The organism is Brachyspira hampsonii (assembly GCF_001746205.1).
Classification (GTDB): Bacteria; Spirochaetota; Brachyspiria; order Brachyspirales; family Brachyspiraceae; genus Brachyspira; species Brachyspira hampsonii_B.
Genome location: NZ_MDCO01000001.1, coordinates 122843 through 180513, shown reverse-complemented (window position 1 = coordinate 180513; position 57671 = coordinate 122843). Strand labels below are relative to the sequence as shown.

General features: G+C 26.7%; 60 protein-coding genes (2 of these 60 running past the window's edge). 44 read left to right on the top strand and 16 right to left on the bottom strand.

Annotation, left to right across the window (positions count from 1 at the left end; all coding sequences use genetic code 11):
- On the top strand, window positions 1–1014 hold the 3' portion of the coding sequence (gene ade, locus BFL38_RS00820) for an adenine deaminase (RefSeq protein WP_069725273.1). It extends 717 nt beyond the left edge of the window; only the last 1014 of its 1731 coding nucleotides appear in the window; its start codon lies beyond the left edge, outside the window; the stop codon is at window positions 1012–1014.
- 282 nt (window positions 1015–1296) lie between these two features.
- Here the strand turns inward: ade and BFL38_RS00815 are convergent, their stop codons facing one another.
- On the bottom strand, window positions 1297–1785 hold the full coding sequence (locus BFL38_RS00815; protein ID WP_069725272.1) for a DUF4234 domain-containing protein: 489 nt from the start codon (window positions 1783–1785) through the stop codon (window positions 1297–1299).
- 21 nt (window positions 1786–1806) lie between these two features.
- Entirely contained in the window at window positions 1807–2547 is a 741-nt protein-coding gene (locus BFL38_RS00810; RefSeq protein ID WP_069725271.1) for a PP2C family serine/threonine-protein phosphatase, read from the bottom strand.
- 1115 nt (window positions 2548–3662) lie between these two features.
- On the opposite strand from BFL38_RS00810, the gene BFL38_RS00805 reads away from it, so the two are divergent.
- The 3 genes from BFL38_RS00805 to BFL38_RS00795 all read left to right on the top strand — a co-directional run bounded on the left by BFL38_RS00805 (window position 3663) and on the right by BFL38_RS00795 (window position 6866).
- Window positions 3663–5024: an aspartate kinase gene (locus BFL38_RS00805; RefSeq protein WP_069725270.1), complete on the top strand. Its 1362-nt coding sequence runs from the start codon at window positions 3663–3665 to the stop codon at window positions 5022–5024.
- Between the two features lie 144 nt (window positions 5025–5168).
- Window positions 5169–5567: a DUF4234 domain-containing protein gene (locus BFL38_RS00800; protein WP_069725269.1), complete on the top strand. Its 399-nt coding sequence runs from the start codon at window positions 5169–5171 to the stop codon at window positions 5565–5567.
- A gap of 129 nt (window positions 5568–5696) precedes the next feature.
- Entirely contained in the window at window positions 5697–6866 is a 1170-nt protein-coding gene (locus BFL38_RS00795) for a peptidase M30, hyicolysin (RefSeq protein WP_069725268.1), read from the top strand.
- Between the two features lie 73 nt (window positions 6867–6939).
- Here the strand turns inward: BFL38_RS00795 and BFL38_RS00790 are convergent, their stop codons facing one another.
- Genes BFL38_RS00790 through BFL38_RS00775 form a run of 4 tightly spaced genes read right to left on the bottom strand, consistent with a single transcriptional unit; the run spans window position 6940 to window position 9496 of the window.
- Entirely contained in the window at window positions 6940–7524 is a 585-nt protein-coding gene (locus tag BFL38_RS00790) for a DNA-binding protein (protein ID WP_069725267.1), read from the bottom strand.
- Window positions 7525–7538: 14 nt separating this feature from the next.
- On the bottom strand, window positions 7539–8762 hold the full coding sequence (locus tag BFL38_RS00785; protein WP_069725266.1) for an ATP-binding protein: 1224 nt from the start codon (window positions 8760–8762) through the stop codon (window positions 7539–7541).
- 17 nt (window positions 8763–8779) lie between these two features.
- Window positions 8780–9241: a YbaK/EbsC family protein gene (locus BFL38_RS00780; RefSeq protein ID WP_069725265.1), complete on the bottom strand. Its 462-nt coding sequence runs from the start codon at window positions 9239–9241 to the stop codon at window positions 8780–8782.
- A 12-nt stretch (window positions 9242–9253) separates the two neighbouring features.
- Window positions 9254–9496: a (2Fe-2S)-binding protein gene (locus BFL38_RS00775; RefSeq protein WP_008721799.1), complete on the bottom strand. Its 243-nt coding sequence runs from the start codon at window positions 9494–9496 to the stop codon at window positions 9254–9256.
- 253 nt (window positions 9497–9749) lie between these two features.
- Here BFL38_RS00775 and BFL38_RS00770 point away from each other — a divergent pair, with 253 nt between their 5' ends.
- From BFL38_RS00770 to BFL38_RS00595, 36 genes are all read left to right on the top strand, one after another.
- Window positions 9750–10358 carry a chromate transporter gene (locus tag BFL38_RS00770; protein WP_069725264.1) on the top strand — a complete coding sequence of 203 codons (609 nt, stop codon included), beginning with the start codon at window positions 9750–9752 and terminating at the stop codon, window positions 10356–10358.
- Window positions 10359–10373: 15 nt separating this feature from the next.
- Window positions 10374–10952, top strand: a complete 579-nt coding sequence (locus BFL38_RS00765) for a chromate transporter (protein WP_008731729.1) — start codon at window positions 10374–10376, stop codon at window positions 10950–10952.
- Between the two features lie 142 nt (window positions 10953–11094).
- Window positions 11095–11283 (top strand): hypothetical protein, encoded by a 189-nt coding sequence (locus BFL38_RS00760; RefSeq protein ID WP_069725263.1) that lies wholly within the window; start codon window positions 11095–11097, stop codon window positions 11281–11283.
- Window positions 11284–11523: 240 nt separating this feature from the next.
- Window positions 11524–13023 (top strand): DUF2828 family protein, encoded by a 1500-nt coding sequence (locus tag BFL38_RS00755; RefSeq protein WP_069725262.1) that lies wholly within the window; start codon window positions 11524–11526, stop codon window positions 13021–13023.
- A 141-nt stretch (window positions 13024–13164) separates the two neighbouring features.
- On the top strand, window positions 13165–14406 hold the full coding sequence (locus BFL38_RS00750; protein WP_069725261.1) for a phage capsid protein: 1242 nt from the start codon (window positions 13165–13167) through the stop codon (window positions 14404–14406).
- Between the two features lie 54 nt (window positions 14407–14460).
- Window positions 14461–14868 carry a hypothetical protein gene (locus tag BFL38_RS00745; RefSeq protein WP_069725260.1) on the top strand — a complete coding sequence of 136 codons (408 nt, stop codon included), beginning with the start codon at window positions 14461–14463 and terminating at the stop codon, window positions 14866–14868.
- Between the two features lie 163 nt (window positions 14869–15031).
- Complete coding sequence (locus BFL38_RS00740; protein WP_069725259.1) at window positions 15032–16018, top strand: phage capsid protein; 987 nt, start codon at window positions 15032–15034, stop codon at window positions 16016–16018.
- Window positions 16019–16106: 88 nt separating this feature from the next.
- On the top strand, window positions 16107–16475 hold the full coding sequence (locus tag BFL38_RS00735) for a phage capsid protein (protein ID WP_069725258.1): 369 nt from the start codon (window positions 16107–16109) through the stop codon (window positions 16473–16475).
- 154 nt (window positions 16476–16629) lie between these two features.
- Window positions 16630–17673, top strand: a complete 1044-nt coding sequence (locus BFL38_RS00730; protein WP_069725257.1) for a phage capsid protein — start codon at window positions 16630–16632, stop codon at window positions 17671–17673.
- A 164-nt stretch (window positions 17674–17837) separates the two neighbouring features.
- Entirely contained in the window at window positions 17838–18134 is a 297-nt protein-coding gene (locus tag BFL38_RS00725; protein WP_069725256.1) for a hypothetical protein, read from the top strand.
- 63 nt (window positions 18135–18197) lie between these two features.
- Window positions 18198–18581, top strand: coding sequence for a hypothetical protein (locus BFL38_RS00720; protein ID WP_069725255.1), 384 nt, complete (start codon window positions 18198–18200; stop codon window positions 18579–18581).
- A 36-nt stretch (window positions 18582–18617) separates the two neighbouring features.
- Entirely contained in the window at window positions 18618–19175 is a 558-nt protein-coding gene (locus BFL38_RS00715; protein WP_069725254.1) for a phage capsid protein, read from the top strand.
- A complete protein-coding gene (locus tag BFL38_RS00710) occupies window positions 19159–19431 on the top strand; it encodes a hypothetical protein (protein WP_069725253.1) in 273 nt (90 codons plus the stop codon). The genes BFL38_RS00715 and BFL38_RS00710 overlap by 17 nt, the downstream gene beginning before the upstream one ends.
- Window positions 19432–19681: 250 nt before the next feature.
- Window positions 19682–21079 carry a phage tail protein gene (locus tag BFL38_RS00705; protein ID WP_069725252.1) on the top strand — a complete coding sequence of 466 codons (1398 nt, stop codon included), beginning with the start codon at window positions 19682–19684 and terminating at the stop codon, window positions 21077–21079.
- Window positions 21080–21180: 101 nt separating this feature from the next.
- A complete protein-coding gene (locus tag BFL38_RS00700) occupies window positions 21181–22389 on the top strand; it encodes an ROK family transcriptional regulator (protein ID WP_069725251.1) in 1209 nt (402 codons plus the stop codon).
- Window positions 22390–23162: 773 nt separating this feature from the next.
- A complete protein-coding gene (locus BFL38_RS00695) occupies window positions 23163–23732 on the top strand; it encodes an SIS domain-containing protein (RefSeq protein ID WP_069725250.1) in 570 nt (189 codons plus the stop codon).
- Window positions 23733–23765: 33 nt separating this feature from the next.
- The gene (locus tag BFL38_RS00690; protein WP_069725249.1) at window positions 23766–24236 is read left to right on the top strand and encodes a VOC family protein; all 471 of its coding nucleotides are present in this window, start codon (window positions 23766–23768) and stop codon (window positions 24234–24236) included.
- Between the two features lie 54 nt (window positions 24237–24290).
- The gene (locus BFL38_RS00685; protein WP_069725248.1) at window positions 24291–25292 is read left to right on the top strand and encodes an autoinducer 2 ABC transporter substrate-binding protein; all 1002 of its coding nucleotides are present in this window, start codon (window positions 24291–24293) and stop codon (window positions 25290–25292) included.
- Between the two features lie 41 nt (window positions 25293–25333).
- The gene (locus BFL38_RS00680) at window positions 25334–26836 is read left to right on the top strand and encodes a sugar ABC transporter ATP-binding protein (protein ID WP_069725247.1); all 1503 of its coding nucleotides are present in this window, start codon (window positions 25334–25336) and stop codon (window positions 26834–26836) included.
- 35 nt (window positions 26837–26871) lie between these two features.
- The gene (locus BFL38_RS00675) at window positions 26872–27882 is read left to right on the top strand and encodes an ABC transporter permease (protein WP_083249354.1); all 1011 of its coding nucleotides are present in this window, start codon (window positions 26872–26874) and stop codon (window positions 27880–27882) included.
- A gap of 14 nt (window positions 27883–27896) precedes the next feature.
- Window positions 27897–28931 (top strand): ABC transporter permease, encoded by a 1035-nt coding sequence (locus tag BFL38_RS00670; RefSeq protein WP_083249353.1) that lies wholly within the window; start codon window positions 27897–27899, stop codon window positions 28929–28931.
- Window positions 28932–29162: 231 nt separating this feature from the next.
- A complete protein-coding gene (locus tag BFL38_RS00665) occupies window positions 29163–29519 on the top strand; it encodes a hypothetical protein (protein ID WP_069725246.1) in 357 nt (118 codons plus the stop codon).
- Window positions 29519–29818, top strand: coding sequence for a hypothetical protein (locus tag BFL38_RS00660; protein ID WP_069725245.1), 300 nt, complete (start codon window positions 29519–29521; stop codon window positions 29816–29818). The genes BFL38_RS00665 and BFL38_RS00660 overlap by 1 nt, the downstream gene beginning before the upstream one ends.
- A 57-nt stretch (window positions 29819–29875) precedes the next feature.
- Entirely contained in the window at window positions 29876–30757 is an 882-nt protein-coding gene (locus BFL38_RS00655; RefSeq protein WP_069725244.1) for a phage tail protein, read from the top strand.
- A gap of 214 nt (window positions 30758–30971) precedes the next feature.
- A complete protein-coding gene (locus BFL38_RS00650) occupies window positions 30972–33608 on the top strand; it encodes a phage tail protein (RefSeq protein WP_069725243.1) in 2637 nt (878 codons plus the stop codon).
- An 11-nt stretch (window positions 33609–33619) separates the two neighbouring features.
- Entirely contained in the window at window positions 33620–33919 is a 300-nt protein-coding gene (locus tag BFL38_RS00645; protein WP_069725242.1) for a hypothetical protein, read from the top strand.
- Between the two features lie 21 nt (window positions 33920–33940).
- Window positions 33941–34534, top strand: coding sequence for a glycoside hydrolase family 19 protein (locus BFL38_RS00640; protein ID WP_069725241.1), 594 nt, complete (start codon window positions 33941–33943; stop codon window positions 34532–34534).
- Window positions 34535–34541: 7 nt separating this feature from the next.
- The gene (locus BFL38_RS00635) at window positions 34542–35387 is read left to right on the top strand and encodes a hypothetical protein (RefSeq protein WP_142950315.1); all 846 of its coding nucleotides are present in this window, start codon (window positions 34542–34544) and stop codon (window positions 35385–35387) included.
- Window positions 35384–35647, top strand: coding sequence for an endonuclease (locus tag BFL38_RS00630; protein ID WP_069725240.1), 264 nt, complete (start codon window positions 35384–35386; stop codon window positions 35645–35647). The genes BFL38_RS00635 and BFL38_RS00630 overlap by 4 nt, the downstream gene beginning before the upstream one ends.
- An 18-nt stretch (window positions 35648–35665) precedes the next feature.
- Complete coding sequence (locus BFL38_RS00625; RefSeq protein WP_069725239.1) at window positions 35666–36013, top strand: hypothetical protein; 348 nt, start codon at window positions 35666–35668, stop codon at window positions 36011–36013.
- Window positions 36000–36209 carry a hypothetical protein gene (locus BFL38_RS00620; RefSeq protein WP_069725238.1) on the top strand — a complete coding sequence of 70 codons (210 nt, stop codon included), beginning with the start codon at window positions 36000–36002 and terminating at the stop codon, window positions 36207–36209. The genes BFL38_RS00625 and BFL38_RS00620 overlap by 14 nt, the downstream gene beginning before the upstream one ends.
- Before the next feature lie 223 nt (window positions 36210–36432).
- Window positions 36433–38319, top strand: a complete 1887-nt coding sequence (locus BFL38_RS00615; RefSeq protein WP_083249352.1) for a methyl-accepting chemotaxis protein — start codon at window positions 36433–36435, stop codon at window positions 38317–38319.
- A gap of 206 nt (window positions 38320–38525) precedes the next feature.
- Window positions 38526–40364 carry a methyl-accepting chemotaxis protein gene (locus BFL38_RS00610; RefSeq protein ID WP_069725237.1) on the top strand — a complete coding sequence of 613 codons (1839 nt, stop codon included), beginning with the start codon at window positions 38526–38528 and terminating at the stop codon, window positions 40362–40364.
- Window positions 40365–40596: 232 nt separating this feature from the next.
- Window positions 40597–42288, top strand: a complete 1692-nt coding sequence (locus tag BFL38_RS00605) for a methyl-accepting chemotaxis protein (protein WP_256097162.1) — start codon at window positions 40597–40599, stop codon at window positions 42286–42288.
- 149 nt (window positions 42289–42437) lie between these two features.
- Complete coding sequence (locus BFL38_RS00600; protein ID WP_008730285.1) at window positions 42438–42749, top strand: hypothetical protein; 312 nt, start codon at window positions 42438–42440, stop codon at window positions 42747–42749.
- A gap of 167 nt (window positions 42750–42916) precedes the next feature.
- Window positions 42917–43219, top strand: coding sequence for a hypothetical protein (locus tag BFL38_RS00595; protein ID WP_069725236.1), 303 nt, complete (start codon window positions 42917–42919; stop codon window positions 43217–43219).
- Between the two features lie 133 nt (window positions 43220–43352).
- On the opposite strand, the gene BFL38_RS15300 is transcribed toward BFL38_RS00595, so the two are convergent.
- From BFL38_RS15300 to BFL38_RS00585, 3 genes are all read right to left on the bottom strand, one after another.
- Window positions 43353–43517, bottom strand: coding sequence for a hypothetical protein (locus BFL38_RS15300; RefSeq protein WP_256097161.1), 165 nt, complete (start codon window positions 43515–43517; stop codon window positions 43353–43355).
- Window positions 43518–43667: 150 nt separating this feature from the next.
- Window positions 43668–43994: a hypothetical protein gene (locus BFL38_RS15295; RefSeq protein ID WP_256097160.1), complete on the bottom strand. Its 327-nt coding sequence runs from the start codon at window positions 43992–43994 to the stop codon at window positions 43668–43670.
- 39 nt (window positions 43995–44033) lie between these two features.
- Window positions 44034–45341, bottom strand: coding sequence for a hypothetical protein (locus tag BFL38_RS00585; protein ID WP_069725235.1), 1308 nt, complete (start codon window positions 45339–45341; stop codon window positions 44034–44036).
- A gap of 194 nt (window positions 45342–45535) precedes the next feature.
- Here BFL38_RS00585 and BFL38_RS00580 point away from each other — a divergent pair, with 194 nt between their 5' ends.
- Entirely contained in the window at window positions 45536–46051 is a 516-nt protein-coding gene (locus BFL38_RS00580; protein ID WP_069725234.1) for a hypothetical protein, read from the top strand.
- Window positions 46052–46215: 164 nt separating this feature from the next.
- Entirely contained in the window at window positions 46216–46749 is a 534-nt protein-coding gene (locus BFL38_RS00575) for a hypothetical protein (protein WP_069725233.1), read from the top strand.
- Window positions 46750–46865: 116 nt separating this feature from the next.
- Here the strand turns inward: BFL38_RS00575 and BFL38_RS00570 are convergent, their stop codons facing one another.
- The gene (locus BFL38_RS00570; RefSeq protein WP_069725232.1) at window positions 46866–48188 is read right to left on the bottom strand and encodes a hypothetical protein; all 1323 of its coding nucleotides are present in this window, start codon (window positions 48186–48188) and stop codon (window positions 46866–46868) included.
- Window positions 48189–48436: 248 nt separating this feature from the next.
- On the opposite strand from BFL38_RS00570, the gene BFL38_RS15290 reads away from it, so the two are divergent.
- On the top strand, window positions 48437–48565 hold the full coding sequence (locus BFL38_RS15290; RefSeq protein WP_256097159.1) for a hypothetical protein: 129 nt from the start codon (window positions 48437–48439) through the stop codon (window positions 48563–48565).
- Between the two features lie 397 nt (window positions 48566–48962).
- Here BFL38_RS15290 and mnmG read toward each other — a convergent pair whose 3' ends face one another.
- The 5 genes from mnmG to BFL38_RS00545 all read right to left on the bottom strand — a co-directional run bounded on the left by mnmG (window position 48963) and on the right by BFL38_RS00545 (window position 55319).
- Entirely contained in the window at window positions 48963–50816 is a 1854-nt protein-coding gene (mnmG, locus tag BFL38_RS00565; protein WP_069725231.1) for a tRNA uridine-5-carboxymethylaminomethyl(34) synthesis enzyme MnmG, read from the bottom strand.
- Between the two features lie 377 nt (window positions 50817–51193).
- Window positions 51194–51865: an SMC-Scp complex subunit ScpB gene (gene scpB / locus BFL38_RS00560; protein ID WP_069725230.1), complete on the bottom strand. Its 672-nt coding sequence runs from the start codon at window positions 51863–51865 to the stop codon at window positions 51194–51196.
- A gap of 131 nt (window positions 51866–51996) precedes the next feature.
- On the bottom strand, window positions 51997–54303 hold the full coding sequence (locus BFL38_RS00555; protein WP_069725229.1) for a tetratricopeptide repeat protein: 2307 nt from the start codon (window positions 54301–54303) through the stop codon (window positions 51997–51999).
- A gap of 75 nt (window positions 54304–54378) precedes the next feature.
- Window positions 54379–54630: a DUF167 domain-containing protein gene (locus BFL38_RS00550; RefSeq protein ID WP_069725228.1), complete on the bottom strand. Its 252-nt coding sequence runs from the start codon at window positions 54628–54630 to the stop codon at window positions 54379–54381.
- 71 nt (window positions 54631–54701) lie between these two features.
- The gene (locus BFL38_RS00545; RefSeq protein WP_069725227.1) at window positions 54702–55319 is read right to left on the bottom strand and encodes a carboxymuconolactone decarboxylase family protein; all 618 of its coding nucleotides are present in this window, start codon (window positions 55317–55319) and stop codon (window positions 54702–54704) included.
- A 199-nt stretch (window positions 55320–55518) separates the two neighbouring features.
- On the opposite strand from BFL38_RS00545, the gene BFL38_RS00540 reads away from it, so the two are divergent.
- Window positions 55519–57279 (top strand): tetratricopeptide repeat protein, encoded by a 1761-nt coding sequence (locus tag BFL38_RS00540; protein WP_069725226.1) that lies wholly within the window; start codon window positions 55519–55521, stop codon window positions 57277–57279.
- A gap of 53 nt (window positions 57280–57332) precedes the next feature.
- Here BFL38_RS00540 and BFL38_RS00535 read toward each other — a convergent pair whose 3' ends face one another.
- Window positions 57333–57671, bottom strand: partial view of a methyl-accepting chemotaxis protein gene (locus BFL38_RS00535; RefSeq protein ID WP_069725225.1) — the 3' end only. It continues 1512 nt past the right edge of the window; 339 of the gene's 1851 nt are visible here — the last part of the coding sequence; its start codon lies off the right edge, out of view; it ends in the stop codon at window positions 57333–57335.

Genomic DNA, 57671 nt, shown 5'->3' with positions numbered 1-57671 from the left:
CTTTTAAGACAGGGATCTGCTGCACAGAATTTAGCTTCACTATTACAGGGAGTTAATCAAAGCAATGCCAGAAGATGTGCTATGTGTACTGATGACAAGCATTTGGATGATATAATGAAATATGGACATATATCTCATAATTTAAAAATAGCAGTAGAACATGGTCTTGATGTATTTAGTGCTGTTGCTATGGCTACTATTAACGCGGCAGAATGCTATAGACTTAAAAATATTGGTTTGATTGCTTCTGGGTATAAGGCGGATATTGTTTTATTTGATGATTTAAAAGATTTCAAAGTTAATAAAGTTTTTATAGATGGTAAATTAGTTTCAGAAAATGGAAAGTATTTAGTTAAAACAGATAAAGATAATTATAATGATAATATTTTTAATACGGTAAATATTGCTCCTATTACTGTTGATGATATACAGATAAAATTAAAATCAGATGAGGCTAATGTTATAAGAATAGTTAATAAAGATTTGCTTACAGAGAAAAGTGTAAGAATTGTAGGAGTTGAAAACGGATATTTTAAATACAGAAAGAGTGTTGATATATTAAAATTGGTTGTTGTTGAAAGACATAAGGCTACAGGTAAAATAGGTTTGGGATTAATAGAAAATTACAAATTAAAAAATGGAGCAATAGCAACAAGTGTTTCGCATGACTCTCATAATATAATAGCGGTAGGTGATAATGATGAGGATATAATATTAGCGATAAAAGAAATAGAAAAATGTTCAGGTGCAATTACAGCAGTAAAAAATGGAAAAGTTCTTGATACATTACAATTAAAAATAGCAGGTATTATGTCTGATGATTCTCCTCATAATATAGTACAAAAAATCTATTCTATGCATGAACTTGCTTATAATGAACTTAATGTTAACATAGAAATAGATCCTTTCATGACTTTATCTTTTATGGCTTTGCCTGTTATACCAGAAATTAAACTTACAACAAACGGACTTTTTGATGTTAAAGAATTTAATTTTATAGATGTAAGTGCATAAGTTATTGATATTTTAATTACCGCACGGTGAGCGTATTTTTTAATATAATAAAAATAGTATTATTAATGAATTCATATTTTAAATTTCATTAACCGTGCGTTATATGAATTCCAAATTTTAAAAAAAACTTGGGCGGGTGCTAACAAATTCTAATTAAGCAGTAAAGAAATAGAAAACAAAATTGAAAATTGAAGTTATAAAAAATAGAGGGCGGGGTATGTAATTAAATTTCATACACTCCGCCGTCTTCTGATTTTTTTTATAATAAAATATACATAACAATTACTGAATATGCTTCCAAATATTATTAAGTTTATCCTGCATTATAAGAGAAGAAATATTTACTATAAAAATTAATCCTGTAGGTATAAGGCTAAAGAGATTCATCAAATTCTCTTCTGTTAAGGCATTTTCATATAATACCAATGTTAAAAATAAAATATTAATCATAATATTAAAATAATAAATAACAGCAACTAAAATATCTATTATTACAAGAATAATTGTTTTGTCTTCAGTATTATTCATACCAGCTTTTGAAGGTATTTCTTTATAAACGATTTTTCCGTACTTATAATACCAATACTTAAAATAAAGTCCGCATGTAATTATTCCAAGAATCAGCTCTAATGCCGGATTCAAATCTTCTCTTTCAGTGAAATCTTTTATTTCAGATGAAGTCTTATATATCCAATAAAGATAATACCAACCGCAAGTTATGATATTCAGAAGAAATACTATTGGTATAGGTCTTATAGTGCCTTTTTTCATAAATAATCCTAAATTTTTTTATTATTCAAAAATATTCAATAATGCTAATGCACTTACATTATCAGAGGTGTCTTCAGTAATTTTATTAATTTTATTTAATGCTTCTTCTGTATTTGCAGAACTCATTATATCATTAATAGCTTTTTCAATATTTTCGTACTTATTTAGTAATAATTCAATCATAGAATTAGAAGCTATAAAATAATTATAATTCGGATTTCTTCTTGCCCCTTCTATAGTTATATAATGTCCTCCTCCAGCACAAGCACAATTTTCTAAAGCATTACCGCTGATATGATCTCGGCTTATCTGCGTTACTCTATTTTTTCCAACTGCAAAAACTTTACAGTCTCCTGCATTAAATACAAAAACCCCAGCAAATTTATGATATAAAACCCCAGCAATAGAAGCTCCTGCCATAGCTTTTTCTCTATCATCAGCAGAATCCCTAGCTGCTATAACCTCAAGTTTAATAAAATTATGCATTATCCAATTTGATACTTCCTGCTCTCCAACAAGTTCAAGCAAATCTAAAAAATTTTCATTATAAATGTCGGCAGCCAATTTTGAAGCAAAAGTATCGCCAAGTCCGTCAGCAATAAGAGAAATTGCGGTACCTTCAATATTATTTATATAATGAGAATAGTTATTTTGATTATCTATGATTAATGGGTTTCCTGATATTGATTCATTATTAAAAAGTAATGTATCTGTGTTTATTTTTGTATTAGTACCTTTTTTAGTAAAAGCAAATATATTCATAGTTGTTCCTTATTATCAATAAATATTTATTATTAATAATAAGGTATTATAAAATTTAATCAAGCATTATTTAACTTTCGCATGGTAATCAGATCTTATATAAAATTATAATTATATTTTTTATTGTATATAATTGTGAATATAATTCTGCATGCGGTGAATGCATTTCAAATTTATAAAAAACTAGGGTGGGTACTTTAAATTCTAATTAATCAGTAAAGAAATAAAAAATAAAAATTTCATATTTAAACTATAAAGATAAAGGGTGGGCAAATGTAATTAAATTAAAAAACTATTCTTAGTATGATAAGCAAAACCAAAAATTATGAGTAAATTTAATATAATGCTTGAATGCAAATTTATATTATTGAAAATATATTAACCTTGCTTTACGATATTATTTTATAAAAACTTAATTTACATTCCCCGCCATTTAAAATTTGTAGCTTTATTTTGAATTTCAAATTTGTTTATATTTATAGCTTAATTAGAATTTGCAAGCACCCGCCAAAGTTTTTATTAAATTTGAAATTTTACTTAACGCATGTTTAGTTTAATTTTGTTTATTGTTTTAATTATAATGTTAAATAATAATAGGTTTGAAATTTTTATCTGCATGCGTTTTATGAAAAATAAAAAAGAGTTTAATGATTAATTGTAATTACTAGATATAAATTTGCAAAAAAAATAGCTGATAACTAAAGTTATCAGCTACTTGTTCATTATTAAAAATGATATAATGTAATTTGTATTATTTTATTGTCTAGTTAAATATCATATAAAAAATGTGATTTTTTAAACTTTATTTATATACCCAGCCCTTTAAAATTTATGGAATCATTTTGAATTTTAAATTTTAAATTTGTTTATATTTATAGCCTAATTAGAATTTGCAAGCACCCGCCCAAGCTATTATTAGAATAAAAAATTTTACATGATTATTAGTAGTAAAGAAATAATATTTTACTTAATACATTTAATTATTTATCGAGAATTAATACTCTATTAAAAAAATAAAAAACATATACAAAATAATTGAAATAAAAATCATTTTATGTTATTGTATATAGTAATTTATTCAATAAATTTTACTAAATACGGAGGATTTGAGTAAGATGAAAGTAGCAAAATTCGGAGGCTCTTCGGTAGCAAATGCCAGCCAGATAAAAAAAGTAGTAGATATAGTATTATCAGATAAAGACAGAAGAATAGTAGTAGTATCTGCTCCGGGAAAGAGACTCAAAGAGGATACAAAGGTAACCGATTTGCTTATTACGCTTGCTGAAACTATTATAGCTGGAAAAGATGGAAAATTAGAATTAAAAATTATTATAGAAAGATTTAAAAATATCATAGATGAACTTTCTCTTTCGCATGAACTTTTAGAAGAGATACAAAATGACATATTAAAGAGAATAGCAGAAGATAAATCACTTCCTACTAAGTTTACAGACGGAGTTAAGGCATTAGGCGAGGATTTAAGTGCTAAGGTAATAGCAGCATATATTAATTCTATAGGAGTCAAAGCTAAATATGTTAATCCTAAGGATGCAGGACTTTTACTTTCTGAAGAATTCGGTAATGCTGCGGTACTAGAAAAATCTTATGCTAATTTGGCTAAATTAAAAGATGAATCTGCTTTGGTAATATTTCCTGGATTTTTCGGATATACAGAAAAAGGCGATGTAGTAACTTTCCCTAGAGGAGGAAGCGATATTACAGGGGCTATTTTGGCTAAAGCAGTTGATGCTGAGGTTTATGAAAACTTTACTGATGTAGACGGTGTGTTTGCGGCAGCTCCCAATATAGTAGATAATCCTAAACTTATAGATGAGTTTACATACAGAGAAATGAGAGAATTAAGTTACGGCGGATTTAATGTTCTTCATGCAGAGGCACTTCAGCCGGTTTATGAAGCTAATATACCTGTACATATACTTAATACTAATAATCCTTCTGCTAAAGGTACTAAAATAGTTGCAAGCAGAAATAAAAGTATTAATCCTGTAGTTGGTGTTTCAGGCGAAGATGATTTTTCATGTCTTTATGTGAGTAAATATTTGATGAACAGAGAGGTAGGTTTCGGAAGAAAACTTTTAGAGATAATAGAAGATGAAAATATACCTTATCAGCATGCTCCTTCCGGAATAGATAATATTTCTGTAATAGTTAGAAATTCTGCCATTACTCCAGAAAAAGAAAAGCGTATATATGAAAGGGTAAGAGATGAACTTAATGTTGATAACATATATTTTGAACATGGACTTGCCTTGATAATGCTTGTAGGCGAAGGTATGCAGCAGTGCGTAGGTGTTTCTGCTAGAGCTATGCATTCTATGGAAAAATGCAATATCAACATAGAAATGCTTAACCAAGGTATAAGCGAAGTAAGTATTATGATAGGCGTTAAAGATGATGATTTAAATAAAGCGATAAAGAGTATATATAAAACTTTCTTTGAAGATCAAAATTTATAATTACTGCCATATAACTTTAAGTTTATTTAAAGTAAATTTAAAATTTAACAATATTTTGTAAAATAAATTTTATAAAGTATTGTTTATTTTTAATTAATAATATATAATAGATTCCCTAATTAAAATATATGATGGAGATTAAAAATGAAAAAAGGTACAGTTAGAAGTATTCCTATGCTTGTAATTTTAAGTTTAGTTACATGCGGTATTTATTATCTTTATTGGATTTATAAAACTACCGATGAGATCAAAAATTTTATGGAGAGGGAAGATATAAATCCTGCTTTAGAACTTATACTTGTTTTAGTAACTTGTAACATATATAGTTTATATTGGTACTATAAATATGGTAAAATAGTTTATTTAGAAATGACAGCAAAAGTAGGTATGGATAATAGCGAAGACAGCAGTGTATTATTAGTAATATTAGGGTTATTAGTTTATGTTGTAGCAGGTGCTATACTTCAGGATAAATTGAATGCTATATGGAATAGTATAGATGATACTGAAAACACTGCTACATACAATATAGAAAGTAATTAATTAGAAAATTAATTTTATATATTGTTAAAGGCTTGCTTTTTTAAGCAGGTCTTTATTTTTTTAAATAATTTTTCATTATTTTTTCCGATACTAATTATGAGTATTATAATTTTATAAGGAGCTGTAATAATGAGAAAATATTTTATACTGATTATCTTTGTATTAAATATCTTTATTTTAAATGCCAGAGAATACAGCACTTTAAATGAAGTATTAAAAACTCCTGTAAGTTATAATATATACAAAGGCAATAATACAGAACATACATTCAATGCCGTAAGATACATAAAAAATAACTATTCAAAAGAAACATTCAAAGCAAAAAACATATACTCAACATCGAAAATAGATGTATATTTAGAAAACGGTTTAGAAATTAATGAAAGAGAATTAGAGAGTATTATATTAGAAACATCTAAAATATATGAAATGGAAGAATATCTTTATGGGAAGTTAAAAGGCAAATTAACTCTTTTAATAATGGATATTAATGGAGGACATACAGGAGATAAGCCTTATATGCAAGGTTATTCCATATTAGACGGACTTAATGAGATAAAAAATGATGTTGAGAACATAATATTTTTAGACTATGTAAACGGCTGGGAGAATCCTGAATCAGTTGTAAATACTATAGCTCATGAACTTCATCATGTTATACATTACAGCCAATTAGAAAATAAAAGCAGCAATGCATTTGATGTATGGGTTGATGAAGCATTATCAGAAGCGGCAGTTATCTCATATAGAGGCAAAGTTCCCGCAAACAGACTTAATTACTATAATACAGATTCTATGTATTTAATAACTAAAGGTGATTATTTTATTAATTGGAATCAGGGATATACTGTTCATAAATATGCAACTGTTTCACTTTTTATGTATTGGCTAGGACTTCATTCTAAAAATGGTTTTGAAATTTATAAAGATATAGCAAATGCACCAGAAGAATATAAAGGAACATACAAAGCTATACTTTATGCCGCCAACAAAAATATTAGAGAGTTTCAGGATTGGAGTGAGCTTTATGCTACTTGGCTTGAAGCTAATTATAAAAATGATAAAAGCGGACTTTACGGTTATAAAGGTTATATAGAAACAAAACCTAAAATCATTACTACTCAATATAATTGTCCTATGGCGCCTGGTTCTGCTATTTATGTTAAGGGCGATTTTATGTCTGATGATACTCTTTTAAGATATGTAGAGCTTGGCGATGATATTTATATTGTTTATAATCCTGATGTGAATACTAATGGAAAAGACAGGTATTTAATAGTTAATTCTTCATTTTATTAATAAAGCATTTTTCAGCACTTTAGCTATTCTATAACTCCTAAAAATGAGTATATTGGAAAAAGCTAATGCATATCTATGGCTTAGGTATGCATTGGCTTTTGCTTATTGGTTCAAATATTATTTTTTCTGCATTTATGTTTTTAGATATTTCTTTCCATTCATCTATTGTTATAAACAAGATGCTTTTTATAAATGATTTTTTATATATAGAGTCTGTTTTTATTATTGGTAAATTTGTTTTCAAGCACTTATTTATATTTGATTTGAACCGCATATTTCTTATTTTAAATGGAAAATGAAATATTATAAAATAATAAACATCTATATCATTATTAATATATCCTGAACTATATTCTTTAAGAAATGAGCCTCTTCCTTTTTGTATTAATTCATAAATAATAGAATCTTTATTTAAAGGCTCTTCTATTTTTAATGCTTTTATTTCATTTTCTAATCCATTTTCATCTTCTATTTGGAAATTTTTTAATTCTATAAATATTATTTTATCATTAGCTTTTATCATTAAATCAACATTACTCATACAGTGCGAATATTGATTTCTTTTTTCTTTATCGTTAATATCTCTTTCTTCAATATCTATAATTTCAAAATCATCACTATAATGTATTTTAAAATTATCTTTTTCAATAATACTCATATATATGTATCCGATTATTTAATCATATCTTCAATATATTCATTATGCTGTTTTATTATTTTTTCATTTATGGGATTATTTTCCAAATCTAGCAAAATCTCTTTACTCTCTATTTTTACTCCGCTATTAAAATCATTTTCATCAAAATAAAAAGAATGATACATAACAGAATCTTTATCAGTTTTTTGCAATTCTATATCATCAAGTATAAAACTATTATGTGTAGCTATAAATATTTGAAGTCCCAATTTTGATAAACTCAAAAGTATATTAACGAGCAAATCTGTAAGACTTGGATTTAAATTTGATTCAGGCTCATCTAAAAGAAGTATGGTATTTTTATCAATTTCACCATTCATTATTAGTATATATATAAGAGCTAATTTTTTATGCCCCTCAGCTGCCATATCAAAAGATACTTCACCTATATTTTTATAGTCTATAAAGAAATTATTATTTTTATGAATAGTTTTTCCGCCTATAGCATTTTCTATCTTTTTAGCTATTTCAAATAAATCATCATCTAATTCTCTTAATTTTGGAAGTTCTGTTTTTTTAATAATATTATAGTATACTGCTTCAAAATTGATATCTCTTTTATCATAAAGTGCGGCAAATCCATTTGAAGAAGTGAGTATATCTTTACAAGGAATAAAAGTAAATTTATTATTTTGAAAATGATATAATTCATCATCATTTATTAGAAATTCAAATTGAGGTATTAAATTTGAAATTTCTTTTTCTTTTACAAGATATTTAATTCCTAAAACAGATAATACTAAGTTAATTTTTTTATTAAAAATAATATTGCATTCATTTATATCTCTATCAATAGTTTCAAATATTGTTTCTATTTTAGATTCAGAACCTGATTTCTTTTTTTTATATTCCAAATATTTTTGTATAAAGTTAGATATTTTATTTTCAATATTTTTAGAATTAGAATATTTACTGAATATTTTATCTATATTCATATCAAAAGGGTATAAATGTCTTTTTATGCGTGCATTTCTCACAATATTTTCTATTTTATTTTCTATATTATAAAAATTAATATCCAAACAATTTATAAGTTTTAATAAATGTGTTTTTCCTGTTCCGTTTTTGCCTATAAAAACATTTAATCCTTTTGAAAAATTTATTTCAGCATTTTTAAAAACGGTAAAATTAGATATTTGAATATTTTCTATATTATTTTTTGATGATGATTTTTTATTCGATGTTTTTGTTTTATTCATTAATTCATATCCAAAAATTAGTCTTCTGTGAGATCTACTTCTACATTAGATATTTTTTCTAGTATTTCTTTATATGTCATTTTTGCTAAAGAGCTGTCGCTTCCGCAGGCTATATAAAGAGCATCAAATCTCTTCATGCTTTTATCAACTAAAACATCAATATTTTTGTCTATACCGAATGGACATACTCCTCCGAATGTGAATCCCGTCAATTTAAAAGTATCTTCTGCATTTGCAAAGCTGGTTTTACAATCGAAATATGCACGCATTTTCTTTGAGGATATTTTTTTATCTCCTGAAGCTATAATCATAGCGAAATTTTTTTTTGAGGGTTTTACTAATATTGATTTAGCTACCTGACCTTTCTCTATATTAAGTGTTTTAGCGGCATCATCAACTGTTTTTGTAAGTCCTGCCTCTTCAAATTCTTTATATTCTATATTAAGCTCTTTTAAAGCATTAAGCACTTTTTCATTCATAATAGATCCGAATCAAACATTAAGAGGTTCGTAGTTATTATTTTTTGCATATTCTATTAAGCTAGTTATTCTATCCTTACATCCGCCGCAGCCTGTAGATGCCTGAGTCTTTTCAACAACTTCTTCCAATTTTGTTAGTCTATTATCAGCTATAACCTTATATGCATCTCTATATGAAACATTCTTACAATAGCATAGAGTTTTATCATAATTAATTGAAGTTTGATTTTTTAAATACTCTACATCATATCCCATCTGTATGCCTCCGATTTCATTTATATATAATATATAAAATAAATAAAATAAAAATATGTAAAAATAAAATGATGCTAATAATAATAGTTTTTTAATACAGCGAAATTATATATAATTTTTAATACTTTTTCAATATTATTTATTTTTAAATTTCATTAGTTTTTATATAAAAATCATATAAGAAGACATTTTTCTGTTGACAATAACAAAATATAATATAACTTATTATATAAAAAATATTGGACTATTATATATGGACAGCGATTCTAAAAAAAATGTAAATACTGATAATTCTTCAAGTTCTATCAAGCCGGCTTGGTATACGATGTTTTTTTCTTTTTTTTATATAGGGCTTGTTACTATAGGCGGAGGGCTTGCTATGCTTCCTATAATGGAAGATGAATTCGTTAATAAAAGAAAATTCATAACTAAAGATGAGATTATAGATATATTTGCCCTTGCTCAAAGTATACCTGGCGTTATAGCTGTAAACTCTTCTCTTCTTACAGGATTCAAAGTAGCTGGAATATTCGGAGGTATTATGGCAGGAATCGGAGTTATGGCTCCTTCTTTTATTATAATACTTATGATAGCACCTATATTTGAGAGATTTCAAAATACTGAGTATGTACATAAAGCCTTTTTAGGCATAAGAGGGGCTATTGCAGGACTTATACTTTTATCAGCTTTTGGTATGGGTAAACAGGTTATAAAGGATAAATTTACTGCTTTTCTTTTTATATTAAGTTTTGTATTAGTTGTATTTTTTAATTTCAATATTATATATACTTTGCTTCTTTCAGCACTTATTGGCTGGATTTATTATATTATTAATAAATACATTATAAAAAAACAATCTTGATTTGGACTTTATATTATGATATATGCTAGACTTTTTTATGTATTTGCAAAATTAGGTTTTTTTACTTATGGCGGAGGATATGCTATAATAGCATTACTCCTTGGTATATTAAAAGAATATCATTGGATTACATCTTCTGAATTTTCTAATCTTGTTGCAATATCCCAAATAACACCCGGACCTATAGCCATTAATGCAGCAACATTTGTAGGGTATAAAGTAGCTGGAGTTTTGGGTTCTGCGGTTGCGACTTTCGGTATATTTATACCTGCTTTTATTATCACTATGATAGTGTCAAAATTTTTCTATGCTGTTAAAGATAATGAGCAGTTTAATAATATAATGAATGCTTTGAGAGTATGTGCTGTTGCTTTGATAGCTTCTGCTGTTATAACTTTTAGTAAAGATGCTTTTTTTGTAAAACTTACAGAAACTTCTATTTTAAGAAATATAGATTTTATTCAGAATATTTTTAAATATATAAGTCCTATAGGGATATTTATATTTGCATTATCAATATTTCTAAAGATAAAAAAAGTTCCGATTCTTGCTATAATATTGATATCTGCGGTTTTGGGTATAATTTTGTATTGATAATATTAGACTTATTTTAAAACTATTTGATGAGATTAACTATAAAATTATTAAATATAATTTTTATATGTTGTATAAGTTATTATTTTAATATACAAAGATGCAGTCCTTCGCTGCTTTGGTCTGTGCAGTCGTACTTTGTATGGGAGCATACAGAGTAAATGATGATGTATTATTTGTTTCTGTAAGAAGTCAGAATGCTATAAAGAATATAATCAATATAGATAAATACGATTTGACAAATCAAGATGAACTGTCAATTCTTTTAATACTTGATACTTTAAAAGATTATAGTATTGAGATAAAAATTGACAAAATTAATAATCAGTAATATAATGAAAAATAGATTCCAACAGCAATATATTTAAGCCACAATTTGGATTAAATGGAATCTAGTTTTTTATTTTTTAGACACGAACAGCAATTTTATTTTCTGGTAGTAAGAAGGTTCAAATCCTTTAGCCATTTTTAATGGTGTATATCGTGTCTAGTTTTTTAATTCTATGCTTATTTTATTATAGGCATAGAATATTTTTTATTATAGAACCTTTATTATAGGAGAATTAATTTTATGCCTTTTTTAGATTCGCTTAAAAATTCTTTTAATAAAACTTATACGCAAAATTTTGCGGATACTAATATTTCATCATTAAGCGGTGTAATAGATTTATTTGCTGCTATGGGAGCAAGCAGACTAAAAACAGGCGATGAATTATTAAAATATTTTATAGATGCTTGGAGAGAAAGTCCTGAACTTACAGCTAAATGTATAATGTATTTGAGAGATATAAGAAGAGGCATTGGGGAGAGAGAAGTTTTTAGAAAATATATAAATATTATGATTAAGCAAAATCATACTCTAACAGCAATAGAAATCTTAAAAACTATACCTGAGCTTGGAAGATGGGACGATATTATTTATATATGGTATAAAAACAGACAAAACAAAAAAATTTCTGATTTTACAAAAAATATAATATTAGAGCAATTAGAAAAAGATAAAACAGCTGATAATGTTTCACTTCTTGCTAAATGGCTTCCTAGTGAAAACACATCATCACAAAATACAAGAAACATTGCAAAAGAATTAATAAAACTTTTAAATATAAACACTAAAGAATATAGAAAAACTTTATCTTCTTTAAGAAAGAAGATAAAAATAATAGAAAATAATTTGAGAGAAAAAGATTATACATTTAATTATTCTTCAGTTCCTGCACTTGCCATGAGAAAATACTCTAAAGCATTTATTAGAAATGATGAAAAAAGATATAATAATTTTTTTGAAGATGTAAAGTTAGGAAAAGTAAAATTAAATACTAGCGTCTTAACTCCATTTGATGTTATAAGAGAGATTTTAGACTGTGATGAAGAAGATAAAAAATCGAGAAGAGAAGAATTTGATTTAACTTGGAAAAATCTTCCAAATATTTTTGGAGATAATAATTTAAATACAATAGTGGCATGTGATGTATCTGGAAGTATGGGAATGGCTTTGAATGGGGAACCATTAATATGCTCTGTGGCTTTTGCAATATATATAGCACAGTTAAATAAGTCTGCATTTCATAATCATTTTATAGATTTCTGCGGCAATTCTAAGATGCATGACATATCAAATATAAATAATATTGTTGATGTAGTTGATTATGTTTTAAGGTCATCTGTTAATATGAGTACAAATATTGATTCTGTATTTAAAGCACTACTTGACACTGCTGTAAACAATCATGTATCACAGGAAGAGCTTCCTAAATATATAATAATAATTTCTGATATGGAGTTTAATCAATGTGAACTTACAAATAAAACTAATTTTGAATATTGGAAAGAAATATTTAATAAAAATAATTACAAACTTCCTAGAATAATTTTTTGGAATGTAAACTCATTAAGCAGAATAATGCCTGCTTTAAAAAATGATGATGTATTATTTGTTTCTGGAAGAAGCCAGAATGCTATAAAAAATATAATCAATATAGATAAATACGATTTAACAAATCAAGATGAACTGTCAATGCTTTTAATACTTAATACTTTAAAAGATTATAGTATTGATATAAAGGATTGATATTATTTAAAACCAAATTTATTTTCTTATTTTTTACCGTGCATATTTTTAATTAAGTTTATAACTATTCAAATAAAAACTTATAATCACTTATATTTTTTGTTATTAGTATAAAGATTAATTTTTAATAGGTTTTTATTTATGCAAAATATAGAAAATAAACAATCACAAATAGAAAAAATTATTGAAGAATATGATAATAAATTAAAAGATAAAAACAGAGAAATAGAAAAGTTAAATGATGAATTAAACAGAATATCCACAAGCAGTTATAGTTCAGGTATTCCAAATGTAATATCAAATAGGGGAGATGAGAGCGATGATTTTTCATTTCCACATAAATGGGCATTAACTTGCAAGAGAATGGAGAGTTCTATTTATCTTGAGCCTATACTTCAATTTTACAGAGGAGTTATTAATTCTTTTGATTATTTTGTAGAAAAGCCAAAAGAATGCGAGGATAATGAAAGAGTAAATAACGCTTATAACTTTTTTGTAAATCAGTTTGAAAGGTCTGGAGGACTTAAAAACTTAATAGTTAATGTTACTTACAATGCTTTGGTTTATGGATTTTGTTTTTTTACTCCTAAACTTGAAGTAGTATATGCAAAGGCTTACGGATTTAAGGGAAGGCTTGACGGACTTAGAGGATTTAAGTATTATGACCCTTCTTCAATATACAGATTCAATTTTGATGAAAATGACAGTGATGAAATTAAAAGCATAAGTATTATAAAGAGCCGTAAAGAAATTTTTAATAGTTTATACAACGATAATGAAGCAAGCATTATAAATATAGATTTTGATTTAGCTTTAGCAGGTTATGCAAGTTACGGAAGCATTGAAGGTGATATTATAGGAAAGCCTTTTTTGTACAGTGCATATTCGCTTTGGCAGATTTTAGAATCTATGGATAATAGTTTTAACCGCAATTTAAAAAATATAGGTGAGCATAGTTTTAATTTTATAGCAAATACTGAGCTTAATGATTCAAAGCGTAAGGAGGCAGAGCGAGAGATAAGAAATTTCGTAAATAATGGAGGCGGAATTTTTATATCAAAATATGGTAAGATAGAAAAGATAGAAAGTATTGATGCTAATGAATGGTATAATTTTAGAGACAGCATGCTTTCAGCTTTATTTAAAAATAAGGGCGTAGATATTAAAGCACTTGGTCTAAACAAAGGAGCTACTAAATCATTGGCAGAACTTACTCAGGACAATGCTATTCTTATGGCAAGCGATATTGTTTCTGGTGTAATCAATTATATTAATAACAGTTTTATGAAAAGATATTTTGATTTGAATTTTAAAAGTTTAAGACTGTCTGGAGAATGTGATTATTTTAGAGTTTCTCATTCTGCAATTAGCAAATCAGAGTAAAAATCATCAATAAAAAATTTTGACAATTTGATTGAATATAAGTATAATAAAATTATGATGAGAGAAGATATAATTGAAAATATAAAAAATAAAATTATTACCATAGATAATATTAATAGAATTAATGACTGTTATATTTGTTATTTATTTTCAGATATTGGAAATGAAAAAAAAGGAGAGGATATGGCTGTATTATTAAAAGAAAATACTATATTTGATGAAGTAAAAGCAAAATCTGAATCATTCATACATAATGAACCGTTGATAGATACTTACAGAAAAAAAGAAATAGATGAATATTTTCAAAAAGAAATGATGAATATAGAATTGATTAAAGCAGAAGAAAAAGGCGGCAAAAATAAAGCAATTTTTATAGCTAAAAATTTAAAAAGAGCAGGGCTTGACAATAAATTTATAAGCGAGGCTACAGGTTTGAGTTTAGATGAAATAGAGTATTTATAATTATCTATATTTTTTAATATTGATAAATAAAAGGCTTGGTATTAATTTACTAAGCCTTTTTTATTTTGATGAACTTATAATCACTAATATTTTTTGATATAGATATATAAATAATAAAAAATCATTTCAACATAGATTAATATTTATAATTTAAGGAGATAAAATGATTAAAAAGAAATACAAAATTTTAGGAGATAGTTTCAAACAGTATATACCGCTTTCAAAAAATACTTTTGCTGAAACTAAAACTAATAAAATCACAGAAAAAAATATTGATGAGCTTATAAACTCATTTATAAAAAGCACTATAGAAATATTTGTTTATAAGGGACATAAAGAAGATGATGAAAGAGAGGCTATTGGAAAAGTTGTAAGTTTAGAAAAAGATAATGAATCTGTAGGACTTTATGCTGTTATAGAATGGTTTGATGATAGTGTAACAGAGAAAAAATCTTTTTATCCTTCTATTGAGATGGTAGGTAAAAAATCTTATGAAGATGAAGATTTTATTTATTGGGAGAATTGCGAGATAAAAGCAGTTGCTGCAGTAGAATATCCTGCAAGCCGTAATGTAGATTTGCTTTGTGCTAGTGCCATTATAAACAGTGAAGATAATATTAACGGAGGCTACATGCAAAAATTAAAAACTGTATTAGAAAAATTATTAAGCGAAGAGAAAGAAACAGAAAAGCAAGCTAGAGAAGAGTTTGTTTATTTGTTTAAAAATGATGAAGAGATTCAGAATATTATTATTGATATTGTGGCAGAAAAATTAAGAGAAGATAATTTAAAAGACAATAAAGAAAGTAGAGAAAATAATAAAACATACAATAAAGATTTGAATAATTTATCTAACTCATCTAATAATACTGCCAATGATAAAGAATTAAATCTTTCGGCTATAACTTACGGTGATTGGTGTAATGAATATGCAGAGAGTCAGAATGCTGTAAGATGTTCTTCAAAATCAGAAAGCTCTACATACACAAAGGCAAGAAAACTTTTTAAGGCTGGACTTAGCAAAGAAGAGATAATGTCAATAGTGAGAAATGATTTAGTACCTATTGGAGTAGGCTGCACAGAGAAGATTAACCTATCAGCATTAAGCGAAGAAAATAAGTATAGTGAAATAGCAAAACTTTTTAAATAAAAACTATTAGATAGTTAAATAAAATCAAAAAGTGAGCATTAATTTGGGCTTATATCAGAGTAGGCGGCATAAAACAATAGGAGTTATAATGGCACAAGGATCTATAATAAAATCAGGTATTCATAGTGATGAAGCTAATTTACCGAAAAAAGGTTTTCCTGTAACAATAAAAAATGATAATGGAAAAGGCGTTTTCTCACTCTACAGTGATGGAAGTGTATTTGTAGGAGTTGCTTTGGAAGACGCTTTTTCCTATCAGGAGTTTGGATTAAAGGCAAATACAATATCAGTTTGCTATGACGGAATAGTAAATGCAGTTGTAGCTGAAAGTGTTGTAGCAGGAGATATTGTAACAGCTAGTGATAGCGGATTCAAAAAATCATTAGATGGTCATGGAGTAGGAATAGTTATAAGAGGCGGCATCAATTATGCAGAGATACTTTTGAAATCTGTATGATATTAATTTCTTATTCACATTGTATACAATTCAAGAAATACTGCATTTTAAGACTATCATAGTAATAAATAGTGAGCCGAAGCCCTTGACTTAATTCATTTAAGTCAAGCCTCAAGGTGTAGGCGAACATAACAATAGTAGGAGTTAATTTAAAATGAGCATACCTAATTTACAAAATATACAAAATAAACTTTTTCCAATTATCAATAAAGAAATGCCTAGATATATGGGGCAGACTAACTTTGTGAGTAAATATATACCAGAGATTTTTGTCGGTGTTTCTCAGGGAGCTATAGGAGGCGATTTAGACAATACAGCATTTAATCTCAAAAACATGTATGGCGGTACTTCTTTGGGAGATTTAAATATTTTTAATGAGTATCCTAAACATGAATCTAGGGTTTTCAAAATGGAGCCTGAAGAATATTATATTGGAATAGATATTAACAGAATAGAAGAGATTAATGAACTTTATTCAAGAGATGAGAAAAAAGCAGGCGAAGAGATTTTAAATTATATAGCTCAGAAACTTGTATCAAGACTAGGGCTTTTAAGAGAAAGAAATTTAGCTGCAAAAGTTACAGATGCAAGTCTTTACGGAAGTACAAACACTGTTGATTTAACAGCAAAACCTATAAGCACTTGGACAGAGGCTGATATTGATAATTTCTTCTCTTCATTTATAGATTTGGCTAAATATTTAAATTATGCTGTGGGAGGAAATCTCTTTAATGACAGAATGGAGCTTCAAAATAATGGACAGAAACTTTATATAGTTATTCCAATAGATGTATATATTAAACTTCAAGGTTTGTTTAGATTATTTTCTAATTATATATCAATGATTGGAAATGACGCTAACGGAAAATATAAAGCATTCAGACCAGATATTTTTAATGCGGTAACAAGCGGAATAACTGTTGTAGGCACAGCATTCAGAGTGGCAGATGATCATGAAGTGGATCAAATATATCAGCTAGAAAATCTTACAGATATATGGACAGGCTCATCAATTTATATGTTTACAACTTCATCTAATATACTTGATATGGCTTCAATAAAAGAGGTAGTATATTTAAATCATGATATAAGAGAAGTTGATATATTGGGCAATAATTTGTGGAGAACAAGAACAAAGAGATGCACAGTAGCTTCCAACCCTTACGGCTTCTGTAAAATAGACTTGAGCTTGTCTTAATATAATTAAATAATATTTATTTTAGGTATTTATATTGCAGGGCTTTGCCCCGCACCCCACTTCTTTTGTTGGCACAAAGAAGCAAAAAGACTGCATTTAATAGTCCATTGATTCTGCTAATAAATTGATATTTTGGGAAAATACTTAATATCAAAAGAGGAATTATGTCAAAGAAATCTTTATTATTTTTTTTAGAAAATAGTATTACTAATAAAGAAATAAAAGCTAATGATTATGTGGTATCAAGAGTGGGATATTTCTTTAGAGATGTACATGAGAGAAGATGCAAGGTAATAGTTGAAAGCGATTTAAATATATCTTTAAGCGATTCATTTTTGATTATAAGCAAAGAGGAAGCTGAGGAGCTTATAAGAGAGAAGATGAAGCCTGATGATGTTATCAATTATCTTAAAGAAGAAAACAGAAAGTTAAAAGAAAAGATAAAAGAGCTTGAGGCTTAATTTATTTTTATGTGCTGTATTATATTTTGAGGCAGTACATTAAAACTAAAAAAGGAAATTAATATGCAGGAATATATTTACGAGCCTGATATAAATTATTTTAAAAGCATATTTAAAATGTTTAACTATGATGATATTGATACAGACTTTTTAGAAGAACAGCTTAAAAGTTATACTATTCAGTTTAGAAGAATGATTTTGAATATGAATTATACAGAGCCTACAGAAGAAAACGGTCTTCCATATATATCTATAAAAAATTATATATGCTATGAGGCAGCAAGGCTTTTAACTGTTAATTTTGTTTCAAACAGCGACTTGATAAATTTTATTCGCACAGAGAGTCTGCGTTTAAAAGAGCTTGCTATAAAAGATTTATCAAGCATTGTAGTTGGAGAAAATAGCTATGAGAGTGTGCGTTTAGAAGGCAGTATAAAAAAGCCCTAAATCGTACTAAAAAATATAAAAATCAAAAGGTTTATTATGATACATTTTAAAAACAGCGTTATATATGTTTTAGATAATTTTATGAACTTTATGGCTGATGAATATATTGATTTATCTGGAAATAAAATTGAAGGCGATAATCAATTAAATAAACTTTTAGATGATAAATTAAAAATAGAATATTTCAGTTTAGGAGCTTTGAGATCTATGAGCAAATCATTTCTTTGGGCTTCAATAGCAGAAGGGGAGAGCAGGGGAAGCAATTCATATATAGGGGACTCTGCAGGTTTTGCTGATGATATATGTTTAAAAGCAACAGTATATAAAGAGCTTAAAGCTGGAGAATCATTTTTGGCTTATAATATTATACCTTTAGCACTCAATCAGGCAGCACGTTATTGGATATCAAAACTCAATGATGAGGGCGAGCGTATAGCGTTATCTCCTATTATAAAATGGGAAGCTCCTTCATTTGACAGTGAAAACAGCAAAAGACAGTTTAATGATTTTTCATCTATAAGGGGCGTTAATTTTTCTCTTGATATTAATTTCAAGATTATGACAGGGAGTTATTTAAATGAAGTTCTTTACTAATTTAATCAATAATTCATTTAATAAAAAAGTTTATGATTATGTTCAAAGCAGAGATAAACTTTATAAAGTAAAAATCACTTCTTCTCCAAAGAATGCCAAAATAATAATGAATGAAGAAGAAAAATATTTTGGGGCATATAAGAATGCTGAAGTGATAAATTATCAGGTTAGTCTTGAAGGCTACAGTACCAAAGATGGGAGTATAACTGTTAATAACAGCGATGTTTTAGAGAATGTAGTTTTGGAAAGCATTTGATTAATAATTGAGATTATAGTGTTTGCATTTTTGCAAAGCGTTCTTATGGCAGCAACTTTTTTGTCCACGCGTTGAATGAAATTTTATATATAGTTGGTATTAGAATTATTATTTTATTTATATTATATGGGTTAAGTTTAACGCGTGTTAATTTATACATTTTGCGTAGAGCAGATTTTGGGGCGGGTGGGCGGGAATGTATAAAATATTTTTTGCGTAAAATAATTTTTAAAATTGTGAGTGTATAATAATGAGCATTTTTGATTTGAAAGGTAATTTAATGAATGATGAGGACGGCTTAAAAGTTGTAAGCGGTTCTAGTTATAAAGTAAGAATAGCAAAGACAAAAAATAGAGATGAAAAAATAGATTTCTCTTCTGATGATGTTAAAGGAAAATATTTAATATATCCATCTCAAGTTGGACTTACTCCTACTACAGAATCAATGAGTAAAGAATATATAGGTGCTCCTTCTTCTGAAAGTTATGCAGGAGCTACCACTTATGCAGGAGATATTTCCTATGGAGCTTTTCCAAATTCTAATGCATACTATGCGAGCTTAATATGGGCTAATGTGCATACAAAAGAAACATCAGGAAATATACTATGTATTAACTCTTTTAATAATTTTGCTGTTAGATTTAATAAGTCTTCAGAAGATGAAAGTATTAATATGCTTGAAATTATAATAGAAGAAGATAATGGTTACAGCAGTAATTTTATTGATGTTTATACTTCTATGAAGCAGAAAGATTTGATTGATGCTTTAAATAAAATAACAAATGTAAAAGCATTTTTATTAACAGGAAGTGAAGAAGACGAAATTGATTTTACCAATATAATAAATGAATTAAAAGAGTATAATACTGAAAATAATAAAACAGAATATTTACTTAGCTTTAAAAGAGTAGGACTTATAGAGAGCGGAGTATTTACAGAAGAGAGTAAAAAGAAATATCCAAAATATCAAAGTATAATAGCTCCGAGATTTGGAGAGGCACAGTATTATAATATAGCTTTGTATGACAGTTCAAAGAATATGGATGGAAATCAATATATAGGCTGTGAGAGTAAATCAATAAATTTTAATTTTGCAAATAAGGCTATGACAGAAATAACCTCTTCATTATGGGCTTTAGATGAAGAGATAATAGAGAAAGATTCAGTTTTATATGAAGAGAGGGCGGAAGAAAGAGATGTTGTAATGGCACAGACTTCAAAATATCCTACCAAACTTTTTATTAATGGAACAGAGGCTTCCTCTGTAAGTGATGTTTCTTTATCATTTGAATGGACTAAAGAAGAGAAGTTTAATATTTCAGCAAAAAGATACGGATTTCCAAATTCAAAGTTTACACTTAGTTTTTCAGGCAATGCAGTTTTTAATTCTCAGTCAAAAGAGCTTTTTTATGACAGGGTTTTAAATGGAAACAGGCAGTCATTTATAATATCATCAAAAACAAGATTTAAAAATAAAGATTATCCATTTGTGTTTGTAAGTTCAGATGTTGGAGGAAGTCCGTCATTCCCCGCAATAGAGCCTAAAGAGCTTTCAATATCTTTGAGTAATTTTAAAGCTATTGAACAGTCAAATGATATGAACAGTAATTATTTGATAGCATTTACAGACAGAGAGGAGCTATTTTAATAAAAATATAGTTTTATATTATTGACTAAAAAAAAGTTTTATTTATACTTATTGTAAATTAATTAAGTTAATCAAATACTATTAAAAAGGTAATATTTCTAATGATTGATAAATTGAAAAAAAGTATTAACTATAATGATATGCAGGAAATGAACCGCTATCTTATTATTAAACTTTTAATGCAATTAGGCGTATGTTCAAGAGTAGAATTATCTAAATTATCTGGCTTAAAACAGGCTACTATTACTAATATTATTAATGGCTTCATAAAAATAGGTTTGGTTTCGGAAATAGGTTCTAAAAATGGAAGCAAAGGCAGAAGATCTATTGCTATTTCTTTAAATAGTGATAGATATAAATTCATAGGAGTTAGGCTTACAAGAAAATATATTTCTATAGGATTATTTGATATAATTGGAAAATGTTATTTTACAAAAAAATATAATTTTGATGTAAATGATGGTGTAAGAAATACATTGTACATAATAGAAAATGCAGTTTATGATTTACTTAATGAATATAAAAAAGACAATATTATAGCTATAGGTATTAGTTTACCTGGACCTTTTATCAGAACAACAGGAATTATTAGTGTTAATGAATTTCCGGGCTGGGAACAGGTTTTAGTTGAAGATTATTTTAAGAATATATTTAATATACCTGTATTTTTTGAGCATGATGCTAAAGCAGGAGTTATGGCTGGCTGGTATTTTAATAAATATAATAATGAAAATAAAACTTTTGCATATGTTATAGCAGGTCATGGTATAGGTGTTGGTGTCATAGTAGATGGTAAGTTATTGAGAGGTTCTACAGGTACTTTTGGGGAAATAGGGCATACTAGCATATCAATTGATGGTCCTATATGTCAATGCGGTAATAGAGGATGTCTTGAAAATTATTGTTCTACAATCGCTCTTTCCAAGAGAATAAAAATGGCTTTGGGAAATGGTTATCAGTCAAGTCTTAATGTTAATTTTAATTTTTCAGATATAGTTTCTGCCTACAAAAATGGAGATAAATTAGTTGTAGAAGAAGTAAATAAAAATATTGAATATTTTAGTATTGGTATTATTAATTTAGTTAATACTGTTAATCCTGATGTTATTCTTATAGGTGATGAAATGGTTCATTTTGGGGAAGACTTTTTGAAAAAACTCAAATCAAATATTTCTAAGAAAGTCATTCCAGAATTGTATGATAATTTGGATATGAGATTAGGCAGCTGTGAGGAAGATGAAGTATTGGTAGGTGCTAGTATAGTTGCTATAGAGTCTATTCTGAAAACAGGAAATTTAATAAAAAAATAGTTTTTATTTATATTATTATATCATAATATATTGTATTCATTGCAATTTTTTATTTTTATATAGTTCAATTACTAAAATATATATTATTATCTTTTAATAGACTTGTTTCAAAACTATTCTAATGTAATTATATTTTAAATACAGTATTTGAAATTATAATATATTTTTCTGTAAAGAACATAGTTATGTAGCTACACAGTTTTTTAGATGCTGTGTGTCTGTATCTAAAGATATTATTTTTAATTTTGAATATATAATTTATGCAACATGTAAAATATTTATTTATATAATAATTAATATTATTGTAGTTATAATATAAATTAAATTAGATATAAAAATACAGTTGTTCTATACTAGAAATATTTTTCTGCTTATTTTTGTAGATGTATTGTATCTATGGCACTGCCTAGTATGTACTGTAGGTAAAATAAATTGTGTTTTTTATAAGCAGCCAAAGTCATAATTATTAAAATTATAAATATTATTTTAAATTATTATATAATAATATCATTATTATAAATTCAAAATTTAACAAGTCCATTCAATATAATTCATAATATATATTTTGTAAAACCGATTTATGAAATTATATAAAATTATTTTATTTATTGATAAAATGTTTTATATGTATTAAAAACTCTAAATAAAATAATAAAGTCATTATATAAAATATTTATTTTTTATAAAAAATTGACAATCTGATTTTTTTGAATATACTATTTAATATATTAATTAAATTAATTAATTAATATATTAAATTAAGAGGTAATAAAATGGAATATAAAGATTTGGTGCATACAGTAATTCAAGAGAATAAAAAAGTATTGGAGATGGTAAAACTTGATGAAATAGAAGTTTTGTTATCTGAAATAGAAAAGGCTAAAACTATTCAGTTGTATGCTATGGGACGCATGCAGCTTTCAGTTAGAGCATTTGCTATGAGATTAAAACATATGGGATTTGATACATATGTTGTATATGATACTACTTCTCCATCTATAGGTAAAGGTGATTTACTGATAGATATATGTGGAGTTACGAATGTTGAGTTAAATGTTATAAAATGTGCTAAAGAAGCAGGTGCTAAAGTTGGGGTTTTAACAGCACATCCTGAAAATGAGCATGGTCAATTAGCAGATTTTACAGTATTTATTCCTGGTCAAATTTTTGGAGGAGATAATGAAGTAAAATCTATACAGCCTATGGCATCTTTACTTGAGCAATCAATGTTTTTATTTACAGATATAATGGTTATGATGCTTATAGATAGAAATAATATAGATGTAAGTAAAATGCATAAAAGGCATACCAATCTTGAGGGTATAGCTGCTGCTTTTGCATAAAAATATAAGAATATAAATTAGGAGGAAATTTATATGAGAGACGGACAAATTTGTCAAATAGCACAAGTTGTATCAAATCTTGAAAAAGCTATGAAGCATTTATATGATGATTTTGGTATAGGACCTTGGGATGTATATGAGTATGGTCCTCATAATATACAGGATTCTATGTATAGAGGTAAACCAAATACACAACGATATGCTTTGGCTGTTGCTTGGTCTGAAGGCATACAATATGAATTAATGCAGCCTTTAGATGGATATAGTATTTATAATGAATTTTTGGAGAAACATGGAGAGGGTTTACAGCATATTAAACTTTATTATAAAGATTGTGCTAAAGCAATAAAAGATTATAAGGAAAAAGGCTATGAAGTAATACAGAGCGGTAAAATAGGGGAAGATGAATTTTATTACTTAGAATCTACTGATAATGTTGGTATTACTTTGGAAATAGGAAATGCAGGTGCTATACCGCCTCCTTTATATAGATATCCATCATAAATAATAATTCATAAGAATAAAAAAATAATAAAAATAAAAAAATAGGAGAAAGAAATGAAAAAAATAATATTTAGTTTTGCTATTTTATTGTTTTTAGTTTCATGCGGAGGTAATGGAACTAAAAATACTGAAAATGCTTCCTCTACAGATTCAAAATATACAATGGTTACTATACCTAAATTGCGTTCTGCTTGGTTTGAAGATTATGAAAGTGGTTCTATAAATGCTGCTAAAGAATTGGGAGTAGAGACCTATATGCAGGCACCTTCATCAGCAGATGAGGCACAGCAAGTTAGAATAATAGAAGATGCTGTTAATCAGGGTGTTAGTGCTATTTTAGTAGTTCCAAATAATGCAGCATCTTGTGTACCTGCTTTTAATAGAGCTAAAGAAAATAATATTGTTGTTCTTACTCATGAATCTCCTGATCAGGAAGGAGCTGACTATGATATAGAAATGATAGATAATGTTAAATTTGGAGAAAGGTTTATTGAAGAATTAGTTGCTACTGTTGGTGATAGCGGAGAATATGCAATTTATGTTGGATCTTTAACTGTTCCTGCACATAATATATGGGCTGATTCTGCCATAGCTTATGCTAAAGAAAAATACCCTAATTTAGTAATGGTAGATGATAAATTTCCAGTATCAGAAGATAGAAATGCTGCTAGACAAAAAACTTTAGAGCTTTTAACTATATATCCAAACTTAAAAGGTATATTAGCATTTGGAAGTCAAGGTGCTCCTGGTGCTGGACAAGCTTTGAGAGAAAAATCAATGGAAGGTAAAGTAGCTGTTTTTGGCACTACTACACCTAAAGAAGTAGCTCCTTTCTTAAAAGATAAATCTGTAACATCATCTATTATTTGGAGTGCAGGCGAAGCTTCATATGCTATGGTGCATATTGCCAAAATGATTTTAGATGGAAAAGGAGATGAAATTAAACAAGGACTAGAAATACCTAATTTAGGAGTTCCTAGTATTAATGGAAAAAATATATTATTTAATAGACCTTTAATTATTACTGTGGAAAATGTAGATAACTATAATTTCTAAATAAAGTATTATTATAAAAATATTCTTGGCAGAGTTAATATATGGAAAATTTTATAAAAGTAAAAAACATATCTAAAAGTTTCAATGCCCTTAAAGCCTTAGATGATGTATCATTTGAATTGGCAAAAGGAGAAGCCCTTGCTTTATGCGGAGCTAATGGAAGCGGTAAATCAACATTGATTAAGATATTAGCAGGAGTTTTAGAAGCTGATTCTGGTGTAATAGAAATAGATGGTAAAGAGATGTATTCCTATGGACCTCTTTCTGGTATAAAACATGGTATAAGTGTTATATATCAGGATATATCATTATTTCCTACTTTAAGTGTTTTGGAAAATATATGTCTTCCAAGAATGATAGGCGATAGCTGCAAATTTGCTTTTTTTAAGAATAAAGCAAAATCTGCTAAGGCTATATTGGCAGATTTAGAAGTTGATATAGATATAAATTCTATAGTTGAGGAGCTTCCTTTAGCTTCTCAACAGCTTATTGCCATAGCACGAGCTCTTAACAATAATTCAAAATTAATTATATTAGATGAGCCGACAACTGCTCTTACTAGGGTAGAGGTTAATCAATTATTTAAGATAGTAAATAAACTTAAAAAGAATGGTATATCTGTAATTTTTATTAGTCATAAGCTAGATGAAGTTATAGAACTTTGTGATACTTTAGTATGCTTGAGAGATGGAAAGCTAGTAGCTTCCAAGCCTATGAGTGAGACATCTGTAGAAGAAATTGAGAAATTTATGGTAGGACAATCTTCCGTTTATACAGGTGTAGATGATATAGATAAAGATGCTCCTATTGTATTAGAGGTTGATTCTTTAACTAAGAAGAATAATTATAAGGATATTAGTTTTAATCTTCGCAGGGGAGAAATATTAGGTATAATAGGTTTATTGGGGTCAGGAAGAACAGAGTTGGCATTATCTTTATTTGGAGTATCTAAATCTGATAGTGGCAAAATATATATAGATGGAAAAGAATGCCGTATTAACAGTATACAAGATGCTGTAGAGGCAAAGATAGCATATGTTCCTGAAGATAGGCTTACAGAAGGCTTGATAATGAATTACCCGATAAATGACAATATGGTTATTGTAAATTTAAATAAAGTTAAAAATAAATTTGGTTTTTTAGATAATTCTATAATTAAAAAAATTACAAATTTTTGGATAAAAGAATTATCTATTAAGGCTGAATCAGGAGATAATAAGGTTTCAACATTATCAGGCGGAAATCAACAAAAAATAGTCATAGGAAAATGGCTTGATGAAAATCCTAAAATACTTATTTTAGATGGTCCTACAGTTGGTATAGATATAGGAGCTAAGGCCGGGATATTTGAAACTATTAAAGAATTTTCTAAGGATAATGGTATGTCAGTCATTTTAATTTCTGATGAAATAAAAGAAATAGTTTCATATAGCAACCGTATAATGATAATGCGTAATGGTAAAATATATAAAATTTTTGATAGAGGCAGTGTAGATGAAAATGATATACAAACTATGTTAGATGAACAAAAACGTAGTTTATGATTTTATAAAAAATAAATTAAAAATAAGGTGTTTTTATGTATACTATGTTGAATTTTTTGAAGAAGAGAGAGGTTGTTCTTGCAATAATTATTTGTATCCTTGTAATCATAATATCTGCTTTAACTCCTAATTTTTTAAATTATGAAAATATATCTAATATATTAAAGTCTTATACTGTTTTGGGTATATTTGCTTTAGGAGTTTTACTTATTATAATTAGCGGCGGTGTTGATGTGTCTTTTACTGCCATTGCTCAGGTAGTTCAGTATATTGTAGTTTATATACTATTAAATTATATATCTGGTAATATATATATAGCTTTTATTTTATCTATAATTTTTGGTATTATATTTGGACTGTTTAATGGTTTTTTGATTTATCATTATAAAATGCCTGCTATAATTATTACTATAGCTACTCAAAATTTATTTTATGGGATTTTATATGTTGTTACTAAAGGAAAATTATTATATGAGGTTCCTTCATATTTTTGGTCGTTTTCAGATGCTAAATTATTTACAATAGTTAATGCTAATGGTATAAATATAGGAATTAGTTTAGTTACTATATTATGGTTTGTTATGGCTTTAATAGTATTTTTTATATTAAAATATACTATTCTTGGAAGGAGTATATATTTAATAGGCTGTAATAGCGTAGCGGCAAAACGTGTTGGCATAAGTATATTAAAAACTACATTATTTGTATATGTGTTATCAGCTGTTATAGCAGCAATTGGTTCTATAGTTCATGTATCTATAGTACAAACAGTAATTCCTAATTCTATAGTTGGAACAGAAATGCAGGTAATTGCAGCTGTGGTTTTGGGAGGTGCTTCTATTACAGGAGGTAAGGGTTCAGTTATAGGTACAATGTTAGGGGTATTACTTTTTGCTATATTAAGTAATAGTCTTACATTATTAAAAATATCATCATATTGGTATAATGTTTTTATAGGTGCTATTATAATAATTAGTATACTTGTAAATGCAATTCAAGAAATCAAATCTAGAAATTCTATAGTACGCGTAAATGTTGAAAACTGATATGGGGGGAAATAATGTATAATCTAGATAAATTATCATCTTTTATAAAAAGAATTAGAAGAGGAGAACAATTTTCCCTTGTTATAACACTTGTATTAGTTTATATTTTGATGGTTATAGCAAACGGTCATAGATTTTTATCTTTTAGCAATTTGTATGCTATGTCTTATCAGCTTCCTATTATTGGTTTCTTAGCTATAGGAATGATGATATCTGAACTTTCAGGCGGAATAAATTTATCTATAATTGCTAATATGAATTTAAATGGGATAATTATATACCTAGTTCTAAATTTTTTTACTAATGGAAATATGCAGGAGGCTAATATATTATTTATTATAATAGCAATAATAATTGGATTTATTACAAGTGCTATTATAGGTATAATTAACGGCTTTTTAATAACTAAATTTAATATTCCGGCAATTTTGGTAACTTTAGGTACTATGACATTATTACAAGGAGTTAATTTGGTTTTAACCAAAGGGTATACAATATCTGGATTTCCTAAAGAGCTTGTATTTATTGGAAATGGTAAAATCTTAAATATTCCGGTAGCTATTATATTATTTATCATAGTAATTATTATAACTCATTTTATATTGAATAGATCTGCTTATGGTAAGCAATTATATTTGACTGGTGCTAATCAAAAAGCAAGTAAATTCTCTAATATTAATGTAAATAAAGTTATTATAATAGAATATATTTTATCAGCCTGTTTTGCATCTTTTGCTTCTTTAGTTTTAATAGGACAAATGAATTCAGTAAAAGCTAATTATGCTGAGTCATATCTTTTGGTAGCAGTTCTTGCTAGTTTTCTTGGCGGGGTTGATCCTAATGGAGGATTTGGAAAATTATCAGGTATGGTATTAGCTTCAATTATATTACAGTTTATTTCTACAGGATTAAATTTGATGAGATTAGATCCATTCATGATAACTGCTATGTGGGGTGCTATTATAATTATTATCTTAGTAGTTAAAGAGATATCTAATATTATTATATTGAAAGTAAAAACTTTATTAAAAAATAAAATCGTAAATTAAATATATTAAATTAGTTAATATTCTATTTTTTAGCCTTATACTTTTGTTATAGGGCTTTTTTATTTTTAAAATCTTATTCTTAAGATAAAAATTTGGTAAAGAATAATTGAAAATGATCATAGTTTATAAGTGAAAAAAATTAAGGAGTATATAAAATCTCCTTATATTTTTTGAACCTATGACAATGTAATTGTCATAGCATATAAGTGAAAAAAATTAAGGAGTATATAAATGGAAAAATTAGAATTTAAATGCGTCGATTTTTTTAATAGATATATGATAGAAGAAATTGTTTATAAAGATGATGGAGAAAATATTGTGCCTGTTAAAGTGTTCAGCCGTTCTACTTTAGGCAGTAAGTTTAAAAGCGATGATATTATAAATATTAATCGTCCTAGCTTTAATGAAAACCTTAAATATGTAAGAGAGAAAGAAGAGAAAATTATTGATGATGATATTTTTAAATGGCTTGATGTTAGAATAAATGGTGCACTTGCAGTAAGTCTTCTTGATGAATGGAGCACTAAAGATATTAATGAGTTTGCACAGGTGATAAAAAGTTTTTTGCTCGAGAGAAGAATTATGTAGTGAGTAATTTATCTCATTTTTCTGTAATAGAGCAGACAGAAATTGATAATCTTGTAAATTATGCTTTTAATAATAGAGAAGTTAAATATGATGACTTTTGTTATTTTAATGACTGTCTTATAAGTTTGTATACAGCTTCTTTGTTTTGGAACAAAATAATACTTGAGGCTTGGTATCAGATAATAAGCGGAAGATTTGTATATTGCCGTTATGATGAAGATGATTATTTGAGATTAGGTCTTAATTATGCTATTTTTAGATTTAAGATTTTAATAGATAAATCAATTAATAATAAATAATTTTTATAATAGTTTTTCATTTTTATTTTAATCAAATTTATATATTGCGGAGATATCATGATTTCTAACACTAAAGGTACTATATTAAATTATTTTGGGCTTTCAAATACATATAATCCTTTTAAAGATGAAAATGCTTTGCATATAGCAGAAGATTTATATTTTGAAATACCATATCTTGAACCTTTTGAAGCATCTAATTATGTTGCTGTATCTACAGGGCTTTTAACTAATTCACTTTCATTTCTTAATGACTGTATTTTTGAAATATATGATAATAATATAAAGGTATCAGATTTGCAAAATGTTATAGGTGAAATAGGAAATGATAAATATATGCCGAAAGAAGGTCAAATATTTTGGTTTAATAAAGACGGTTTAAGAGGTACTTATTTTCTTCATCATTCTTATGCCGGAAAAAAATTGAAAATAGTAAGCGGAAGATATATAACTACATCAATAACATCCGGTGTGCTTAATGATATGTTTGAAAGAACTGTAGGAGTACCTTCGTATATAGAGGAAATTAATAATATGATTGATGATATAAAAAATAATTCTAGTTTTATAATAAAAGAAGCGGTAACAAAATCAGGAACAGGCACTCAGCGGTGGGAATTAGATTGGAGAGATGATTTAGAGTATTTGCAGGTAGCAGGATATGTAAGCGGTAATACTGATGCTTTACTTTCTCTTTCTTCTTATGGGCTATATCAAAATATAAATGATTCTGCTCCTTTTATAGGCTGGTTTGGAAGCAGTTCAGTACAATATTATTATGGCGGAGAGTTTCAAAAAAGTTTTACTAATTGGCAGGCTGGACTTCCTAATTTAAAATGGTTTCCAATATTTGAAAGCAAGCCAGTGCTAGGAATAAAAAATAATAGTGAGAATACTATCACAGCATATTTATATTTTTTGGTAAGATATAAGGTGTGATTTTTTGTTTGAGTAAGATTATAAAATTATCATATTCGCTGAAAATCTATAATTTATATTTGCAGCAATTCTTTTTTATCATAGTTCTATTATATTTTTTGATTGGTATGTATTAGTTAACAATATATTCAAAAATTATTTTTAATAAAATTTATAGTCTTAAATTAAGAATCTATTAAAAAATAAATAATAAATGAATGAAGGAACATCATAAATGAAGCTTAATGAAAATAATATACAAGCTCCTTTTCAGTATAGAATAAGAGATAAAACTTTTGAACTTAAAACAGTTTCAGGAGGATTTTCTCTTAATGCTGATAATGTACAGGTAAAAATTTTTTCCGGAGAGAGGCTTTTCTGTGCAGATATTGGTTACACTGTTGATGGGGCAGTTGAAGAAATGGAGTTTTTAATAGACAGTATAAAAGTTTATCCTCAAGTTTTGGAAACGCTTGAGGATTTAAATACTGTTCAGATAAAAGATAATGAAGTATACTTGATAAGAAATGAACTTGATTTTAAGAGTATAGTTTTCTTTCCGCCTATTGATTTAAATAAAAAATTTGATTTTACAGTAACAACTTATAGCTCTACTTTTTCCTCTTTTATGTTTGATGATATAGCTAAGAAGTTAAATGGTTTAGATATAAATTACCCTATCAAAAATTATTATGAAAGTGTAGATTATAAAATTAATGACATAATAAAAAATAACGGCTATCTTTACAGAGTTTTTAAGGATTTTACAAGCGACAGTACAGACTATTATTTAAAAACTAATTGTGATCTTTTAACTCCTTTTAAAAAGTTAGAGCTTAATAATATCTATAAATCGAATGAATTAGTAGAATATAATGATAATTTTTTAATAGTACAAAAAGATTTTAGATATGAAAGTAAAGATGGAGTATTAACTAATTTAAATGGATTATTAAAGCCTTTACAGGATATTATCATTTGGTTTGATGAAATAAGTAGAATATATAAAAATCAAATTATAATAAGAGATAATATTTTGTATAAAGTGCTTGAAGATATAGAAAATCCTGTTTGGAATAATATACAAAGTCAATTAGAGAGATTAATAAAAGCAGAAAATACTTTTTATGATGATAGTAATTCTAGTTTTGGAAATAATACGAATACAGTTCAAAAAGCAATAGAGAAATTAAAATCATCAAAGCAGGATAGTTTGATATTAGGAAATAATATTAGTTTAAATGGAAATACTATAAATGTAAATGGAGGTACTAGTAAAGAATATATAATAGGTAATAATTATTATATATATGATTTAATAATATATAATAGCAAACTATATAAAGCAAATGAAAATTTCACTGCAATAGAATGGAGTACAGACAGAGCTAAACTTAGTTTAATAAGTTCAGGCGGCGGCGGATCAAATGATGCTGCAGATGTAAGTTATGATAATACAAATACTAATTTAGAATATATTTCAGGCTATGATTTCCCGAAGTTCAAAACTCCAATAGCAGATACTATTAATTTAGTTTTAATAACTGGTAAAGGCGATATACCAGCAACTATAACGAAACAGTCTGACGGCAGTTATAGATTAAATCTTTCAGCTCAGACTTATCAAAGTACAATAATGCAATTTATAATAAAAAGTATAGAAGGTCAATCTGAAGTTTTTAATATATATACTATACTTGCACAGTTTTTTGAAATAGAAATATTTAAAAGTATTGAAGAAATAAATTATTTTAATTTAGAGGCTGATGAATGTGTCATATCTGAAATAGATAGTCCTTTAAAAGCAGGATTTGCATTAACCTTTTCGTCTTCACAAATTGCTTTGGCAATAGCTAGACAAGATGATACTCCAATATCTACAGGTAATTATAATATAAGCCTCAATGTAAAAAATAGAGTATTGAGAAATCATAACAGTAATTTATTTTGTTTAACTACTAATGCTAATAATCAAACATTAGAATCTTTAGTATTAGAAAATGATAATGGTATTACAAAAATAAAAGGCAGTATAAGTAATTTGGGGCAAGGAACAATATCAGGCTTTTATATATTTAATAATATCATACCAAATTATTTTGCTTTAGATGGTAATTATATTTCTACTTCAGGAATAACATCAAGTTCTGGAAAATCTGTAAAATATAATGTTATAACAACAAATACAAGTAATGGGTTATTGTATAATTTCGCATTACAATATACAGACGGAAGCAGTATAAATCAAGGCGATGTTTTCACTTTTAATCTTACACCGGATAAAAATGTCGCATTAGACCCTATTTATAGTGAAGTTACTAATGTACAAGATGCTATAGAAGCAGTAAAAACTAATATAGATACTGCTAACTCTAATATAAGCATTATTAATAGTAAAATGAGTAGTTTAAACGCAACTCAAATAAGTTTTAATGATACTAATACGCAGTTAGGTGCTGCTAATGTACAGCAGGCTATAGAAACTATAGTTAATAACAAAATACCTGATGTTTATGATTATTCAGGAAAAGAAACTCTTACTAATAAAATAGCTATAGTTAATGGTGTAAGAAAACAAGTTTATAGAGTATATTGTGAAAGAAATTTAAATTTAAGCGACAGTATTATTAACCAACAGCAAACAACAGTATTGGAATTAAGAAATGATGTAACATTCTTTGATGTAAAAAGAGTAATATTAGTAGCTAATGGTTTTTCTCTTCTATTTCCTTGTACTTATCTGCATGTACAGAATACCATAGTAATTGGAACTGCATCTTCATGTAATTTATACCTAGATTTTGTTTTAGAAGCATCGCAATTAATAGCACAATTTACTAAAGTTACTTATTTTTTAGAATATTATAGATGAGGAGTATCTATATGTATAAATTTGAAACAAATGAAATATATTATAATAAAATTAATAGCAATACTTATATAGAAAAATCAGCGGAAGAAAAATTAAAAGATGGTTTAATAACTGCTGAGGAATATAACATTATTATAAAAGAAAAAAGAGAAAATCTTTATAAAAATAAAACTGATAAGCAAGTAATGGAGCTTACACGTTTATTTTTAAATAGAAATATAAATAATATGACAGAAGAAGAGAAAGCACTGCTTGATGATATAAACTCAACAGTAGCTAGTATAAAACAAGAGTTACCAAAGCAAAATTAAAATTATGGGAGTATCAATATTATGCTTACAAAAGAACAAATAAGAAAAATAGGAATTGATGAAAAATGGTTAGATCCTTTAAATAAAGGTTTTGATAAATATGCTATTAAGGACATCAAAGAAGTAGCTATGTTTCTAGCTCAAACTACTCATGAAAGCAATAATTATAAAAGGCTTGAAGAGAGTTTTAATTATAAACCTGAAAGACTTTTTCAAGTATTCAAAAAAAGAGTGGGGACTATGGAGAAAGCTAAAGAGTTATGCTCTAAGGGTGCTAAGGCTATAGGAGATTTTGTTTACGGCGGTAGATTAGGCAATTCCAAAGATGAAGGCTACAAATATAGAGGCAGAGGAATAATACAGCTTACAGGAAAAAATAATTATGAATATTACGGTAAAAAATTAAATATTGATTTAGTAAACAGCCCAGACTTGGCAAAAGAGCCTGATACTGCTATAGAAATAGCTTTGCTTTTTTGGAGAGAGAAAGGCTTGGGTTTGTTAGCCCGTAAAGGAGATGTTAAAACTGTAACTAAATTAATCAATGGCGGTTATAACGGGCTTGAAGACAGGCAGAATAGATTTGATAGAATATTAAAAATATTGGGAGCATAGCAATAATATGAGCGACTTTGCTATTGTATTTATTTGTATTTCTTCTATGGTTATAGCATATTTCGTTTTTAATATTATTAAAAGCGGAAGACATGCTAATATGAAAGCTGATGTGAAAAATGGTACTATAGAGTTTGGAAATGATACTAATATTGAAAGAAGTATAAAAAATGTAAAAGAAGTTAAAAAAGAGATATTAAACAGCGATATAATAAATGAAGAAAAACTTTTAAATAATCTTAATATAAAAGTACCTACAGAAAAAGAATATAATTATAAAGAAGCTATCAAGAAGTATAAAGCTGAAATATATAATCTTAAAAATAAATACATCACTAAAACTATTTATATAGCTTTTTTGTATATAGTTCTTAATTGGGAAGTTTATACGAGAAGAGTTTTTAGAAAAGTTATTTATAAAAATGGAATAAGTAAATATGAGGGGCATAAATATTCAGAATACAAACAAGAATATATTAATAATATCATTTTAGCTTTTAATCAGTTATTACAAAAAAGCGAAATTAAAAGTATTAAAAATAAAGATATTCAAATAATACTTAATACAAATATGCTTCTTTTTAATATGGAGCTTAATAGGATATTTGATGATATAAAAAACAGACATATAGATGCAGAAAACAATAGAAAGAAAATTAATTTATTATTAGTAGAAAATAGCTCTGACAGCAGAGAAATATTTGAAAATGAATTAGAAAATATTAATGACTTTAATGAGGCTTTGAGAGAGATAGAAGATAGCATATTAAATAAAGATATAAAAGAATTAAAAGAGTTTATTTTAGGCAGTTTTTTGAATATGTTAAAAAATAATGCGGAGCATAGTAAATGAGTATATTTAATTTTACAGATAAGCATAATGCCAATAAAAAACTTTCTATATATACAAGCATAATAAGTTTTTTACTAGGCTGTATTTGGGTATTTGTTAATCTTATTTGGCGAGGCAGAACAGTTACTAAAGAAGAGGCTATTGCTGTTGTGATAATTTTGCTTGGGCTTAATGCTGTAAGTTTCGGTTCTGATTTGAGAGGCTTTTTGAAGATAATGAAAAATGATAAATATACTAAAGATGGTAAGGATATTAAATAAATTTTTAAGGAAATTATCATGTTTATAACAGTATTAATTAATATATTAAAGTCTAAGTATTTTTATATGGCTTTGATATTAATAGCTTTACTCGTTTATGTATCTTCTTTGAATATTAAATTAAATATAAAAAACAAAGAGATAGATGAATTAAATAATGAAATATATAAACTAGAGTATTCTAATAAATTATTAAGCAAAGATAATTATTTTAAGAAAAAGCAGATTTATATAGCAGAAACTTTTTCAAAAAGCGATAAATATATAGACATTATAGAAAATAAAAAATTGAGTGATGATAGTATTAAAGCATTAAATAGTATTATCAGTAATTATTATAGAAGTTTTGAATATGAAAGAAATTAGATTTTTATTATTATTAATTTTTTTAGTGAGCTGTTCAAGTGTAAAATATGTAACCATTCCTATGTCAAATCCTCCAGAAGTATATAAGCCCAATATTATAAAAACTGAAAAAGATTTTTTATATGAATATAAACGCTCATTAATGAAAATAAGCGAATGGCAGAATTGGTATAATATACAGACTAATAAATATTGATCTATTATTGAAAATTGTTATACTTAACTTTATTAATTTACCTTATTATTATCATATAGTTTACCACATTAATATAATATTTCTATCTAATAGTATATTAATAATTTTTAAAGTGTAAATGTATTATATTTCTTATAAAATTATGAAAAATATATTGACATACAAGTATTTTTTGTATAAAATATTTGCGAATTTTTATAATTTTATTAGGCAATATAGTGATATGAGTAAAATTAATATCTCTATTGTAAAATCAGGAACTTTTAAAATGAGTAAATTAAACAGTATAATGGTAAAAATACCGCTTATGGTAACAGTAATGATAATTATGTTATCGGTTATAATAATATCGGTATCTATAAGCTTATCAACTAAAGAATTGAATGCAGTAACAGCTTCAGGGTTTGAAACTTCAGTTAACGGTTTTTCTTCATTAATAGATAGCATACTATCTTATCAGTCTATTCTTATAGAATCTTATGCTAATATTCCAACAATAAAAGAATATATGTCTACAGGAAGTGAAGAGGTTCAAAATAGAGCCATCAGAACCATGACTGTATTATTTGAGAATAATAGCTATATAATAGATTTATTTATGCTGAGTTTGGATGGTAAAGTTATAGAGTCATATAATGGAAGTAAAGATGAATCAGGAGAGGATATATCTTCAATGTATCCTGAATTATGGCAGTCATTTATTTCTAAAAATTATAATACATCGTTATCATTTAATATATATAAACATGAAGACTATATTATACTTCCTGTTTTGCAGGGTGTAAGAGATGATAATAATAATGTAGTGGGTGCTTTTATAGCTTATGTGAATTGGGGTAAAATTATAGATGAAAGTTTAAAAGATTCAAAAGGCCAGTTTTCAGAAGAGAAAACTCTTTTTGTAATTAATAATAATTTAGATATAGTTTATCATAATAATAAAAACAGACTATTTTCCAAAGCTACAGAATCTCTTGTAATACCTAGTAATGAGGATTCTGGTCTTCTTAGCTACATAAGAGAAGGAGAAGCTATATCAGCATTCTTTAAGAAATTATCTTCTACAGAATGGGTGATGGTTGAAAGAACAACCGATAGATTATTATATGCCCCAGGAAGAAAGATGAGATTGATAGGTATTATTATAGGAATTATAGGTGTTGCTTTATCTACAATTATAACTATATTCTATATACATAGAACTATCAAGCCTATGAAATTTATAGTTGAAGAGGCAAGAGAGATGTCTGAAGGTAATTTTACTCTATCTGCTGCTATAAAGGATAGAAATGATGAAATAGGGGAGCTTTCTCATTCTTTCCAAGTAATGCGTGATAAAATAGTAATGGTTATAACAGATGTATTAGCTGCTTCTTCAGAGATAGCTAATGCTGCTAATGAGGTTTATCAGGGTACTGAAGATTTGGCACAAAGAACTGAGTATCAGGCATCAAGTTTAGAGGAAACCGCTTCTTCTATGGAAGAGATGGCTTCTACTATAAAGTCATCAGCACAAAACTCTGTTGATGGTAATAAAGTTATGATAGATTCAAAAAATGCAGTTAAAGAGGGCGGCGTAGTAATAGGTGATACTACCAATATGATAGAAGATGTTTATGCTGCAAGTGCTAAGATTAAAGATATTACAAAAGTTATAGAAGACATTGCTTTTCAGACTAATATACTTGCTTTAAATGCTGCAGTAGAAGCCGCAAGGGCAGGAGATCAGGGAAAAGGTTTCGCTGTAGTTGCAAGTGAAGTAAGAAATCTAGCACAAAACTCTCAAACTTCAGCTAAAGATATTACATTGCTTATAGAAGATATTTATGAAAAAATAAATAAGTCAGCAGAAATGGCAAGGCATTCTCAGGACATTTTTAACAATATTGAGCTTAAAATAGAAGAAACTTCAAAAATTATGAATGATATAAGTCAGACAGCTGTAGAACAGGAAGCTGGAGTAGATCAGGTTAATACTGCTGTATCCAAAATGGATAGTATTACTCAGCAGAATGCTGCTTTAGTGGAAGAGGCAACAGCAGCTACAAAATCTTTACTAGATCAAGCTAAACATTTGGAAGAACTTATGTCTTTCTTTAGAGTTAAATAAAATTTTTCTATTTTTTAATACTATTTAAGTTTTACATTATTAATTTTTAAATGTTTTATGTATTGAAGTATTATGTTAAGTTTGCCTTAGTTGTTATTTTTGTATTGGAAACTTTTTTATACTTTTTTCGTCTAATAGAGTATATGATAAAATTCTAATATAACAATCTTTAATATATTTTAAAAAACATTTTAGGATTTGTATTCATGAAAAAATTTAATAGCATATCAGTAAAATTACCATTAATTTTAAGTATAGCTACAGTTATTATATGTGCTTTTATAATTTTATCTTTGCTCAGTGCTTCTAGAAATGAAATATTTAGTTATGTTAATAAGTATGTAGAATCATCAGCAAATGGATATTGTAATTTTTTGGATAAAACTATAGAAGATCAAATATTACTTATGGAAAGCTATTCTAGTATGCCTGTTATAATAGATTATCTTAAGGATAATTCAGGTTGGATGGGAGCTACTGTTTTTATCACATTGCAAAAGGTTTTGGATAACAATGAATACATAACAAATGCATATATACTTTCTACTAATTCAAGTGTATTAACTTCATATAAAGGAAATGATGGAAAAAGCGGAATTAAAGTTTCTGATGTATATCCTGATTTATGGAATACATTTGTTTCCAGAAATTATAATGTTACTATAGCTAATACCATATATGAACATGATATGAATAATGGGTATGTACTTCCTATGTTATGTCCTATTTTTGATTATAATAATAATTTTTTAGGTGCTTTTATTGGATTTATAGATTGGTCTTTGATAATTAAAGATAGTTTAGAAAAATTTGGTAATACTTTTTCAAAGGATAATACTATTTTTATTATCAATAATGATAATGAGTTTGTATATCATAATATGGTTGAAGAGCTTAAGAATAAAATTGATATTAATATACCTTCAAATGAGAAATCCGGAATAGTAAAATATAATTATTTTAATATAGATAAATTAGCTTTTTTCAAGAAAATGAGTTCAATGCCTTGGACACTTGCAGATGGAATATCAGAATCATTAATTTATTCAGCACCTAGAAAAATGCTTCTTAATGGTATTATAATAGGTTTAATAGGAATAATAGTTTCTGTTTTATTTTCATTTTTTTATGTTAGAAAAACTATTAAGCCTATAAAGTATATAGTTAAAGAGGCTAAGGAAATATCTCTTGGTAATTTTGCTTTCAGTTCTAACATAAAATCAAGAAATGATGAAATTGGAGAATTATTGACTTCATTTTCTGATATGAGAAATAAATTCTCAGGTATGATAAAAGAGATATTATTATCTTCAAGTGAAATAACAAATGCAGCAAATGAGCTTTATCAAGGAACTGAGGACTTGTCAAAAAGAACAGAGTATCAGGCATCAAGTTTAGAGGAGACTGCTTCATCTATGGAGGAGATGGCTTCTACCATAAAGTCATCAGCACAAAATTCAGTTGATTGTAATGGAGTTATGATGGAATCTAAAAATGCAGTATCAGAAGGCGGAAGTGTTATAGCTGACACTACTAAAATGATAGAAGAAGTTTATGAGGCTAGTGCTAAAATAAAGGATATTACAAAAGTTATAGAGGGTATAGCTTTTCAGACAAATATATTAGCTTTGAATGCTTCGGTAGAGGCAGCCAGAGCAGGAGATCAGGGCAGAGGTTTTGCGGTTGTAGCAAGTGAGGTTAGAAACTTAGCTCAAAACTCTCAAGCATCAGCAAAAGACATCACTTTGCTTATAGAAGATATTTATGAAAAGATAAATAAATCAGCAGAAATGGCAAGGCACTCTCAGGAAATATTTACAGATATAGAAACTAAAATAGCAGAAACTTCTAAGATAATGAGTGATATAAGTCATACAGCAGTAGAGCAGGAGGCAGGAGTAGATCAGGTAAACACAGCAGTATCCAAAATGGACAGCATCACTCAGCAGAATGCTTCTTTAGTAGAGCAGTCTACATCAGCATCTAAATCTTTATTAGATCAGGCTAAGCATTTAGAAGAATTAATGTCATTTTTTAGACTTTAAATCACTTTATAATTGAAAATTAATAAATATTTTTTATATTGTTTTTTAATTATACATATTAAACTTTTTCTTAAGTTATTTATAATGATAAATTTATATTATAGTGCAATGTAATTGACTTTTTTTCTTAATTAAACTATACTATAGCAAATAGTGTTAGAGTGTTCTTATTACAAAATAACATACCTACTCTTTAAAATATTTAATAATTTTTTATTTATAGAGGTATTTTATGAAAAAGTTTAATAGTATAACAGTTAAAATTCCTTTAATTGTTAATATAGTTATAGTTGTATTGTCCTTTACAATTATATTTTCATCTATACAAATATCAAGCAAAGCCATAAATGAGGCTACATATTCTGGATTTCAAACTTCAGTTAATGGTTATTCAACTTTATTGGATACAATGCTTGAAGATCAGCTTCTTATAATGGATGCATATTCAAGAATACCGGCAATAATAGAATATATGCAGACAAAAAGTGAAAATGTCCGAGATAAAGCAATAAGTACTATGATAAATTTATTTGATAATAATGATTATATATTAACATTAGATTTGATAGATTTAGACGGTAAAGTAATAGAGGCTTATAATGGAGATAAGAAAAATGCTGGATTAGACATGGCTTCTACATATCCTCAATTATGGAAAGAGTTTGCTGACTCCGGATATGATCATGCTACTAGTGATATTATATATAAATCAGATATAAATAAAGGATTTGTACTTCCTGTAGTTCATTCTATTTATGATTTAGAAAATAATCTTATAGGAAGTTTTGTAGCTTTTATTGATTGGAGTAAAATAATAAATGATACTTTAAAAGACGCTAGAAATGAATTGTCTGATAAAAGGTCTATATTTGTTTTAAATGAAGAAGATTTGCTATGTGTATATCATAATGTAGACTCTACAATAGGTATTATACCTAATGCTTCATTAAGACCGCCTGCAGGACAGAATTCCGGATTATTTACATATAATTTTCAAGATATTGATAGAACAGCTTTTTTTAAGAAAATGAAAACTCAGCCTTGGATCATGATGGCAGGTATTACAGAAGATTTATTATATGCGGAAAGCAAAAAAATCACTATAATCGGAACATTATTAGGAATAGCAGGCATTATATTATCTTCTATAATATCTGGATTTTATATAGGTAAAACTATTAAACCTATAAAAAATATAGTTGATGAAGCCTATCAGATGGCTAAGGGTAATTTTGTTTTCAACTCTTCATTATCCAATAGGCATGATGAAATAGGAGAATTATCGAATGCATTTGATATGATGAGAAATAGATTTATAGAAGTGATTTCAGAGGTTCTTAATTCTTCTAAGGAAATAGCAAATGCCGCTTCAGAACTACATAAAGGAAGTGAGGATTTAGCAAGCAGAACAGAGTATCAGGCATCAAGTTTAGAGGAGACGGCTTCATCTATGGAGGAGATGGCTTCTACTATAAAGTCTTCAGCTCAGAATTCAGTAGATGGAAATGAAGTTATGATAGCTTCTAGAAATGCGGTAGTAGAAGGCGGAAGTGTTATAGCTGATACTACTAAAATGATAGAAGATGTTTATGAGTCTAGTGCTAAAATAAAGGATATTACAAAAGTTATAGAGGGTATAGCTTTTCAGACAAATATATTAGCTTTGAATGAAATCATTAGTCATACTAGAATAATATTTAAAAAAGAGGAATTAAAGATGATTAAATTAAGAATGTTTTTTATAGTTTATGAAAAGGCTTTAGACTTATTAGAAAAAAAAGAATATGAATATGCGGCAGATAAGTTTAAATCTTTACTTGAAATGCTAGAAAATAATAAAAGTGTTATAGAAGATTATGAGGAATTAAAAGAAAGCATTAATAATAATATAGCAGGATGTAAGCTATTTATGAAAGGGCTTTAATAAATAAGGGGCATTAAGCCCCTTATTTTTTGCCTTAATTTTAATAAATAAGTGAGAAAAAAAATAACTTTTTTTCGGAAAAGAACTTGCTATCTTTTGGAACAGAGTTATTGTCATCACATAAATAATTAAAAAATAGGAATTAAAAAATGATTAGATTAACAGAACAACAATTAATAAAAGAATTAGTTGAGTATGGTAAATACTCAAAAGAAGGTGCAAAAAAATTATCAAGATATTTTTTTGATAATGACATGGATAATTTATTAATATCTTTCTTAGGTTATCATGAGGATGAAGAAAATGGTATATATTGCGGATTAGATTTTGATAAAATAAATAACTCATTTGAAGAGATAAATAAAAATGATTTAATAGGTTTTATAAAACAACATAACAGTAACTTTAATAATAAAAATATAATAATAGAAACTAAAAATACTATAATATATAAGCATTAATAGGTATAATTATTATAAGGACTGCTAAAAACAGTCCTATTTTTTTGCCTTATTTTTTATAAATAAGTGAGAAAAAGTTTTATTTTCTGCGGAAAAGAACTTGCTATCTTTTGGAACAGAGTTATTGTCATCACATAAATAAATAATTAAAAAAGAGGTAATTAAAAATGATTAATTTTAGTTTGAATGAGATAATAGAAGGATTAAAAGAATACTACTCAGAAAAAGCAGCTGAATTATTAGCAAAATATTTATTAGAGAATGAGCAGGGTTCATCATTACCAATTATAGCTATATTAAATGAGGATAATAATGAATATGAAGTATCTATAGGTTATGATATTATCAGAGATTTTTATCAAGAGTTTGATACAGAGGGTTTTGTTAAATATTTAGAAGAGAATGAAAAATTGTATGGAGATGAGATATTAATTAGTGATGATAATTTAGTAATATGCTATATGGGATAATAATATAATAATTATATAAAATAAGGGGCATTAACGCTCCTTATTTTTTTGCCTTAATTTGTTAATTGATGTACAAAAAAATAACTTTTTTGCGGAAAAGAACTTGCTATCTTTTGGAACAGAGTTATTGTCATCACATAAATAAATAAGTAAAAAAGAGGTTATATATATAAGATGTTGATTCTGAAAGTGCTTCATCAAGCCAAACATCCATTTCTCTATTTCCATTAATTGCATTCATATTATAATTAATTAAATGCTGAAGTTCATGCATCATAACACCAAATACTGATTCCAATTCCCACTTAACATTTACATGAAGATATTCACCTCCTTATTCCATCTTTTCCATCAATCAAATCCATCTTAGAAAAATACCCTCCTATACTATTTCCATTTGTATTAATATCAGCCATTAAAAATATTATTTTTCCGTTTCTATCAAGATCTACGGCGCTCCATATATGCTTACTTCTTTTTCATAAGATTTTTCAAATTGAGTGAGAAAACTTCTTAATTGATCTCTCGTAATACTATATCCGTCTTCAAAATAAACAATAACATTTTGAGATTCTGCTAGTTTTTTGAACTTACTTTTAGTTTCAAGAGCTTTACCTGTAGAGTTATCAATCTTAAAAAAAGAAAAAGATTTAGTTTCTGTAGTGTCATAGTCATAATATATTATGCCGTTCACTTCTGAAGGTGCTGTAATCTTATTACCGCATGAAGAAATAAATATAAAAATAATCAATAAAAATATGTAATTTATTTTCATAGCAATTCCTTTATTAAATAATTTTTATGAAATACTATTTTATTCTTCTATTATATAATCTTTACTAAAAACTCTATCTATAAAATGATAGCCTTCAAGTGAGTTTAAATCAAGTGATTTATATTTCATTGAAGAGTTAAGCCCATTTACCTGAGGCAAATTAATATCTACAATATCTGCTTCATCAACATACCCCGCCTTTTTATTTTCAGAAGTATTTACTACAGCAGAAAAACCATTCCAACCCTGTCCGCTTAACTGCCTTGTCTTAGTTTTAGGATCAGAAGGAATAGAAAATGTATTATAAACTATCACTGATCTAGGCAATAATGGTATGCTTCCATTTTGACTTACACTTGGATCGCTTGGATTTATAGCAGAAATACTTACTCCGGGAAGATCCCCTTTACTTAATCCATCTATCCAATTAAGCATTACATCATTCATATTATCTCCAAGACCATATTTAGATGTAATACCTGTAAGTCTTTCTTCACTTGTTAATGAAGAACTAGAATATGCTATTTCTCTGTAAATATTATAATTTCCGCCTGTTTTAGTATTTAGCCAGTTCATAAATATAGATGCAGAAGAATAACTTATTATAATACCGCTTGATCCAAAGAGATTATTTCCATTATTTGATTGCATATACCAAGAATAAAAAGAATAATAAGGAGTTTTTAAGAAAGCGTCTTTTCTCAATTTTGTCAAATCCTCTGAAAATAAATAAGATGTTGATTCTGAAAGTGCTTCATTAAGCCAAACATCCATTTCTCTATTTCCATTAATTACATTCATATTATAATTAATTAAATGCTGAAGTTCATGCATCATAGTGCCAAGTACGCTATCAATGGAATCTTTAATATCAACATGCAGATACTCTCCTCTTTCTCCATTTTTTCCATAAAGTAAATCAGAAGGAGTAAAATATCCACCCAAACTAGGTTCATTAGGTTTTTTATTAATATTTAGAGAAGCCATTAAAAATATTATTTTTCCGTTTCCATCAATATCTGATGGTTCACCATATATTTCAACTTCTTTATGATAATACTCTTCAAATTTATTTATAAAGTTCATAATATAATCTCTTGTAATATCTTGTCCATCTTCAACATAAATAATAGTATTTTGAGATTCGGCTAATTTTTTGAAAGTGCTTTTAACAGTAATGTCAGTGTAAATGTTATGGTCCTTTTTTATAATACTATATTTCTTAGTTTCTGCAGTATCATAGTCATAATATATTATGCCATTACTTTCGGAAGGGGCTGTAATCTTATTACTGCATGATAAAATAAAAATAGATACAATAAGCAGCAATAAATAAATATTCTTCATAATTAATCCTCATATCTTTGTTTCATAATAATATAAATTATTAAAATATAATTTCAATATGAATTTATCAAATTGATTTTTTTAATATAGCAATAAAAATTATATATAAAAATGTTTAATTTTAATTAAATTTATTTTGCAATATATTTAGTAATAAGTTATCTTATTACAAAATTAATATTTAGGATATAAAAATGAATAAGAAATTGTTTTTAATTCTCTTTATTCTTATATTGGCGGGATTTTCTGCTATAGGATGTAAAAACAATAATACAAACCCAGATACAGGAACAGATATAGGAGAAAAATATCAGGGAACATGGTATCTTAATGCCGCAACAAAATTTGAGTTCTATCCTGATTCACCTCCTCTAGCAGCTCAAATAATTGCTGATTTTGAATCAATGCTTAATAGTGTATATCAAGATATGGAATTAATTATTAATACAGACGGCAGTGTAATTTTTGCTGGAGGTAAAATAGAAAAAAATAATATAATGAAAGAAGGAAGCAATAAATATATTATAACCCTATATAATGATAATGTATCTATGGAATATCTTATTGCAGAAAAATATGAACTTACTTTTAATGCAGATGGTACAGGAAATATGTCTATTTACATTATAATAAATGTAGGCGGCAATAATTATAATCTTTATTTGTTTAGAGATGGAACAATTACAGCAACAAAACAAAATGTTCAATAATCAGATAAAATTAATTTAATATTAAAAAATTAAAACCTGCTTTATATATTATATAGGGCAGGTTTTTTATTAATAAATTTAAAAAATGACAATAAATCAATTTTACAATATACCAATACTATATGTTATTTTTTAATATTAATATAAAATTTTAGGAGATAAAAATGAATAAAAAACTCTTTTTAACCCTTTTTATTATTTCTATTCTAGCATCTTTTTCTGCTATAGGATGTAAAAATAACAACACAAATCCAGATACATCTACAGGTACAGATATAGGAGAAAAATATCAAGGAATTTGGTATCTTAATGCTGCACCAAATTTGCAGTTTTCTCCTGAGGCTCCTGCTGCTGATATAGCAAATACATTAATTGATTACTTTAAACAAAGTTTTAATACACCTATTAAAAATGAACAATATACTATAAATTCAGATGGAAGCATACTTAATGGTCAAACAACAATTGAAAAAAATAAGATATCTAAAGAAGGAGATAATAAATATATTGCAGATTTGACAATTAATATACCTACTCCAAATCCAAGCATTAGTATAAGCGGATTAAAAGAAGCTTATACTTTTAATACTGATGGACAAACAGCTACTGCTGAATCATATATTATAATTAATATTGGAGGAAAATCTTATAATCTTTATGTATATAGAGATGGAACATTTACTAGAACACAACAGTAAACAGATAATATTAATTTAATTAATATAAAAACCTGCTTTATATATTATATTTATATATAGCAGGTTTTTTTATCAAAATTGTTAAACAAATATTATAATTTTTATAAAATACTATTTTATTCTTTTATTATTATATCATATTCACTAAAGACTTTATCTATAAAATAATCGCCTTCAAGTGAGTTTAAATCAAGTGATTTATATTTCATTGAAGAGTTAAGTACATTTACCTGAGGCAAATTAAGACTTACAATATCCGCTTCATCAACATATCCTACATTTTTATTTTCAGAAGTATTTACTACAGCAGAAAACCCATTCCAAGCCTGTCCGCTTAACTGTATTCTCTTAGTTTTAGCATCAGCAGGAATAGAAGATGTATTATAAACTATAACTGATCTAGGCAATAATAGTATGCTTCCATTTTTACTTATATTTGGATCATTTGGGCTTATGGCTGAAATACTTATTCCAGGAAGCTCCCCTTTACTTAATCCGTCTATCCAATTAAGCATTACATCATCCATATTGTCTCCAAGACCATATTTAGATGTAATACCTGTAAGTCTTTCTTCGCTTGTTAATGAAGGATTAGAATGTGCTATTTCTTTAAAAATTTCATAATCCCCGCCTGTTTTAGTATTTAGCCAATTCATAAATATAGATGAAGAAGAATAACTTATAAGAATACCGCTTGCTCCAAAGATATTATCTCTATTATTATTTGCATATCGCATATACCAAGAATAAAAAGAATAATAAGGGGTTTTTAAGAAAGCATTTTCTCTTGATTTTACAATATCCTTTGAAAATAAATGAGATGTTGATTCTGAAAGTGCTTCATTAAGCCAAATATCCATTGATTTATTTCCATTAAATACATTCACATTATAATTGATCAAATGCTGAAGTTCATGCATCATAACGCCAATAACTTTATCAATACCATAAGTAAAATCTACATGGAGATATTCTCCTTTTACTCCGTCTTTTCCATAAAGTAAATCTTTAGGATCGAAATACCCTCCCATATTCCCACTATTTGGTTTTTTATTAGTATTTAAAGAAGCCATTAAAAATATTATTTTTCCATTTCCATCAATATCTGAATGTTCTCCATATATTTCAAGTTCTTTAGGATAATACTCTTCAAATTTATTTATAAAGTTCATAATATCAGCTCTTGTAATATCTTGTCCATCTTCAACATAAATAATTGTATTTTTTGATTCAGCTAATTTTCTGAATGATTCCTTAACGAATATATTATATCCAGTATTATGATCTAGCCTATAAAAGCTATATTGCTTAGTTTCTGCAGTAGAAGGATCATAATATGTTATGCCATCCATAGTTTCTGAAGGGGCTGTAATCTTATTACCGCATGATACAATAAAAATAGATACAATAAATAATAATAATAAATAAATATTTTTCATAATTAATCCTCATATTTTTTATTTTAAAATATAATAAGTAGCAATTAATTTACAATATATTTATTAAAAAATCAAAATGATAAGTAATATAAATTGAAATTTTTATTATTTATATTTAACTTTATCTATATATAGTTCATAGTTTTACAATAAAATAATAAATTTATGAAAAAAATTTCTTCTTCTTTTTTCATTTATTAATTATTTTTTATTTATATATAATAATTAATAAATGAAAGGCTGTTAAAATGAATAAAAAATCATTTCTATTATCTATAATGTTAGTTAGCTTTTTGACTGTAAGCTGTAAAAATAACAATAAAGACCCAAATAATACTAATAAAGTATTGAACAGTATGCATAAACTTGGATTTTAAACGGTACAGTTTTCATCGATCCTGAACAACAAATACATGGACAAGTTTGGACTATAAATGAAGACGGTTCTATAACTACAGAAAATGCTACTATACCAAAAGATCAAATACAAACTACATCTAATAATGTATATACAATAAAACAAAATGCAAGTGATAGCGGCATTGGAATTGAAGGGGAAATGATATAACAATAACATTTAATGATAATAATTCAGCTGATATAAAAGTAACAATAACTCCTAATTCCCAAGGACAAAGTATGAGTCTTGATTTTGTGAAAGGAACTTTAACAAAACAGACTGCTGCTGCAAATTAATATTTAATAATTAAATAATGAAAAAACTGCTTTATAAATATTATAGAGCCGTTTTTTTATTATATTAGTTACAATAAATTATTTCTTCTTGTTTGTAAGAGCAAGTATTAGAATATGCACAACTGATTTATCTACTTCTGGTATTCTTAGTGCCTGCGATATATTATAAGGCTTATACTGTTTTAATTTGTTAATGGCATCTATCTTGACACTTTTTAAACTAGAATAATCAAAATCTTCAGGTATAAGCATGTTCTCATATTTTTCAATGTCTTTTATTTCATTTAAATATCTTGCAATATAGCCTTCATATTTAATAGCTATTTCTGCATTATTCAAAACATCTTTATTATACTCATCATCTATCAAATAAACAAGCATATCAATACCGCATTCAGGACGCTTTATTATAGAAGATAATGTCATGCTTCTGTATTCTTTAGCCTCTTTTGTAAATCCCAAATCTTCTGCTTCTTTTTGAGTTAATGTTCTTTTATTTAAGTATTCTACAAGAATTTGAGTTTTTCTTTTTTTGTCTCTTACTTTATCAAGCCTTTCTTTACTTGCAAGCCCTATATTATAAGAAAGCTCAGTTAATCTTTCATCGGCATTATCCTGTCTTAAAAGCATTCTATGTTCTGCCTGAGAAGTAAACATTCTATGAGGTTCTTTAGTTCCTTTAGCAGTTAAATCATCTATTAAAACACCAATATATCCGTCGCTTCTTTTAAGTATAAACGGATCTTCTTTTTTAATTTTTAATGCAGCATTTATTCCAGCCATTAAACCCTGACAAGCAGCCTCCTCATATCCGCTTGTTCCATTAATCTGTCCTGCTAGAAATAATCCTTCAATTTTTTTAGTTTCAAGCGTAGGCTTTAATTCTATAGGGTTCACATAATCATATTCTACTGCATAAGCAGGTTTTAATATTTTCACCTCTTCAAGTCCTTTCAATGCTCTTATCATCTTTATCTGCACCTCTTCCGGTAAACTTGAAGAGAAACCATTTATATAAACTTCATTAGTTCTGTAGCTTTCTCTCTCTAAATGAAGCTGATGTCTTGGTTTATCTGCAAATCTTACAACCTTATCCTCTATACTAGGGCAATATCTAGGACCTATTCCAGTAATAACCCCGCTGTACATTGGAGATAAATGTATATTGTCTTGTATAAGTTTATGAATATTAGTGTCAGTATATGTTATATAGCATGGTTCTTGAACTATATTAATACTCTCATCTAAAAAAGAGAAAGGTACTATTTCCTCATCGCCTTTCTGAATCTCTAATATATCAAAATTAATAGAATTATAATCCACTCTTGCAGGTGTTCCTGTTTTTAATCTTCCTACTTCAAAACCTAAAGCCCTTAAATTATCAGAAAGCCCTATAGCAGGAAGCTCTCCTATTCTTCCAGCCTGTTTCTGATATGTTCCTATATGAATAAGACCGTTTAAAAATGTTCCTGTAGTAAGTATTACAGCTTTGCATTCATATTCTCTGCCTCTTTCTGTTTTTAAACCTTTAAGTACATTATTTTCTACTACTATTTCTGTTACTATATCCTGATGAAGTGTGAGATTATTCTGAGCATAAAGAGTTTTAGCAGCTTCTTCTTTATATGCATATTTATCTGCCTGAGCTCTTGGTGCCCATACGGCTTTGCCTTTGCTTCTATTAAGCATTCTAAACTGCATCATAGTTTTATCTATTAAAAGCCCCATCTCTCCGCCTAGTGCGTCTATCTCTTTAACAATAGTGCCTTTAGCAACGCCTCCTATAGAAGGATTGCATGACATTTGTCCTATAGTATCCAAATTAATAGATATAATTAAAGTTTTCATTCCTAGTCTTGCTGATGAAAGTGCAGCTTCTATTCCAGCATGTCCAGCACCTACTACTATAACATCGTATTTATTATTATCCATATATAATATTCTCATTAAAAAAATTTAATTTTTATTAAAAAGATAATATATTAAAAACTTTTAATTGTCAAAGGAATATTTTTAATACTAGTTTAAAAATTTAATAACCGCACGCAGAATAAAATTTAAAATATAGAATATTTTTGAATTATGATGTTAATAATAAATAAAAAACTGTTTACCGTGCGTTAAACAGATTTTAAATTTAAATAACGCTTGGGCGGGTGTTAACAATTCTAATTTGGCTTTAAATATAATTAATACTAAAATTCAAAATACAGCGGTAAAGCATAAAGGGCGGGGTATGTAAATAAAATTTTAAAATTATGACAAAATAATAAAGGCTTTACTCTTATCAAGCAAAGCCCTATTATTTATTACTCATCTTTATTGAATTCCAAGTCTTTCAATTCTCTTAATTTTGGAAGATCATCTAAACTATTTATACCAAAATGCATTAGGAATTTATCAGTAGTTCCATAAGTTTGCCTTTTATCTAAATAATCTTTTCTACCCTTCCAAGCTATGAAACCATCTTCCATTAAAGCCCTTAAATGATAACTGCTATCGCTTTGCCTTATATCGTCAATTTCAGCTTTAGTTAAAGGCTGTTTATATGCTATTATAGAAAGAGTCTGAAGCATTGCTTTTGATATTTTTTTCTTTCTTTTTTTATCATATATTGCTGATAAAGTACCAAATGTAGAAGGTATTATAGTCATAAGTACAGAGTCTCCTACCTCAAGTATCTCTATAGCACTTTTTGCATTTCTGTATCTGTTATTAATATTTTCTATATGATTTCTTATATCAGAATTCTCGCATTTGAAAAGAGTTCTTAATCTGCTTATCGGAACATTTCCTTCAACATATATGATAGCTTCCATAATCTTTTCAAGTTCTTCTTCGTTTGCAAGTATAGAGTCATCTATTTCTAGAGTGTTTTTATTTTCAGTATTTGCCGCACGAACTTCTGCATTATTATCAGAATTATTTTCTGCAATTTCATTCTCCAAAAGAGCACCGCTTGTTTCAATCATTTCATCCATAATCTTTAATCCCTAAAAAATAACTTCCTTTTTATTTTTTAATATATTTAGATTATAGCATATTAAAAACTTTTTTCAATCGTTTAGACATAATTTTGTGTATATATTTTTATGTAAAAATAAATTTATTTTCAATTATCAGTTTTTAAAAGTTTAATATTTTCATCATTTATAATTCTTCTTATAATCTCTATATTAGAATCATCAAAGTTTTTAGGGAAATATATACTTTTTATTTTTATATTGTTAAAAATTACTCTGTAATCATCACTTTTATTTTCTGAATTATAGCCAAATATTGAAAGTAAAGTATCATAGTGAATATTATCTTCTTTAGTAATAAACTTAGCCGTTTTTCCGTAAATATTTTCTTCTTCACTATAATTTTTTGTTTTGATTATAATTGAATCTTGAGTTTCATATTCTAAGCATATAATATTATTTTCTAAATTATTAATAGATGAACTAAATGAAGATAAATTAATATTCATTTTTTCATTAAATTTTTCTATAACAGGTTTAAGTGCTACAAATTTTCCGGCATCAATAGTATTTTCTAAAATATTTACTATGTTTTCAGTTTCTGTTTTTTTATCTAATAATAATTTAAGAGTATCTGTATTATAGTTAATATTTTTATATAGAGTATAAGAGGAATTAGTTTTATGTGTATTATGAAACTCTATAGTTTTATTTAAAGATTTTTCAAATAAGTTTAGAAAGTCATTGTATTTTATTATATTTGCTTTCAATAAAGTATATGATAGTAAAAATATATTGTAGCTTGCAAAATGATGCTGATTTAAATCAAAATTATCTATATATCTGAAATAAGTATTTAAAAGCGAATCATAATCTTTTTTCAAGTAATATATAACTGCTAAATTATTATAAAGGTCAAAATCTGATTTTTTATTTTCTATTAATTTATTATAGCATATAGAAGAATTATCATAATCTTTTATTCTATAGTATGACTGGGCCAGCATATCATAAATATCATTATCTCTTTTATCAGTTCTTGATGCATATTCTATCACTTTATTATAATCTTTATTATTAAAGCAAATAGAAATTAATTTATCATAATGCTTAAATGAATAAGGATTTACTTCTATAATTTTATCTGCAATAGTCAAAGCATTATCATATTCTTCCAAATCAAAATATATATTGAATAATATTTGATAAGAATTGCTGTATGAAGGATTAAGTTCTAATGCTCTATTTAAATAAATCAATGATTTTTCTTTTTCGCCTAAATGATAATAGGATAAACCTATGCCGTTATATGAATCTGCATTATTATTATTTATATCTATTGCTTTATTGAAATTTTCTATTGCATCATTATAATCTTTTAAATTAAAATAAGCCAAAGCTAAATTATTATAAGCCTTATAGTACCTATCATTTATTTCTATAGATTTATTAAAGTATTCTATTGCTTTATCATATTCTTCATTAGATGAGTAGCATATACCTATAAAGTTATAAGCCTTATAAGAATTACTGTTTTTTTCTATAACTTTTTCAAAGCATTCTATAGCTTCATAATAATATCTTTTAGAATAATAACTTATACCCAATTTGTTATAATCAGTAAAAGTATTGATATCTAATTTTCTAGCCTTATCAAAATAAAAAGCTGCCTTATCAAACATCTTTCTATTGAAATAAACTAAAGCTAAATTATTATAGGCATTAGCATATTTAGGATTAATATCTATAGCTATATTAAAATATTTTATGGCATTATCATAATCCTTTAAGAAAGAGTAAACCGCTCCTAAAGTATTTGCTATTTTATAGGATTTATTATTATACTGAAGAAATTTGGAAAAACATTCTATAGCTTTATCATAATTATTAATATTATAATAACTCATTCCAAGCATATCATAAGCTTTAAAAACTCTCTCATCTAAAGATTTTGAATGTTCAAAAAACTCTATAGCCTCATTATATTTTTTATTTTTATAATAGAATAAAGCTAAATTATTAAAAGCCTTATCATATTTAGGATTAATTTCTATTGCCTTATTAAAATTTTCTATAGCCTTAGTAAAATCCTTTTTCTCAAAATAGCTGATACCCAAAAGATTATATGCTTTGAAAGAATTAGGGGTTATTTTCAAAGTTTCATTAAAGCATTCTATAGCCTTATCATACTGTTTTATAGCATGATAGCTTATGCCTAGAAGATTATAAGATTTAAAAGTTTTTATATCTACTCTTCTAGCCTCTTCAAAATATCTTACAGCATCTTCATATTCTTTGAGTTCAACACAAACTTGTCCCTTATATAAATTAGCCCTGTAATTTTTAGGGACTTTTTTAAGTATAACATCAAGTATTTCAAGAGTCTGATTATAATCTTCATTGTTCAGTCTGTATGAAACTTCATTTAAAAGATTCTCCATCTTAGTATTGTACATAACAACCCCATATACAATTATTGTAAATATTTTACAATGAATATATATATTATGTCAACAATAAAATGCAATTTTTTATTTATTAAAATACTTTTTTAAATCATCATCATTTATATTAATAGAAATAAGTTTTTTACTGCTTTTCTCGCCTTTTAGTATATCAATATCTTTCTTTTTAATATTAAGCTCATCAGCCAAAAATTCAATTATAGCCTTATTAGCCTTTCCGTCTATAGCCTTAGCCATAATGCGAATGGAATAAACCCCATTCTCGAATTTAAAACTATTGGATTTAGCTCCCGCTGTTACTTTAACTTCTATGTTCATAATTTTGTATAATAATTTACATATAAATTGATAACTTCTTAATTTTTTAATTTAAGTCAATATTTTTATGCCTATTTATTAATTCTGCATATATTGGTAAACCCTGCAGTAGGTACTCCCAAAGCCCTTATAAGCCTTGCCCAATAATTCACCTGTGCAGCAGTGGAGGCTAATATTAATATTGCTCTCTCTGAATACTCTTTTTTTATTTCTATTATTAATTCTTCTGATATTATTACTGGGGTTTTTGTAATAGCTGAAATATATTTTAAAGCAATCTTTTCTTTATTTGACATTGTAGAACATGAATCTATATCTTTATTTTGTAAATATTTTATTTCTTCTTCTGTTACATTTTCTTTATCATATTCAAAGCTGTTCATGTCTATACAAAATGGGCAGGCTATATCTATTGAGATTTGTATTCTTATGAGTTTTAAAAGTCTTTTAGGCACTTCCTTATCATCATGCGTAATTAATGCTTCCATTATGCCTGAGCTTATTGCAGTTTTAGGGTTCCAAGCTAAAATCTTTGGAAGGAGCAGGTCTTTTTTTACTTTCTTTTTTGCTATCCACATAGGCAGTCTTAAAAATAGAGGTATTTTCTTTGGAGGATTAATATATGCATCTTCTATGCTTTCAAAATAATTGTCTTTATCTTTAATTTTAAAATTTATTATATTATCCATTATGTTTCCTTAATTTTAAATTATTTTTACATTTATTAATATACCATAAAAAACTGATAATAATTCTAAAATCATATATCTTTATAGTTATAAGTAATAAAATGATTTTTTATCATAATATATATATAATTATTTACAAGTAGTTTCAAATTTCTTAAATATGATTTATAATATACAACTAATAATTAAAAAGGATTATATGGAAAATATTAATAAATATCTGCATGAAGTAGATGAGTGTATAAAAAACAAAAATTATAATGATGCATTTTCCTTATGCAATGATATTTTATCTATCGACCCCAACAATATAGAAGCTATGTTTAAAGCAGGTTATTGCTGTTATAGATTAAAAAAATATGATATATCTATGATGCATTTTATAAAGGCTTCTTCATTAGAGAAATTCAGCACTAATAAGGCTATATATAAATACTATATAGGAAGATGTTATGCTTCTTTGGGAGTATATAAAGAGGCATTAGAATATTTTAAAGCTTCATATAATTTAGATAATAACAATAAATATTATACTTTATGGCTTGGAATCACTTATGCTAAAACTGCAGTAAATGACAATGATTATAATACAGCATTAATGTATTTGTCTATGTCTTTAGGTTCTGAAGACTATTTGGTATATGGATATATTGGATACTGTCATATTCAGTTAAAAAATTATGACAAAGCAATTATGTATTTAAATAAATCTGTAAAATTGAAAGATAATGATTATTTAAGCAGATATTATCTAGGCAGTACATATTTTATAATGCAAGTATATGATAAGGCTTTGGAGCATTTAAGCGAATCTGTAAAATTAAAGGATGATAATTTTGATAGTTGGTTCGCTTTAGCTTTGATATATAAAGTAATAGATGAAAACAATTTATCAGATGAATGTTTTGAAAATGCTAGAAATATTGCTTTGAATAATAATGATATTGACGAAGAGCTTGACTGCTTTATTAAGCTTACAGATTCTCAAAATGATGAATATTTAAATTATTTATATCTTGGCATCTGCTATGCTAAACTTGAAAGCTATAAAAATGCTGTGCATTACTTACTTGAATCTATAGCGGTAAATGAAAAATATAATAATGAAAATAACTATCTGGCATATTATTGGATAGGATATATTAATTATATAGACAGTGAATATGAAGATGCTGTAAAATATTTTGAAAAATCTTTAAATTTAAATAGTGATAATGAAGAAAATTATTTGGTTTTATTATGGCTTGGAGATTGCTATTTTAGATTGGGTAATTATAAAAAGGCTTTATTTAATTTAAAGAAATCTATAGAAATTAAAGATGATGAGGCTGAGGCTTATAAATTAATATCCGAATTATATTTAAAAGCAGGAAAGAAAGAAAAATATAATAGTTATATAAGCAAATATAAAAAACTCATTAAGAATGCCAATATATATGATAATTCTGAAAATAATGAAAAAAAAGAAAATCTTTATCAAGAAGAATATGTATTAAATAATAATGAAGGAATTCATTCTAAAAAAGAAGAGACATTGGATATTAATGATGGAATTCATTTTAAAAAAATAGATATTTATCATTTTATCAATCTTTTATTTCAGGATATAGAAAGCAATGATTTATATAGCCTGTATTCATCTAATACCGAAAAAAAATCTTATATAGATTTTAACGATTTTAATATAGATAATTTTTTATCATATAGAAATATAATCAATAATGCAGTAAAAGATAATTTTGATAATTCCAGAAAAATAACAATGGTAAAAAATATTATCACTAATTTTGATATTATAAGTGATGCAGAAATAAAAAATGCTGAAAAGTTAATAGATGATATAGAAGAATTATTTAATTATACTTCTGAATGTATATTAAACACTATGCATTATTATTATAGAAAAAAAGATATAGAACTTTATTTAATATTAATGAGAATAATAGAAAATAATTTATAAATAAAAAAACACATATATTTTTTGATATATGTGCTTTTTTAATTGTTTATTATTTATAGTTTAAAAAACTTCATAGCATGCTGTAATGAATTAGCCTGAAGAACTAAATCCTTTGAAGCATTTTCAGCATCATTAACAAGAGCATTATTCATTTGAGTAGCTCCATCCATTTCAGAAACTGCCCTATTAACCTGTTCAACACCGGACTGCTGCTCTACTGCTGCAGAACTTATTCCTCTCATTATATTAGCTGTTTCATCTATTTTAGTTTTTAAATCTTTAAATATTTCCTGTGATTGTCTTGCTGTTCCTGTAGCTTTATTAATTTTATCGTATGCATTGTCTACTAAATCGGTAATATCTTTTACTGATGACTGAGTAGTTTGAGCAAG

Coding starts and splice junctions, on each gene's coding strand:
- BFL38_RS00780 (WP_069725265.1), bottom strand. CDS start 9,241: ATGAATGAAAAAGTGCTTAATGCTTTAAAAGAGCTTAATATAGAATAT.
- BFL38_RS00800 (WP_069725269.1), top strand. CDS start 5,169: ATGAAAAAAGGTACAGTTAGAAGTATTCCTATGCTTGTAATTTTAAGT.
- BFL38_RS00580 (WP_069725234.1), top strand. CDS start 45,536: ATGAATAAGAAATTGTTTTTAATTCTCTTTATTCTTATATTGGCGGGA.
- BFL38_RS00745 (WP_069725260.1), top strand. CDS start 14,461: ATGATGAGAGAAGATATAATTGAAAATATAAAAAATAAAATTATTACC.
- BFL38_RS15295 (WP_256097160.1), bottom strand. CDS start 43,994: ATGAAAATAAATTACATATTTTTATTGATTATTTTTATATTTATTTCT.
- BFL38_RS00755 (WP_069725262.1), top strand. CDS start 11,524: ATGCCTTTTTTAGATTCGCTTAAAAATTCTTTTAATAAAACTTATACG.
- BFL38_RS15290 (WP_256097159.1), top strand. CDS start 48,437: ATGAATAAAAAATCATTTCTATTATCTATAATGTTAGTTAGCTTTTTG.
- BFL38_RS00760 (WP_069725263.1), top strand. CDS start 11,095: ATGGGAGCATACAGAGTAAATGATGATGTATTATTTGTTTCTGTAAGA.
- BFL38_RS00575 (WP_069725233.1), top strand. CDS start 46,216: ATGAATAAAAAACTCTTTTTAACCCTTTTTATTATTTCTATTCTAGCA.
- BFL38_RS00680 (WP_069725247.1), top strand. CDS start 25,334: ATGGAAAATTTTATAAAAGTAAAAAACATATCTAAAAGTTTCAATGCC.
- BFL38_RS00695 (WP_069725250.1), top strand. CDS start 23,163: ATGGAATATAAAGATTTGGTGCATACAGTAATTCAAGAGAATAAAAAA.
- BFL38_RS00725 (WP_069725256.1), top strand. CDS start 17,838: ATGTCAAAGAAATCTTTATTATTTTTTTTAGAAAATAGTATTACTAAT.
- BFL38_RS00750 (WP_069725261.1), top strand. CDS start 13,165: ATGCAAAATATAGAAAATAAACAATCACAAATAGAAAAAATTATTGAA.
- BFL38_RS00740 (WP_069725259.1), top strand. CDS start 15,032: ATGATTAAAAAGAAATACAAAATTTTAGGAGATAGTTTCAAACAGTAT.
- BFL38_RS00620 (WP_069725238.1), top strand. CDS start 36,000: ATGAAAGAAATTAGATTTTTATTATTATTAATTTTTTTAGTGAGCTGT.
- BFL38_RS00550 (WP_069725228.1), bottom strand. CDS start 54,630: ATGAACATAGAAGTTAAAGTAACAGCGGGAGCTAAATCCAATAGTTTT.
- BFL38_RS00810 (WP_069725271.1), bottom strand. CDS start 2,547: ATGAATATATTTGCTTTTACTAAAAAAGGTACTAATACAAAAATAAAC.
- BFL38_RS00815 (WP_069725272.1), bottom strand. CDS start 1,785: ATGAAAAAAGGCACTATAAGACCTATACCAATAGTATTTCTTCTGAAT.
- BFL38_RS00555 (WP_069725229.1), bottom strand. CDS start 54,303: ATGTACAATACTAAGATGGAGAATCTTTTAAATGAAGTTTCATACAGA.
- BFL38_RS00640 (WP_069725241.1), top strand. CDS start 33,941: ATGCTTACAAAAGAACAAATAAGAAAAATAGGAATTGATGAAAAATGG.
- BFL38_RS00700 (WP_069725251.1), top strand. CDS start 21,181: ATGATTGATAAATTGAAAAAAAGTATTAACTATAATGATATGCAGGAA.
- BFL38_RS00605 (WP_256097162.1), top strand. CDS start 40,597: ATGAAAAAGTTTAATAGTATAACAGTTAAAATTCCTTTAATTGTTAAT.
- mnmG (WP_069725231.1), bottom strand. CDS start 50,816: ATGGATAATAATAAATACGATGTTATAGTAGTAGGTGCTGGACATGCT.
- BFL38_RS00790 (WP_069725267.1), bottom strand. CDS start 7,524: ATGAGTATTATTGAAAAAGATAATTTTAAAATACATTATAGTGATGAT.
- BFL38_RS00710 (WP_069725253.1), top strand. CDS start 19,159: ATGAAGTTCTTTACTAATTTAATCAATAATTCATTTAATAAAAAAGTT.
- BFL38_RS00655 (WP_069725244.1), top strand. CDS start 29,876: ATGATTTCTAACACTAAAGGTACTATATTAAATTATTTTGGGCTTTCA.
- scpB (WP_069725230.1), bottom strand. CDS start 51,865: ATGGATGAAATGATTGAAACAAGCGGTGCTCTTTTGGAGAATGAAATT.
- BFL38_RS00670 (WP_083249353.1), top strand. CDS start 27,897: ATGTATAATCTAGATAAATTATCATCTTTTATAAAAAGAATTAGAAGA.
- BFL38_RS00730 (WP_069725257.1), top strand. CDS start 16,630: ATGAGCATACCTAATTTACAAAATATACAAAATAAACTTTTTCCAATT.
- BFL38_RS00615 (WP_083249352.1), top strand. CDS start 36,433: ATGAGTAAAATTAATATCTCTATTGTAAAATCAGGAACTTTTAAAATG.
- BFL38_RS00770 (WP_069725264.1), top strand. CDS start 9,750: ATGGACAGCGATTCTAAAAAAAATGTAAATACTGATAATTCTTCAAGT.
- BFL38_RS00715 (WP_069725254.1), top strand. CDS start 18,618: ATGATACATTTTAAAAACAGCGTTATATATGTTTTAGATAATTTTATG.
- BFL38_RS00785 (WP_069725266.1), bottom strand. CDS start 8,762: ATGAATAAAACAAAAACATCGAATAAAAAATCATCATCAAAAAATAAT.
- BFL38_RS00650 (WP_069725243.1), top strand. CDS start 30,972: ATGAAGCTTAATGAAAATAATATACAAGCTCCTTTTCAGTATAGAATA.
- BFL38_RS00705 (WP_069725252.1), top strand. CDS start 19,682: ATGAGCATTTTTGATTTGAAAGGTAATTTAATGAATGATGAGGACGGC.
- BFL38_RS00610 (WP_069725237.1), top strand. CDS start 38,526: ATGAAAAAATTTAATAGCATATCAGTAAAATTACCATTAATTTTAAGT.
- BFL38_RS00735 (WP_069725258.1), top strand. CDS start 16,107: ATGGCACAAGGATCTATAATAAAATCAGGTATTCATAGTGATGAAGCT.
- BFL38_RS00540 (WP_069725226.1), top strand. CDS start 55,519: ATGGAAAATATTAATAAATATCTGCATGAAGTAGATGAGTGTATAAAA.
- BFL38_RS00600 (WP_008730285.1), top strand. CDS start 42,438: ATGATTAGATTAACAGAACAACAATTAATAAAAGAATTAGTTGAGTAT.
- BFL38_RS00685 (WP_069725248.1), top strand. CDS start 24,291: ATGAAAAAAATAATATTTAGTTTTGCTATTTTATTGTTTTTAGTTTCA.
- BFL38_RS00545 (WP_069725227.1), bottom strand. CDS start 55,319: ATGGATAATATAATAAATTTTAAAATTAAAGATAAAGACAATTATTTT.
- BFL38_RS00625 (WP_069725239.1), top strand. CDS start 35,666: ATGTTTATAACAGTATTAATTAATATATTAAAGTCTAAGTATTTTTAT.
- BFL38_RS00595 (WP_069725236.1), top strand. CDS start 42,917: ATGATTAATTTTAGTTTGAATGAGATAATAGAAGGATTAAAAGAATAC.
- BFL38_RS00630 (WP_069725240.1), top strand. CDS start 35,384: ATGAGTATATTTAATTTTACAGATAAGCATAATGCCAATAAAAAACTT.
- BFL38_RS00795 (WP_069725268.1), top strand. CDS start 5,697: ATGAGAAAATATTTTATACTGATTATCTTTGTATTAAATATCTTTATT.
- BFL38_RS00805 (WP_069725270.1), top strand. CDS start 3,663: ATGAAAGTAGCAAAATTCGGAGGCTCTTCGGTAGCAAATGCCAGCCAG.
- BFL38_RS00675 (WP_083249354.1), top strand. CDS start 26,872: ATGTATACTATGTTGAATTTTTTGAAGAAGAGAGAGGTTGTTCTTGCA.
- BFL38_RS00570 (WP_069725232.1), bottom strand. CDS start 48,188: ATGAAAAATATTTATTTATTATTATTATTTATTGTATCTATTTTTATT.
- BFL38_RS00635 (WP_142950315.1), top strand. CDS start 34,542: ATGAGCGACTTTGCTATTGTATTTATTTGTATTTCTTCTATGGTTATA.
- BFL38_RS00645 (WP_069725242.1), top strand. CDS start 33,620: ATGTATAAATTTGAAACAAATGAAATATATTATAATAAAATTAATAGC.
- BFL38_RS00775 (WP_008721799.1), bottom strand. CDS start 9,496: ATGGGATATGATGTAGAGTATTTAAAAAATCAAACTTCAATTAATTAT.
- BFL38_RS00765 (WP_008731729.1), top strand. CDS start 10,374: ATGATATATGCTAGACTTTTTTATGTATTTGCAAAATTAGGTTTTTTT.
- BFL38_RS00720 (WP_069725255.1), top strand. CDS start 18,198: ATGCAGGAATATATTTACGAGCCTGATATAAATTATTTTAAAAGCATA.
- BFL38_RS00665 (WP_069725246.1), top strand. CDS start 29,163: ATGGAAAAATTAGAATTTAAATGCGTCGATTTTTTTAATAGATATATG.
- BFL38_RS00585 (WP_069725235.1), bottom strand. CDS start 45,341: ATGAAGAATATTTATTTATTGCTGCTTATTGTATCTATTTTTATTTTA.
- BFL38_RS00690 (WP_069725249.1), top strand. CDS start 23,766: ATGAGAGACGGACAAATTTGTCAAATAGCACAAGTTGTATCAAATCTT.